40 protein-coding genes (1 of these 40 running past the window's edge) are annotated in these 57,671 nt (G+C 71.6%); 21 read left to right on the top strand and 19 right to left on the bottom strand.

Going from position 1 to position 57,671, the window contains the following annotated elements; genetic code table 11:
• A protein-coding gene (locus ACFUPX_RS25775) for an acyltransferase family protein (RefSeq protein ID WP_383327152.1) crosses the window boundary here: on the bottom strand, positions 1 to 384 show its 5' end (the start). The gene continues 789 nt to the left of window position 1, outside the view; the window shows 384 of its 1,173 coding nt (coding positions 1–384); the start codon lies at positions 382 to 384; the stop codon falls past the left edge of the window.
• On the bottom strand, positions 381 to 2,132 hold the full coding sequence (locus ACFUPX_RS25770; protein WP_383327150.1) for a hypothetical protein: 1,752 nt from the start codon (positions 2,130 to 2,132) through the stop codon (positions 381 to 383). The genes ACFUPX_RS25775 and ACFUPX_RS25770 overlap by 4 nt, the downstream gene beginning before the upstream one ends.
• Positions 2,133 to 2,264: 132 nt before the next feature.
• Here ACFUPX_RS25770 and ACFUPX_RS25765 point away from each other — a divergent pair, with 132 nt between their 5' ends.
• On the top strand, positions 2,265 to 3,296 hold the full coding sequence (locus tag ACFUPX_RS25765; protein WP_383327148.1) for a hypothetical protein: 1,032 nt from the start codon (positions 2,265 to 2,267) through the stop codon (positions 3,294 to 3,296).
• A complete protein-coding gene (locus ACFUPX_RS25760; RefSeq protein WP_383327145.1) occupies positions 3,293 to 6,121 on the top strand; it encodes a stealth conserved region 3 domain-containing protein in 2,829 nt (942 codons plus the stop codon). The genes ACFUPX_RS25765 and ACFUPX_RS25760 overlap by 4 nt, the downstream gene beginning before the upstream one ends.
• Here the strand turns inward: ACFUPX_RS25760 and ACFUPX_RS25755 are convergent.
• Positions 6,103 to 8,202 (bottom strand): CDP-glycerol glycerophosphotransferase family protein, encoded by a 2,100-nt coding sequence (locus ACFUPX_RS25755; protein ID WP_383327142.1) that lies wholly within the window; start codon positions 8,200 to 8,202, stop codon positions 6,103 to 6,105. The genes ACFUPX_RS25760 and ACFUPX_RS25755 overlap by 19 nt on opposite strands.
• Before the next feature lie 170 nt (positions 8,203 to 8,372).
• Here ACFUPX_RS25755 and ACFUPX_RS25750 point away from each other — a divergent pair, with 170 nt between their 5' ends.
• The 7 genes from ACFUPX_RS25750 to ACFUPX_RS25720 all read left to right on the top strand — a co-directional run bounded on the left by ACFUPX_RS25750 (position 8,373) and on the right by ACFUPX_RS25720 (position 20,510).
• Positions 8,373 to 11,909, top strand: a complete 3,537-nt coding sequence (locus ACFUPX_RS25750) for a CDP-glycerol glycerophosphotransferase family protein (RefSeq protein WP_383327139.1) — start codon at positions 8,373 to 8,375, stop codon at positions 11,907 to 11,909.
• The gene (locus ACFUPX_RS25745; protein ID WP_383327136.1) at positions 11,906 to 13,546 is read left to right on the top strand and encodes a hypothetical protein; all 1,641 of its coding nucleotides are present in this window, start codon (positions 11,906 to 11,908) and stop codon (positions 13,544 to 13,546) included. The genes ACFUPX_RS25750 and ACFUPX_RS25745 overlap by 4 nt, the downstream gene beginning before the upstream one ends.
• A gap of 35 nt (positions 13,547 to 13,581) precedes the next feature.
• Entirely contained in the window at positions 13,582 to 15,246 is a 1,665-nt protein-coding gene (locus ACFUPX_RS25740; RefSeq protein WP_383327133.1) for a glycosyltransferase family 2 protein, read from the top strand.
• A 76-nt stretch (positions 15,247 to 15,322) separates the two neighbouring features.
• A complete protein-coding gene (gene galE, locus ACFUPX_RS25735; RefSeq protein ID WP_383327130.1) occupies positions 15,323 to 16,306 on the top strand; it encodes a UDP-glucose 4-epimerase GalE in 984 nt (327 codons plus the stop codon).
• A 303-nt stretch (positions 16,307 to 16,609) separates the two neighbouring features.
• Entirely contained in the window at positions 16,610 to 17,389 is a 780-nt protein-coding gene (locus ACFUPX_RS25730) for an ABC transporter ATP-binding protein (RefSeq protein ID WP_383327127.1), read from the top strand.
• Positions 17,386 to 19,926 (top strand): FtsX-like permease family protein, encoded by a 2,541-nt coding sequence (locus ACFUPX_RS25725; protein WP_383327125.1) that lies wholly within the window; start codon positions 17,386 to 17,388, stop codon positions 19,924 to 19,926. The genes ACFUPX_RS25730 and ACFUPX_RS25725 overlap by 4 nt, the downstream gene beginning before the upstream one ends.
• Positions 19,927 to 20,312: 386 nt before the next feature.
• Entirely contained in the window at positions 20,313 to 20,510 is a 198-nt protein-coding gene (locus ACFUPX_RS25720; protein ID WP_383327122.1) for a hypothetical protein, read from the top strand.
• Here ACFUPX_RS25720 and ACFUPX_RS25715 read toward each other — a convergent pair.
• Positions 20,507 to 21,151, bottom strand: coding sequence for a LuxR C-terminal-related transcriptional regulator (locus tag ACFUPX_RS25715; protein ID WP_383327120.1), 645 nt, complete (start codon positions 21,149 to 21,151; stop codon positions 20,507 to 20,509). The two genes, ACFUPX_RS25720 and ACFUPX_RS25715, sit on opposite strands and share 4 nt — an antisense overlap.
• Positions 21,139 to 22,392, bottom strand: coding sequence for a sensor histidine kinase (locus ACFUPX_RS25710; protein WP_383327117.1), 1,254 nt, complete (start codon positions 22,390 to 22,392; stop codon positions 21,139 to 21,141). The genes ACFUPX_RS25715 and ACFUPX_RS25710 overlap by 13 nt, the downstream gene beginning before the upstream one ends.
• Positions 22,393 to 22,604: 212 nt before the next feature.
• Here ACFUPX_RS25710 and ACFUPX_RS25705 point away from each other — a divergent pair, with 212 nt between their 5' ends.
• A complete protein-coding gene (locus ACFUPX_RS25705; RefSeq protein WP_383327114.1) occupies positions 22,605 to 22,769 on the top strand; it encodes a hypothetical protein in 165 nt (54 codons plus the stop codon).
• Between the two features lie 37 nt (positions 22,770 to 22,806).
• On the opposite strand, the gene ACFUPX_RS25700 is transcribed toward ACFUPX_RS25705, so the two are convergent.
• Complete coding sequence (locus ACFUPX_RS25700) at positions 22,807 to 23,439, bottom strand: TetR/AcrR family transcriptional regulator (RefSeq protein WP_383327111.1); 633 nt, start codon at positions 23,437 to 23,439, stop codon at positions 22,807 to 22,809.
• Positions 23,440 to 23,592: 153 nt separating this feature from the next.
• Here ACFUPX_RS25700 and ACFUPX_RS25695 point away from each other — a divergent pair, with 153 nt between their 5' ends.
• Both ACFUPX_RS25695 and ACFUPX_RS25690 read left to right on the top strand, forming a co-directional pair.
• On the top strand, positions 23,593 to 24,516 hold the full coding sequence (locus ACFUPX_RS25695; RefSeq protein WP_383327108.1) for an ABC transporter permease: 924 nt from the start codon (positions 23,593 to 23,595) through the stop codon (positions 24,514 to 24,516).
• Entirely contained in the window at positions 24,509 to 25,333 is an 825-nt protein-coding gene (locus ACFUPX_RS25690; RefSeq protein WP_383327105.1) for an ABC transporter ATP-binding protein, read from the top strand. The genes ACFUPX_RS25695 and ACFUPX_RS25690 overlap by 8 nt, the downstream gene beginning before the upstream one ends.
• Positions 25,334 to 25,366: 33 nt before the next feature.
• Here ACFUPX_RS25690 and ACFUPX_RS25685 read toward each other — a convergent pair whose 3' ends face one another.
• The 3 genes from ACFUPX_RS25685 to ACFUPX_RS25675 form a co-directional block, all read right to left on the bottom strand.
• Positions 25,367 to 26,542: a glycosyltransferase gene (locus ACFUPX_RS25685; protein ID WP_383327102.1), complete on the bottom strand. Its 1,176-nt coding sequence runs from the start codon at positions 26,540 to 26,542 to the stop codon at positions 25,367 to 25,369.
• Positions 26,539 to 29,433, bottom strand: coding sequence for a CDP-glycerol glycerophosphotransferase family protein (locus ACFUPX_RS25680; RefSeq protein ID WP_383327099.1), 2,895 nt, complete (start codon positions 29,431 to 29,433; stop codon positions 26,539 to 26,541). Before ACFUPX_RS25680 ends, ACFUPX_RS25685 begins: the two co-directional genes overlap by 4 nt.
• Positions 29,434 to 29,595: 162 nt before the next feature.
• Complete coding sequence (locus ACFUPX_RS25675; RefSeq protein ID WP_383327096.1) at positions 29,596 to 34,542, bottom strand: NAD-glutamate dehydrogenase; 4,947 nt, start codon at positions 34,540 to 34,542, stop codon at positions 29,596 to 29,598.
• A gap of 534 nt (positions 34,543 to 35,076) precedes the next feature.
• Between ACFUPX_RS25675 and ACFUPX_RS25670 the strand changes: the two genes are divergently transcribed.
• Positions 35,077 to 35,643, top strand: a complete 567-nt coding sequence (locus ACFUPX_RS25670; protein WP_383327093.1) for a DJ-1/PfpI family protein — start codon at positions 35,077 to 35,079, stop codon at positions 35,641 to 35,643.
• Here ACFUPX_RS25670 and ACFUPX_RS25665 read toward each other — a convergent pair.
• Together ACFUPX_RS25665 and ACFUPX_RS25660 are read right to left on the bottom strand one after the other, a co-directional pair.
• A complete protein-coding gene (locus tag ACFUPX_RS25665; protein ID WP_383327090.1) occupies positions 35,640 to 36,317 on the bottom strand; it encodes an HAD family hydrolase in 678 nt (225 codons plus the stop codon). The two genes, ACFUPX_RS25670 and ACFUPX_RS25665, sit on opposite strands and share 4 nt — an antisense overlap.
• A 40-nt stretch (positions 36,318 to 36,357) precedes the next feature.
• Positions 36,358 to 36,858 (bottom strand): DUF6912 family protein, encoded by a 501-nt coding sequence (locus tag ACFUPX_RS25660; RefSeq protein WP_383327087.1) that lies wholly within the window; start codon positions 36,856 to 36,858, stop codon positions 36,358 to 36,360.
• A 339-nt stretch (positions 36,859 to 37,197) separates the two neighbouring features.
• Here ACFUPX_RS25660 and ACFUPX_RS25655 point away from each other — a divergent pair, with 339 nt between their 5' ends.
• On the top strand, positions 37,198 to 37,650 hold the full coding sequence (locus ACFUPX_RS25655; RefSeq protein WP_383327084.1) for an Rv3235 family protein: 453 nt from the start codon (positions 37,198 to 37,200) through the stop codon (positions 37,648 to 37,650).
• A 99-nt stretch (positions 37,651 to 37,749) separates the two neighbouring features.
• Here ACFUPX_RS25655 and secA read toward each other — a convergent pair whose 3' ends face one another.
• Positions 37,750 to 40,593 carry a preprotein translocase subunit SecA gene (gene secA / locus ACFUPX_RS25650; protein ID WP_383327081.1) on the bottom strand — a complete coding sequence of 948 codons (2,844 nt, stop codon included), beginning with the start codon at positions 40,591 to 40,593 and terminating at the stop codon, positions 37,750 to 37,752.
• Positions 40,594 to 40,816: 223 nt separating this feature from the next.
• On the opposite strand from secA, the gene ACFUPX_RS25645 reads away from it, so the two are divergent.
• Both ACFUPX_RS25645 and ACFUPX_RS25640 read left to right on the top strand, forming a co-directional pair.
• Entirely contained in the window at positions 40,817 to 41,389 is a 573-nt protein-coding gene (locus ACFUPX_RS25645; RefSeq protein ID WP_383327077.1) for a GNAT family N-acetyltransferase, read from the top strand.
• 73 nt (positions 41,390 to 41,462) lie between these two features.
• On the top strand, positions 41,463 to 42,653 hold the full coding sequence (locus tag ACFUPX_RS25640) for a winged helix-turn-helix domain-containing protein (protein WP_383327074.1): 1,191 nt from the start codon (positions 41,463 to 41,465) through the stop codon (positions 42,651 to 42,653).
• 20 nt (positions 42,654 to 42,673) lie between these two features.
• On the opposite strand, the gene ACFUPX_RS25635 is transcribed toward ACFUPX_RS25640, so the two are convergent.
• The 7 genes from ACFUPX_RS25635 to mtnA all read right to left on the bottom strand — a co-directional run bounded on the left by ACFUPX_RS25635 (position 42,674) and on the right by mtnA (position 51,379).
• Positions 42,674 to 43,417, bottom strand: coding sequence for a response regulator transcription factor (locus tag ACFUPX_RS25635; RefSeq protein WP_249589571.1), 744 nt, complete (start codon positions 43,415 to 43,417; stop codon positions 42,674 to 42,676).
• Between the two features lie 197 nt (positions 43,418 to 43,614).
• Positions 43,615 to 44,307, bottom strand: a complete 693-nt coding sequence (hpf, locus tag ACFUPX_RS25630; RefSeq protein WP_383327070.1) for a ribosome hibernation-promoting factor, HPF/YfiA family — start codon at positions 44,305 to 44,307, stop codon at positions 43,615 to 43,617.
• A 314-nt stretch (positions 44,308 to 44,621) separates the two neighbouring features.
• Positions 44,622 to 45,380: a ComF family protein gene (locus ACFUPX_RS25625; RefSeq protein WP_383327067.1), complete on the bottom strand. Its 759-nt coding sequence runs from the start codon at positions 45,378 to 45,380 to the stop codon at positions 44,622 to 44,624.
• Between the two features lie 131 nt (positions 45,381 to 45,511).
• A complete protein-coding gene (locus ACFUPX_RS25620) occupies positions 45,512 to 47,359 on the bottom strand; it encodes an LpqB family beta-propeller domain-containing protein (protein WP_383327064.1) in 1,848 nt (615 codons plus the stop codon).
• Entirely contained in the window at positions 47,349 to 49,490 is a 2,142-nt protein-coding gene (gene mtrB, locus ACFUPX_RS25615) for an MtrAB system histidine kinase MtrB (RefSeq protein WP_383327061.1), read from the bottom strand. Before mtrB ends, ACFUPX_RS25620 begins: the two co-directional genes overlap by 11 nt.
• A gap of 1 nt (position 49,491) precedes the next feature.
• The gene (gene mtrA, locus ACFUPX_RS25610; RefSeq protein WP_202121190.1) at positions 49,492 to 50,181 is read right to left on the bottom strand and encodes a two-component system response regulator MtrA; all 690 of its coding nucleotides are present in this window, start codon (positions 50,179 to 50,181) and stop codon (positions 49,492 to 49,494) included.
• Between the two features lie 4 nt (positions 50,182 to 50,185).
• Positions 50,186 to 51,379, bottom strand: coding sequence for an S-methyl-5-thioribose-1-phosphate isomerase (gene mtnA, locus ACFUPX_RS25605; protein WP_383327057.1), 1,194 nt, complete (start codon positions 51,377 to 51,379; stop codon positions 50,186 to 50,188).
• Positions 51,380 to 51,519: 140 nt separating this feature from the next.
• Here mtnA and ACFUPX_RS25600 point away from each other — a divergent pair, with 140 nt between their 5' ends.
• The 5 genes from ACFUPX_RS25600 (at position 51,520) to ACFUPX_RS25580 (ending at position 57,496) form a co-directional block, all read left to right on the top strand.
• Positions 51,520 to 52,824 carry a hypothetical protein gene (locus tag ACFUPX_RS25600; RefSeq protein WP_383327055.1) on the top strand — a complete coding sequence of 435 codons (1,305 nt, stop codon included), beginning with the start codon at positions 51,520 to 51,522 and terminating at the stop codon, positions 52,822 to 52,824.
• Positions 52,825 to 52,828: 4 nt separating this feature from the next.
• Positions 52,829 to 53,536, top strand: coding sequence for a DUF4129 domain-containing protein (locus ACFUPX_RS25595; protein WP_383327052.1), 708 nt, complete (start codon positions 52,829 to 52,831; stop codon positions 53,534 to 53,536).
• Positions 53,537 to 54,096: 560 nt separating this feature from the next.
• Complete coding sequence (locus tag ACFUPX_RS25590) at positions 54,097 to 55,206, top strand: DUF4350 domain-containing protein (RefSeq protein ID WP_383327049.1); 1,110 nt, start codon at positions 54,097 to 54,099, stop codon at positions 55,204 to 55,206.
• On the top strand, positions 55,206 to 56,186 hold the full coding sequence (locus ACFUPX_RS25585; protein ID WP_383327190.1) for an AAA family ATPase: 981 nt from the start codon (positions 55,206 to 55,208) through the stop codon (positions 56,184 to 56,186). Before ACFUPX_RS25590 ends, ACFUPX_RS25585 begins: the two co-directional genes overlap by 1 nt.
• Positions 56,186 to 57,496 (top strand): DUF58 domain-containing protein, encoded by a 1,311-nt coding sequence (locus ACFUPX_RS25580; protein WP_383327046.1) that lies wholly within the window; start codon positions 56,186 to 56,188, stop codon positions 57,494 to 57,496. The genes ACFUPX_RS25585 and ACFUPX_RS25580 overlap by 1 nt, the downstream gene beginning before the upstream one ends.
• Positions 57,497 to 57,671 lie beyond the last annotated feature (175 nt).

The following is a 57,671-nucleotide window of genomic DNA, read 5'->3' as shown; positions in this document are numbered from 1 at the left end:
GAAGGCGTCCGTCGGCACACCGCCCCAGAGGTAGAAGACCCAGATGCAGGGGATGGTCGCGACCAGGTGGGCGGGCCAGATGCGGCCGAACCGGCGCCAGTAGAAGAGCCGGGCGCGGGCGCCTGGCCGGTGCCCCCAGGTGAGCAGGAAGCCGGAGAGCACGAAGAAGAAGTCCACGCCGGTCGCGCCGAGCATCGAGTACGGGAAGAGCAGCGGCGCGTGGGCGACGCCGCCGTGCGCGCTGACACCGGTGAAGTGGTGCACGAACACCGCGAGGGCGGCGAGGAAGCGCATCCCGGTGAGGGAGTCGACGCGCGAGGCTGGATCGGCCGCGGCGGGGAGTTCGGGGCGGGTGCGCGTCTGGCGCGGCAGAGCCGTCGTCATGCCGGGGACCCCTCTCCCGCGCGCAGCCTGGGGCCGCAGCCTGCCGGGCGCATCTCGGCGACCATGTCGTCCAGGGTGGGCCGCACGCGCTCGCTCAGTGCGGCGATCCGGGCCGGGTCGCGTACGGCGGCGGCGCGCACGTAGTCGCCGCCGTTGCCCTCGCGGTAGAGGGGGACGTATCCGGCGGCCGCCAGGCGGGGCGGGGTCAGGCCCGTCCTGTTCGTCCAGGCCGCGTGCACGTGGAGCAGTTCGGGGCGCACCTCGTTCAGTACGTAGTCGCGCAGGGCCTGCTGGTCGGCGGCCGCGTAGGCGTCGGCGACGCGGCGGTCGGTGAGCCCGGCGACGTCCACGACGCGAAGGCGTGAGGTGAGCAGGGTGCCGCCCAGGTCGGGCAGGGCGACGGTGGCGTGACGCAGGCCGAGGTAGCGGGCGTACGCGTTGAAGGTGTGGCCGTAGCGCTCGGCCACGAAGCACATGGACAGGGTCGGGTGCTGGACGAACCTGCGGTCCTGCGCGGCCTGTCCGGTGACCGAGAGCAGCAGGGCGCCCGCGAGGGCGCAGCCGGCCAGGGCGCGTGCCCGGGGGCGCCGTGCCTGCCAGAGGGAGGCCGCGGCCAGGGCGAGCGCCGTCGCGGCGAGCACCCACACCGGGGTCGCGAAGCGGTACAGGGCCATCCAGTCACGGCCGAGCACGCCGTACGCGAAGAGGGTCAGGGCCAGCGGGACGAGCAGCGCGGCCAGGGCTCTGCGGGCCGGGCCAGGGCGGGCGAGCACGGCGCCCGCGCCGGCCGCTGCGACCAGGGCGAGGGCCCAGCCGCCGTACGCCAACAGCTCGCCCGGGGAGGAGAGTTGGGCGAGCCCCGGGGGCTTCTGGGCCTTGGCCACCGCGGTGTTGGGCACCCAGAGCCCGAAGGCCGCCCGGCGCCACAGCAGGAACGCCGCGTACGGCAGGGCGAACGTGCCGCAGCTCAGCGCCACCGCCCGCGCGGCCCGCATGAGATCGCTGCGGCGCCTCCCGCCCACGATCAGGAACAGGAGCACGGTCACGGGGTGGGCCGCAGCGAGCAGCGCGCCGTCGGGGCGGGTCAGCGCGGCGAGCAGGGCGAGGGCCCCGGCGCTCGCGGCGACGGCGGGCCGGGGCAGGGCGCCGCGCACGGCTGCCCGGACGAGCAGCGCTCCGGTCGCCGCGGCGGCCAGCGCGTACAGCGGGTTCTCCAGGCCCGAGAAGGACCACGCCACGTACGACAGGTTCGCGGCGAGGAGTGCGCCGGTCAGCAGCGTCACCGCCCAGGCCCGCCCCGGCAGGAGGGACCGGGCCGCCGCCGCCACGCAGGCCAGGACGCCCGCGGTGCAGAGCAGCGCCAGGGCCTTGGGGTAGAGCACCAGGTCGCTGACGCCGAGCAGCGTGCCGCGGTCGAAGAGGCCGAGCCTGCGGCCGACGACGAGCAGGGCGAGCCAGGAGGGGTTGGAGTAGCCCTCGACGGGGTCGGCGCCCGGCTGCTGCACGGGGCCGAGGCCCTCGTCGACGCTGCGGGCGTAGGCGAAGGTGATGGCGGCGTCGTCGACGATCCACTGGCCGAGCGTGCTCGCCCGCCAGGCGATCAGGACGGTGGCGAGGGCCACGGCCGCGGGGTCGGCCCAGCGGCGGCACAGGGTCATGACGCCCGGTGGGCGGGCCGGAGAGGGGACTTCGGCCGGTGGTGCGGATGGTTCCTTACGGCGCTGGAACTGCGCGAGAGGACTGATCATTAAGGGACTAACCTACACATATCGCCCTGGGTCACGCTCCGTCCGCCACGCGGGTGACCCGTACGCGGCCCCACCCCGCATCGGCGCGAACTACGGGCAAAGTGGCCCAATGCACCACATTGGGTTCACGCCATGACCCCGGCACTGCCGCCCGCCGCGCGGCGGCTCGTCGCCACCGCCAGGTCCACCCGCTTTCGCGCGGAACGGGTCGCCGCGGGGCGGGTCGGGGCGGGCGTGGCCGGGGCGGTTCGGCTCGGAGCGGGCCGGGCCGACGGAGGGGCGCAGGCGCACGCGCTCCTGGCTCCCGTGCATCTGTCGCTCCGGGACAGCCGTACGCTCAACGTCGCCGTCGCCGCCCTCCCCGACGAGCAGGTCGAGCGCGCCCATCTGGTCGTCTCGCGCGGCCACCGCCGCTTCCGGATCCCGCTCGCCTTCGAACAGCACGCCCACGGCGGCCTGCTGCTCGCCGGGACCGCCACGTTGCGCGACGCTCGCGACACGCCCGCCGGAGAGAACACCCCCGACCGCCCGCGCCTCGGCGAGGGAGTCTGGCGGCTCACGGTCGTCACCGCCGACGCCCGCGGACGCGTCCTGCGGCGTGGCATCGGCATCGACGGGGACACCGAACTGCCGCCCACGCCCACCCTCCCGCACGCCCCCGACCCCCGCACCGGCACGCTGATCCGCGTCGTCCGGTGCCGCAGCGGGCGCGCGGTCCTCCAGGTGACGCGGTCCAGGCCCCGCGCCGAACTCGTGCGCTTCGTGCCCGGCGGCGACGGCATCACCGTGCACGGGCGGCTCGTCATGGCGGGCGGCCGGCGGCGGTGGCGGGCGAAGGCCGTGCGGCGGCGCGACGGGGTCACCGTGCCCGTCGGGTCGGTGTTCTCGGGGGCCGAGTTCAGCTTCCGGCTGCCCCTCGGGGAGATGGCGGGGGCGAGCCCCGGGCAGTGGGTGTGGGACTTCCACGTGGAGGCGGAGCGCCACGGCGTCTCGCTCCCCCTGGGGCGCTGGCTCCGGGACGTGCGCGACCCCGCCGCCGCCTGCCCCACGCCCTTCCGTGTCTTCGCCCTGCCGGGCGGCGCCCTGGTCCGCGCCCACGCCCACTTCACCAAGACCGGCGCCTTCGCCCTGACGTGCTGGGACATCTCGAAGGAGACCTCATGAAGATCACGTACCTCCTCGGCTGGGGCGACGAGATGGGCGGCACCGAGCTGGCCACCTACACCCAGGCCCAGCACCTCGCGGACCGGCACGACGTCGAGGTCATCTCCGTCTTCCGCACCCGCCCCGAGCCCTTCTTCCCCGAGGCCCGCAGCCTCCCCGTGCGCTATCTCGTCGACCGCACGGCCTCGCCCGAGCGCCCGGTGCGTGCCTCGCGCCTGGACGAGTCCGCCTGCCGCACCCTGGCCGCGCTGCCCAGCGAACTGATCAAGCCCTCCTGGGAGTCCGCCTTCGACCGGCTCTCCGACGTCGAGATGACCGCCGCCCTGACCACCCTGGACACCGACGTCCTGGTCACCACGACGCCCGCCCTGATGGCCGCCGCCGTCGGGCTCGTCCCGGCCAGGGTCGTCACCGTGCACCAGGAGCACCGCCCCACCCAGCGCCGCGGCCCCTCCGGCGAACCGCTGCTCCTGCACGCGCCGCGCCTTGACGCCCTGGTCACCCTCACCGAGCGCACCCGGGACTGGATCGCGGAGTCCCTCGGCGCCACCGCCCCCGAGCTCGCGGTCATCCCGAACGCCGTGCCCGACGGCTTCCGGCCGCGCGCCGACGGCGAGAGCAAGGTCATCGTCATGGCCGCGCGCCTCACCGGCGAGAAGCGCGTCGACCACGCCGTGCGCGCCTTCGCCGAGGTCGCCGACGCCTATCCGGACTGGACCCTGCGCGTCTTCGGCGGCGGCCACCGCGAGCAGTCCCTGCGCCGCCTGGTCGACGGCTTCGGTCTCCAGGACCGCGTCGAACTCCTGGGCCCCTGCCAGGACATGGCCGCCGAGTGGGCCAAGGCGGGGCTCACCCTGATGACCGCCGGGCACAACGAGGCGTTCCCGCTCGTGCTGCTCGAAGCGCTCGCCGCGGGGGTGCCCGTGGTGGCGTACGACGTCCTGACCGGGCCCGCCGAGATCGTCAGGCACCGCGTCGACGGACTGCTCGTACCGCCCGGCGAGATCCATGAACTGGCGGCTGCCATGAGCGAGTTGATGGGTGACCCGGAGACCAGGCGCGGCTATGCCCACGCGGCCCGCGAAGGTGTCTACGCCCGCTTCTCCTCCACCGACGTCACCGCCCGCTGGCAGGAGCTGTACTCCCGGCTCCTGGCCAGGCGCGACGCCCCCGAGCGGCTCGACGACCGCGCGGACCGGGTGGCGCTCGGTGTCGCCTCCGGCGGGACCGGCTTCCGCCCGACCACGCCGTACACCCTGGACGCGGCGCCCGGCGCCGACGAGCACGCCCGCGAGGAGGAGATCCTCGCCGCCGACACCAGCGGCCTCGTCATCCGCTCGGTGGGCCGGCTCGCCGAGCGCCGCGACGACGTCCTCGCGCCCGACATGACCGACTGGAACCTCGAACTCACGGCCACCGCCCTGGAGTCGGAGGACATCCCCTACATCCTGGTCCGCACGTCGGGCACCACGCACACCCTGGCCGTGGCCGACGACGAGCGCGACGGCGCGCTCAAGGCGCTCGCCGAGTCCCTGCACGGGCAGCCCGTCTACGCCGAGCTGATCCACCCGCGGGACGCCGCCCCCGGAGTCGTGCTCGCCGAGCGCCTCGACGGCATCGGCGAGGTCGCGGGCATCAAGCTCTTCAAGCCGGTGACCACGACGACGCTCTCGCTGCGGCACGGCGTCGGCCAGTCCTGCACGGTGGCGTTCTGGCCACGGGTCCCGGACGGAGCGACCGATGCCCGGCGGGCACCCTTCGGCACCACCCTCGCCGGTTCCGAGCTGCCCTCCCTCTCCCCCACCGCGACCCTACGCGTCGCGGACCGCACGTATCCGACGCTCGACGTCTTCGCCCAGGTCCTCATCGGTGACGTGGACTTCCCCGTCGACGCGGTCTACACCTGGGTCGACGACTCCGACCCCGAGTGGCACGCCCGCCGCAAGGCGGCCCTGGGCGCCCCCGCCGACGAGGCCTCGCCCGACCACGGTGCCGTCCGCTTCCGCAACCGCGACGAGCTGCGCTACTCGATGCGCTCACTCGCGATGTACGCGCCCTGGATCCGGCACATCTACCTCGTCACGGCGGGCCAGACGCCCGCCTGGCTCAACACCGACCACCCGGGCGTCACGGTCGTCGACCACCGCGATCTCTTCGCCGACCCGGACACCGCGCTGCCCACCTTCAACTCCCACTCCATCGAGAGCCAGCTGCACCGCATCGAAGGCCTCTCGGAGCACTTCCTCTACCTGAACGACGACATGTTCCTGGGCCGCCCCACCACCCCGGAAACGTTCTTCCTCAGCTCCGGTACCTCCCGCTTCTTCTGGTCCTCGGCGTCCGTGCCCGCGCTGCCCGTCGCACCGGACGACGAGGGCTATCTGGCCGCCGCGAAGAACAACCGGGGCCTGCTGGAGCGGGAGTTCGGCAGGACCACGACGCACAGCTTCTTCCACGCGCCCTACGCCCTGCACCGCAGCGTCCTTGCCGAACTCACCGAGCGGTTCCCCGACGAGCTCGAAGCCACCGCCCGCAGCCGTTTCCGCTCGAACAGCGACCTCTCCCTGGTGTCGTCCCTGCACCACCACTACGCGTACCTCACCGGGCGCGCCGTCCCCGCGGGCATCGCGTACGACTTCGTGGACATCGGGAGCCGCGCCGACCACGCCCGGCTCGGCCAGCTGCTCCAGGGCCGCAACAAGACGGCCTTCTGCATCGGCGAGTCCCCGGACAGCGACCTCGCCGACGAGGAGATGGCGCTGGCCATCCGCTCGTTCCTCGCGGCCTACTTCCCGGTCCGCTCGCCCTACGAGCGGGGCGTCTGACCTTCGAGGAACAGCCGCCGCACGACCCGGTCGGCCGCGCTTCCGTCGTCGTAGGGGCAGAACCGCGCCCGGAACGCCTTGCGCAGCCGTGCCGCGTCGGCCGTGTCCCACGCGCCGCTGCGGAAGACCTCGGCGAGCTCCTCCTCGGTGGTGGCGACGGCTCCCGGCGTCTCGCCCGCGCGTCCGGAGAGCAGGTCGAAGTAGGTGCCGCGGGCCAGGCGGTAGGCCTGCCAGTCGGGGGCGTACGTCACGATCGGGCGGTCCAGGCAGGCGTAGTCGAACATCAGCGACGAGTAGTCCGTGACGAGGGCGTCGGCGGCCAGGCAGAGGTCCTCCACGCGCGCGTGCCCGGTGACGTCGACGAGCTGCGGGTGGGCCCGCAGGCCCGCGTCGGCGCCGTAGAAGTAGTGGGCGCGCACGAGCACGACGTACGAGGGGCCGAGCGAGCGCACGAAACGCTCCAGGTCCACGCGGGGCAGAAAGCCCTTCTGGTAGTCGCGGTGGGTGGGCGCGTAGAGCAGGACCGTGCGGCCGTCGGCGATGCCCAGCTCCTCGCGGACGCGGGTGATCTCGCCGTCCCCGGCCGTGAAGTAGACGTCGTTGCGCGGGTAGCCCGCTTCCAGGGCCTGGTACGCCGTCGAGGGGTAGACCCGCTCCCAGACCTCCGTGGAGTGCGGGTTCGCGGAGAGGCTGAAGTCCCACTGGTCGGTGTGGTCGAGGACCTTCTGGAAGCTGATGCCGTGCGTGCCGGCGGGGTAGCGGCGCTGGTCGAGGCCCATCTTCTTCAGGGGCGTCCCGTGGTGGGTCTGGAGGTAGACCTGGCCGGGGCGCTTGGTGAAGCCGCCGGGGAAGCTGGAGTTGTTGATCAGGTACGTCGCCCTGGCCATCGTCTGCCAGTAGCGCCGCGAGCCCTCGACGACGTACTCGACCCCGGCGGGCACGCGGTGCTTGTGCCGGGATGAGACCACCCATACGCCCCTGATGTGCGGGGCGAGTTCGCGGGCCTTGGCGTGGATGGCGGCCGGGTTGCAGGAGATCCCGCGGTTCCAGTACGCGCCGTAGACCGCGAGGTGGGGGTCCAGGGGGCGGCGCAGGTCGGCGCGGTAGGCCAGGCGCATGGCGCGGGCGCGCAGCTTCTTCTTCTGGTCCTTGAGCCTGCGGGTGACGCCCTTCCTGCGGGAACGGCTCTTGCGCTGCGCTTCGTAGGCCGAGTACGAGGCGGTGGCCAGGGCCTTCTGCCCCGAGGTCGACGCCGCGTCCGCCGGTCCGTAGGTCCGGTAGAGACGGGCCGCCCCGCGGAAGAAGTCGCGCCGGTCGCGCGGTGCGACGCGGCCGGGGTCGTCGAGCACGGCGAGCAGATGCGCGGCGGCGTGCGGGACGAGCCGGGCGCGGTCGGCGGGGTCGGCGGCGGCGAGCAGCTCCTCGTAGCGCCCGATGACGGCGAAGTGCTCTTGGCCCGGCGTCTTGGCGAAGCTGCCGCCGCGCCGCTCGCGCCAGCGGACGCAGGCCTTGTCCAGGACGGCGGTGCGTGCGCCGGGGGCCAGGGCCGCGCGCCGCACCGGCACCACGTCCTCGTAGGGGCCGTCGCTGAACGCCAGTCGGCGCTCGTGCCAGAAGTCGCGACGGAAGACGCGGTTCCAGGCGGCGACGGTGACGGCGAGGGGGTCCCCCGCCAGGTCGTCGCCGCCCGCGCGCACGCTCTCCCACCAGTCGACGCGGTCGTGGCCGAAGAGCAGGACGTCCGGGTCGCCGGCCTCGTCGAGGGCTTCGGCGATCGATTCGAGGGCGCCCGGCTGGAGCAGGTCGTCGCCGTCGAGGAAGAGGAGGTAGCTGCCGGTGGCGCGGTCCGCGCCGATGTTGCGGGCGGGTCCTGTGCCCGCGTGCGCCGGGACGCGGACGAGTTGCACGCGCGCGTCACGCTCCGCACACTCCGCGGCGATTGCGGCGGACGCGTCCGGCGACGCGTCGTCCACGACGATCAGTTCCAGATCGGCGCAGCTCTGGGCGAGTACGGAGTCCAGGCATTCCCTCAGGTAGCCCTGGACGCGATGGGCGGGGACGACAACCGAGAAGCGCGACATGGACACCGACGGTAGTCAGCCGGACACGCCCTGTCGAAGACCGCGCATCACTCATTGGGATGAAGCAAGGCAAAGAAATTGACCGGAACGGGCAAAAGGGATGAATAAGCCCGTACTCCCATGATTACTCCTCACTCCCATGACTGGGAGCGTACGAAAGGCCGGTCTTCGTGCAGCCCCGTCTCAGCGTCGTCGTGCCCATCTACAACGTCGAAGAGTTTCTGGAGGAGTGCCTGGAGTCGATCGCCGGGCAGACCATGGCCGACCTGGAGGCCGTGCTCGTCGACGACGGCTCGACGGACGGCAGCCCGCGGATCGCACGTGAGTTCGCGGCGAAGGATCCACGATTCGTCTATGTGCGCCAGCCGAACGCGGGACTCAGCGCGGCCCGCAACACCGGGGTGCGGCACGCGACCCCGACCGCCGAGTACCTGACCTTCGTCGACAGCGACGACGTCGTCCCGCACGACGCGTACGCGCGGATGACCGCGAGCCTGGACTCGACCGGATCCGATTTCGCGAGCGGCAACGTCTGGCGCCTGAACGAACGCGGACGCCAGCAGGCCTGGCAGTACAAGTGGCTCACCGAACCGCGCTCGCGCACGCACATCAGCCGTGACCTGGAGCTGCTCGCCGACCGCGTCGCCTGGAACAAGGTCTTCCGGCGCGCCTTCTGGGACCGCCACGGCTTCACCTTCCCCGAGGGCAAGCTCTACGAGGACACGCCCGTGATGATCCCCGCGCACTTCCTCGCGGGCTCCGTGGACGTGCTCAGCGACCACGTCTACTACTGGCGGGTGCGCGAGGGTTCGATCACCCGGCGGCGCACGGACGTCAAGGGCGTGCGCGACCGGATCGCGGCCTGCGCGCACGTCAGCGCCTTCCTCGCCGAGCACGCGCCCGAGATGCGGGGGACGTACGACACGTCCTGCCTGCGCGACGACTTCGTGTACTTCCTGGAGGGCCTGCCGATGGGCGGGCCCGAGTACCGCGCCACGTTCATGAAGGGCGCCGCCGCGTTCCTGCGCCGCGCGGACCCGGGGGTCGTCGCCGGGCTTCCGGTGTCGCTGCGCGTGAAGTGGCATCTCGTACGGGAGGGGCGCACCGCCGATCTGATCGACCTGCTTACCTTCGAGCAGCGCAACAAGCACGCCTTCCGGGTGCGCGGGGTGGTGCGGCGCAGCGCCGCCTATCCGCGCAGCTCGGGGGGTCAGATCCGGGTGCCGCAGGAGCTGGCCCGGCTGGGGCGCGGCGAACTGCCGGTCATCGCCCGGGTGCGGGAGGCCGGCTGGGGGGCGGACGGACTGCTGCGGATCAGCGGGTACGCGTACGTGCGCAATCTGGAGGCGACGCGCCCCGGGCACTCCATCAAGGCGGCCGTCCTCAAGTCGACCCGCAGCAAGGCCCAGTTGAGGAAGGTGGCGACCCGGACGGTGGCCGCCCCGCAGGCCACCGAGAACTCCCGGCAGCAGCTGCACTGCTACGACCTCTCCGGGTTCGAGCTCACCGTCGACCCCGAGCAGCTGAAGACGGGCGGCCGGTGGCGCCCCGGCAACTGGCTGCTCGGCGTGGTCGTCGCGGGCCACGGTTCGGTGCGCCGGGCCGCGGTCCGCCCCCTGGACGGTTCGGCCGCGCAGTCCGTCGTACGCGAACTGGGCGACGGGCTGCGCCTGGTCCTCGGCTTCAGCAAGGGCCGCCTGGTGCTGCGGATCCAGGACTACGTGGCGCGGGTGGACGCCCATCACCGCGACGGCGGCGACATGGTCCTGAGCGGCCATCTGCCCAGCCACCTGCGCCCGACGGCCCTGCGCCTGACGCACAAGCACTCGTCGGCGGAGTTCGACTACCCCGTGGCCCTCTCCGGTGACGACCGCTTCGACGTACGCGTGCGCCTCGCGGACCTGGAGGACATCGCACCGACCCCGCACCTGGCCCCCAAGGAGGTCGAGCCCCCGCACGGCGACCGCTGGCAGGCCAACCTGGTCCTGCCCGACGGCAAGCTGAAGTCCCTTGCGGCGGCCCTGGACCTGCCCCCCGGCCGCTACGCCTCCCGCGAGGCGGGCCGCGAACTGTGCGCGTCGGCCAACGACCAGGGCCAGCTGGTCATCGAGCTGACCCGGCAGCCGATCGCCGACCGCGTGGCGTGGAGCACGGACGGCACGCTGACGATCGAGGGCACGATCTCCGACGCGAGCTGGGCCACGGCGGAACTGGTGCTCAGGCACAGCGGCAGGGACGAGGAAGTGACCGTACCGGTGGAACGTTCCGCCGGGCGCTTCCGGGGGGTGGTGGCTCCCGGCGGCGGGGCGCTGCGGGAGGGGCGCTGGTACGCGTTCCTGCGGGAGGCGGACGAAGCCGGGCAGGGGCGTTCGGGGCGGGGCACGGTGATGGGCGGGCGCGTGAAGGCGGGCGACGGCCCGTGCGACTCCCACCGGGAGGACGGCATGCCCGTGCGGCTGCTCGCCTCCGTGTCCGCGGCCTTTCCGCTCCATCAGGCCGTGGCGGGGCGGGAGTTCACGGTCGACCGGCGGTTCGGTGACCGGCTGCTGGTCGAGGCCGGGTCCGTGCTCGAACGGGGCGAGCGCGGGGCCTACCGGCGGCACCGGCTGCGTACCGCGCACTATCCGCGCCAGCGCACGCAGCCGCTGCGGGACGCGGTGCTCTACTTCGACGGAGACTCGCCGCGCGCGGTCCACGAGGAGCTGATGCGGCGCGGCGCGGACGTCGAGCACCTGTGGGTGACGCGGGACCAGCAGACGCGGGTGCCCGCGGGGGCGAAGGGCGTCGAGGAGCACAGCACCGCCTGGTACGAGGCGCTCGCCCGCTGCCGGCGCATCGTCACCGCGGACCACCTCCCCGACTTCTTCGAGCGCCGGGACGGGCAGACCGTCGTACAGACCTGGAACGGCGCGCCCCTCAAGCGCATCGGCACCGACCTCACCGACACCCTCTACGCCGACCACGTCCACCTCGACGTCCTGCCCAAGCTCTCGCGCCAGTGGGACGTGCTCGTCTCCCCGAACCGCTTCTCGACGCCCCACCTGGGGCGCGCGCTCGCCTACGAGGGCGAGGTCATGGAAGCGGGCTCGCCCCGCAACGACGTCCTGTTCTCCGAGGACCGCGGCAAGGTCGCCGAACGCGTGCGCCGCGATCTGGGCATCGCCCCGGACAAGCGGATCATCCTGTACGCACCGACCTACCGGGACCACCTCGCCTACGCCCCCGGCCGCTTCCGCTACGAACCCGCGCTCGACTTCGGCGCGGCCCAGGACGTGCTCGGCGAGGACCACGTCCTGCTCGTGCGCAAGCACCCGCTGACGGCGGGCCGGCTTCCCGGGGCCCACGCACCCTTCGTACGCGATGTGTCCTCCCACCCCCGCACGGCCGAACTCCTGCTGATCTCGGACGTGTTGGTGACGGACTACTCCTCCCTGATGTTCGACTTCGCGCACACCGGGCGCCCGATGCTCTTCCACGCCTACGACCTGGAGCACTACCGCGACACGGTCCGCGGCTTCTACCTCGACTTCGAGACCAGTGCACCGGGGCCGCTGCTCGCCTCCACCGGCGAGGTCGTCGAGGCGCTGCGCGACCTGGACTCCATCACGGCCCGGCACGCGGAGGCGTACGCGGCGTTCCGCGAGGCCTACTGCGACCTGGACGACGGGCGGGCGTCGGCCCGTGTCGCGGAGAGGCTCATGCGATGAGCATGGCCACGCGGGGAGCCGGACTCCTCACGCGCCGCGAGGTCCACGGCGCGACGGCCCTGCACGGGCGCAAGCGGTGGCGGCCGAGCCCGTACGTCGTGTTCGGCGGGCTCTTCTGGATCGTCATGTCCCTCGCCTTCTGGCGGGTGCCGATGTGCTGCGACTTCGGGCAGCACGCGGCGGTGATCGAGCGGCTCAAGACCGACCTCCTGCACCCGCGCCACCCGATGGCGGACCTGCCGGGCGCGGGCAGCCCCTACTACTCGCCGTACGCGGTGGCCCAGGGCGTCTTCGCGCGGGCGACGGGGCTCGCGGGCTGGGAGGTCGTGAAGCTGGCGGGGCCGCTGAACCTGCTCGTGCTGCTCACCGGGCTCGGGCGGTTCGTCAAAGTCCTGACGCCCCGTCAATGGGCGCCGGTGCTCGCCCTGTTCGCGATGGTGGTGCTCTGGGGCACCCGGATGGCGTGGTGGAGCGGCTACCTCGGCCTGATGTCGATGACGGGGAACCTCGGGTACCCCTCGACGTTCGCGATCGGCCTGGCGTTCTGGGCGTGGAGCTGGGCGGGCTCGCTCGCGAAGGTACCTCGGGGCCCCCTGGCGTACGCGGGTCTCGGCGCGCTCTGCGGGGTGATCCTGCTCGTCCACCCGATCTCGTCGGTGGCGGCGGTGATCGGCGTGGTGGCGTTCGCGGCCTCGGCCCCCCGCCCCTTCCTCCGCTCCTTCGCCACACTGGGGAAGTGGGGGGTGACCGCCGTGACGGCGGCCGTGATCGCGGCGAGCTGGCCCTACTACTCCGTCTTCTCCCTCGTCGGCGACGCGAGCGTGGACTGGATCCACCGGCAGCTCTACACCGAGATGCCGCAGCGGTTCTGGCTCGCCCTGCTCGGCCTGCCCGCGCTCGCCCTGCGCTTCCACAAGAACCGCCGCGATCCCCTGGTCCTGATGTTCGCCCTGGACTGCGCGGTCGTCGCCTACGGCTGGCTCAGCGGCCACTACACCTACGGGCGCATCCTGGGCCTCACCCTCGTCCCGCTCCAGTTCGCCCTCGCGATCGAGCTGGCCGCGCCCCGGCCCTGGCGCCGGTGGCGCATGGCCCTGGGGGGCGTGGCGGCCACCGGGGCGGCCATCGGCTTCTGCACGCTCCAGGCGGGCGCCGTCGTGCCGCGCGCCCTGGATCCGGTGGGCTTCGACCAGCCGCCGCGCTGGCCCGGCTACGGCTGGGCGGTGAGCCGGATGCACGAGGGCGACGTGGTCCTCACCAACGGCTACTACCCCACCCGCTCCGTCCCCGCGTACGGCGCCAACCTCGTCGCCCCCGCCTGGCCGGACGCCTCACTCGCCGAGGACACGCGCAACCACCGGCTCCAGAAGGTGCGCGACTACCTCTCCCCCGATTCGACCCGCGCCGAGCGCGCCCGGATCGTCCGCCGCTATGACGTGCGCTGGCTGCTGCTCTCGCCCGACCAGCGGGTGCCCAAGGAGGCGGTGGTGGTGGCGTGGGGGCCGCGTACGGGGGAAGTGCTCGCACGGGTCGGCGGCGGGAGCGCCAGGGAGAACGGCAAGGCGAACGCCAAGGAGAACGGCAAGGCGATCAGCGGGGCGAACGACGGGAACACGAATCACTCGAAGACCCCCTAATCGGATAATTACTAGCAACCTCTAAAATTTCCCCCGTGGACCCCTCTCTGTCTCTCTCGCCCCCGTCGCCCCCGCTGCCCACCTCGCCGCAGGTCTGCGTCGTCGTGATCGGCTACAACGACGCCGCGCACGTCGCGGACGCGGTGCGCTCGGCGCTCGCCCAGGGCCCCGCCGTCCGCGAGGTGATCGCCGTCGACGACTGCTCGACGGACGGCAGCGGCGAGCTGCTCGCGGCGCTGGCCCAGGAGGACCCGCGCGTCACGCCCATCCGCCGGGCCGCCAACAGCGGGGGCTGCGGCACTCCCCGCAACGACGGGATCGAGGCCACGACGTCCGCGTACGTGATGTTCCTCGACAGCGACGACGTGCTGCCGCCCGGCGCGGTGGACGCCCTCCTCAAGGCCGCGGCCCGGCACGACGCCGAGGTGGTCACCGGACTCTGCGTACGCCGCGAGCTGCCCTCCGGGCGCGAGACGCCCTGGCAGCCCATGCTCTACCGGAAGGCCCGGCTCATCGCCCGCCCCGAGCTGCGTACCCGCCTGGTCCACGACACCCTGTGCGTCAACAAGCTCTACCGCACCGATTTCCTGCGCAAGCACGCGATCCGCTTCCCCGAGGGCCGCTTCACGTACGAGGACTTCGTCTTCACGGCCCGCGTCCTCGCGGCGGGCCCGCGCATCGCGCTGATCACGGACCCCGTCTACGTGTGGAACGTGCGGCGCACCGCGGCCAAGCTGTCGATCTCCCTGGACCGCTCGGGCATCGGCAACTGGCAGGCCCGCATGGAGGCCCACCGCCAGGCGGTGGAGATCCTCCGGGAGGCGCACAGCGTCACGGGGACGGCGGGCAAGCGGCTCGCCCAGGCGTCCCGGGCCAAGTTCATCGACCACAGCCTGCGGATGTACGCGCGTGAGCTCACCGCGCGGAGCCCGGAGTACCGCCAGGAGTGGTGGACGGCCACGCGCGCGTACCTCGCGACCTTCGACACGGCCGACCTGGACGCGGCGCCCGCGCCCGGCAGGATCATCGCCCGCGTGCTCCTCGCCTCCCCCGAGCCGCGCGACCTGCCCCGCCTCCAGGAGGTGGCGGCCCGCCCCGCGCGCCTGTCGCCCCCGTACGCGCGCTCACCCGACGGCGCCACGCCCCTCTGGTCCACGGACCTCCCCCAGGTGACCCTGGAGCACCTCCTCGTACGCCCCGTCCGCCTCCTGCCCCTCGCGGTGGACGCCGAGCTGCGCCCCCGCGCGCACCGCAGCCGCCTGACGCTGCGGCTGCACGAGCTGTACGGGCGGGTGGCGGATGCGGGGCCCACGACGGTCGACGTGGAGCTCGCGCCCAGGAGCGGCGAGGGCCCGGTGCTGCGCCGCACGGCGGCGTTCGAGCCCGCGGAGGGGGAGAGCGCGGACGTCTGGCTGACGGAGGTCCTCCTCGACCTGGGCTCGCTCGGCGGCGGCGTATGGGACCTGCGGCTGCGGCTGCACTTCGGCGACGGGACCACGCGCGAGACGACGGCGCGTGCGGTGCCGGGCCCCGGTTTGCTGCGGCGCACGGCGCTGCCCTCGCGCCGGGGGCTGCTGCTCGCCCAGCCGTACGCGACGCAGGCGGGCAACCTGGCCGTGCGCCTCGCGCCGGGGATGCGGGGCGTGGCGGGGGTGGTGCGCAGGCGGCTCGCGCGGTGGGTGGGCGGCGGCGGGCGCTGACGCCGTCCGTACGCGGGGCTCTGCGAGACTGCGCAGCGACACACGCGACACAGGCGACAGGGAAGGCTCACTGACGATGACCTGGCTGATCACCGGCGGCGCCGGCTACATCGGGGCACACGTGGTCCGCGCCATGACGGAGGCGGGCGAGCGGGCCGTGGTCTACGACGACCTGTCCACGGGCATCGCCGAGCGCGTCCCCGAGGGCGTGCCGCTGGTGACCGGTTCGACGCTGGACGCGGACCTGCTTTCCCGCACGCTGACGGAGCACGCGATCACGGGCGTCGTGCACCTGGCGGCGAAGAAGCAGGTGGGCGAGTCGGTCGAGCAGCCCCTTCGCTACTACCACGAGAACGTGGAGGGCCTTCGGGTCCTGCTCGCGGCGGTGACGGAAGCAGGTGTCGCCTCCTTCGTCCTCTCCTCGTCGGCGGCGGTGTACGGCATGCCGGACGTCGACCTGGTGACGGAGGAGACCCCCTGCCTCCCGATGAGTCCGTACGGCGAGACGAAGCTGGCGGGCGAGTGGCTGGTCCGCGCGACGGGCCGGGCGCACGGCCTGTCGACGGCGTCGCTGCGGTACTTCAACGTTGCGGGCGCTTCGAGCCCCGAGCTGGCCGACACGGGCGTCTACAACCTGGTCCCGATGGTCTTCGAGAAGCTCACGGCGGGCGAGGCCCCGCGCGTCTTCGGCGCGGACTACCCCACGCCGGACGGCACCTGCGTACGTGACTACATCCACGTGACGGACCTCGCGGAGGCCCATGTGGCGACGGCCCGCAAGCTGGCCACGGCGCCGCGCGGCACCGACCTGACGCTCAACATCGGCCGCGGCGAAGGCGTCTCGGTCCTGGAGATGGCCACCCTGATCAACGAGGTCACGGGGTACGACCTGCCCCCCACCGTGGCACCGCGCCGCCCCGGCGACCCGGCCCGGGTGGTGGCATCGGCGGACCGCACCGCCGCCGAACTCGGCTGGTCGGCCAAGCGGGACGTGCGCGAGATGGTGACGTCGGCGTGGGCGGGCTGGGTGCGGCTGCATCCGGAGGCGGCCCGCGGCTAGGCCGTGTCAGCCGGTCCTGGACGCGGCGGGCAGCAGCCGCATCTCCATGGAGGACGCGGCGGTGGCACTGCTCGACGAGGCGGAGCTGCCGCGGTTCGTGCAGCGGCGGTTCACCGCGGGGTACTGAGCGGACGGCGGCGGAGCCCCGCACCGGCAGAACCCGGGACCCACCAGAACTCAGCTCCGAGCCCTGGTGGAGCCAGCTACACCCTCCCTCCGGGACCGTGCTCTCTCGTCCCTCCGGCCCCGGCTGCCTAGCGTTCCAGGCAGCAGCGGCGGTCACCGGAAAGGGAGCTGGCAACGATGTTCAGGCGGCAAGGTTCCGCGGTGGGAACCCTGGAGACGGGCCCGTCGGGCGGGGCCGAAGCACTTTCCCTCGACGGGGTGACCCGGACCTACCGGCGCGGTGGCCCCGCCGCGCTCGAACCCCTCCAACTCACCCTCCCCCGGGGCCGCTTCCTCGCCGTGATGGGGCCGTCGGGATCCGGCAAGTCCACCCTGCTGCAGTGCGCCGCAGGGCTCGACAGGCCCACCGCGGGAACGGTCCGCATCGGGGGCGTGGACATCGGCTCCCTCAAAGAGGCGGCCCTCACCCGGCTGCGGCGCGAGCGCGTCGGCTTCGTCTTCCAGGCGCACAATCTCGTGCCCTCGCTCAGCGTCGCCGAGAACGTCGCCCTGCCGCTGCTCCTGGGCGGCGAACCCGACGACGGCCGTGTCTCGCTCGGCCTCGCCGAGGTCGGGCTCGGCGGCCGGGGCGACGACCGCCCCACCGAACTCTCCGGCGGGCAGCAGCAGCGCGTCGCCATCGCCCGCGCCCTCGTCACCCGCCCGGAGGTCGTCTTCGCCGACGAGCCCACCGGCGCCCTCGACCCCGTCACCGCGCACGGCGTGCTCGCTCTCCTGCGTCAGGCCGTCGACCAGGACGGCCACACCGTGGTGATGGTGACCCACGACCCGGCCGCCGCGGCCTGGGCGGACGATGCGCTCTTCCTCGCGCGGGGCCAGGCCGTCACCCGGCTCCTCCAGCCGGACAGCGCCCAAGTGCACGCGATCATGCGGGACTTGGGGCGTCCGACGCCATGAAGAAGAACCCGCCCGTAACGCGCCTCCTCGCCTCACGCGCCGCCCGCACGCACCGCAAGGCCTGGTCAGCGGTCTTCGCCGCGCTGGCCCTCACCTCCCTCCTCCTCGGCTCCTTCGGCCTGGCGCTCGCGTCGGCCGGACTCGGGCACGCGCGCGTGGAGCGCTACGCAGCGGCCGACCTCGTCGTCACCGGCGACCAGAGCACCCGTTTCGCGGCCAAGCCGTGGGGCAGCGACCCCGAGACGGCGACGGCAGGCCTCACCGAACACGTCCGGGTCCCGTGGGCCGCGCTCAAGGCCGTGCGCGAGGTCCCCGGGGTCCGCGCGGCGATCGCCGACGAGGTCTTCCCGGTGGGCGTACGGGGAGAGGAAGCGACCGGACGCCCCTGGAAAGCCGCCCGGTTGGCCCCTCATGTCCTACGAGACGGAGGACCCCCGAAGCACGATCGCGAGGTCGTCGTGGGCGAGGGAACGACGGCGACCCGCGTAGGCGACCGGATCACCGTCCGCGCATCCGGCACCGACATCACGTACAAGGTGGCCGGGGTCGCCGAAGGCCCGCCGGCCGCCGTCTACTTCACCTCCCCCGAGGCCCGCCGCCTGGCCGCTCACCCCGGGTCGATGACGGCCATAGGCGTCACCGCCGCCCCCGGCACGAGCACGTCGGCCCTCCACGCGCGCGTGCGGCACGCCCTGGACGCCGCGGGCCTCAGGAGCGTGGGCCACCGGGCGGGCGGAGACCGCGCCGGCCTCCGCGTCCTGACGGGGGACGGGCGCGGCGGCCCCGAGTTCCTCCGCGTCGCTCCCGCCCGCGCGGGCATGCTCGCGCTGCTCGGCTCCGTGGCGGGCACCGTCGTACTCATCGCGCTGCTCGTCGTGTCGTCGACGATCGTGCAGGCACTGCAGCAACGCTCCCGCGAAACAGCCCTGTTGCGGGCGGTCGGCGCGACGCCACGCCAGCTGCGGGGCGCGGTGGGACGTGAGGTCGGCCGGGTCGCGACGGCGGCGGCGCTCATGGGCGCGGTGGCGGCGATCCCGGCCTTCTTCGGACTGCGCGCACTGCTCGAAGCCCACGACGCGCTGCCCCCGGGCCTCGAACTCCCCCTCCCACTCTGGCTGTTGCCCACCCCCCTCCTCACCGCGGGCCTGACCCTCCTCGCCGCACGCCTGGCCGCACTGATCGCGTGCGTGAGGACGGCGAAGGTGCGCCCCGCCGAGGCACTGCGCGAGGCGGCGCCCGGCAGGGGGCGCCAGATCACCGGCCTGGTGCTGCTGTTCATCGGCGTGAGTTCGGCAGGCACCGCCACCCTCCAGCGCGGGGAGGCCGCGGCGGCGGCCGCCGGTGCGGCAGCGGTGGTCCTCGTCATCGGCTGCGCGCTGCTCGGCCCGTGGATCGCCGAGGGCGCGATGCGGTTCCTCGGGGCGCCGATGCGGCGGTTCGGCGGCGCGGCAGGCCACCTGGCGGCGGCCAACTGCACCACTGCCGCACGCCGGTTGGGGGCGGCGATCACGCCCACCATCCTCGTGACGGCGTTCGTCCTGGTCCAGCTCTCCGCGGGCGCGACGATGACGCACACAGCCGACGCCCAGGCGCGGGACGCGGGACGGGCGGACTTCGCGGTGACGGCGGCGGGCGGGCTGCCCGAGGGCACGCTGGAACGGATCCGGGACGTACCCGGCGTACGGGCCGCGACGGGCGTCACGCGGAGCACGGTGGTCCTGGCACGCAGGGAGACGGGCTCACCCCGCCTCGACCGCCTCCCCGCGCTCGGCGTCACCCCCGGCGGCCTGGCCAGGACGCTGGACCCTGGCGTCCGGGAGGGCGACATCGACGAACTGCGCCCCGGCACGGTGGCGGTGGGCCGGGACCAGGCCCGCTCCCTGGACGCACACCTCGGCTCGACGGTGACGCTGCGGTTCGGGGACGGGGTCGAGGCCCGCCTCAGGGTGGTGGCGACGTACGACCGCGAACTGGCGCTGGGCGGCTTCCTCTTCGCCGAGAGACAACTGCTGCGCCACACCGCTTCGGCGGGCCGGATCCTGATCACCGCGGACGGCACCACCGCCGACGCCCTGCGGTCGGCCGCCTCCGGGGCGAAGGTGGTGACGGACCCCGCGCCCGAGCGGCTCGAACCGGAGGACCAGGCGCTGGGTGAGGTGGTGACCGTGGCGGCGGTCACCGCGATCGGCGGCTTCACGGTCATCGCCACCCTCAGCACGCTGTGCCTGATCACCATCGGCCGGCGCCCCGAGCTCGCCCTCCTGCGCCTCGCCGGAGCGGGGCGTGGCCAACTGCGCCGAATGCTGGGCCTTGAGGCGGCGGCCTCGGCGGTGGTGGGGCTCGCCGTGGGCGTGGCGGTGGCCCTGATCCCCCTCCTCGCCTTCAGCGCGGCGACAACGCGTTCCCTCCCCTACGTCCCCCCTGCGCAGGCGGCCTTGACAGCCCTGACGGTCGCAGCGACGTCCGCCGCGGGCACGTTCCCCCCGGCCCGGCGGGCGCTGCGGGGCCGCTACCCCACACAGCCCCACCACCCATGACCGCAGAACAGCCCCGCCGCTCCGCGCCGGATATCCCCCACCCACCCACCCGCATACCTACAGCGACTCGCAACCGAAAAGGCAGGAGGGGGACAGCCCCGATCGCCCCCCCTCTCCACCCCCTCCCCCAGCCACTCACCACCGAGAAGACCGGAGGGGCGACAAGCCCCCACGCACCCGCGGTCGGCATCGAGACGTGAGGGGACGTGCCGGTATTTCCGCCCGGAGCACGGTTCCTTTCACTCCCCAGCCGAAGCACCAAAACGGCCACCGGACGATGGCGAGGACGGACATACCGGCGCGGCCCCGCCCCCAGCCGGACCCGCACCGCACGACCGCACGACCCCGCACCGCACCCCGCCCCACGCACCCGCACAATTGACCCCATGAAGATCTTGCTCTGGCTCGCGCTCGCCATCGCCCTAGTCGTCAACATCTCGTCCAGCTTCATCATCGAAGACAGCACACGACAGGCCCTCGTCAGCGTAAGCACCGGCGCCATAGCCCTGGCCTCCGGCATAACCCTGTTCATGAAGCGGGAACGGAACCGAAACCGGAACCGGAACCCGAACCCCAGCAGCTAGCCCCGGTTCAGATAGGCCAGCACAGCCAGCACCCGCCGATGCCCACTGTCACTCGGCGGCAGCCCCAGCTTCGCGAAGACATTCCCGATGTGCTTGCTCACGGCCCGGTCGGAGACCACCAGCGCAGAAGCGATGGTCCCGTTGTCCCGCCCCTCCGCCATCAGCTGGAGAACCTCCCGCTCCCGAGGCGTCAGCGAGTCCAGCGGATCGTCGCGCCGCCGCGTCAACAACTCGGTGACCACCTCCGGGTCCAGCGCGGTCCCACCCCCCGCCACCCGCTCCAGCGCGTCCAGGAACTCGTCGACCCGCCCCACCCGGTCCTTCAGCAGATACCCGACGCCACTCGCACCCCCGCCCAACAACTCGGCGGCGTACATCTCCTCGACGTACTGCGACAGCACGAGCACCGGAAGGCCGGGAATCTCCACCCGCGCCGCGAGCGCGGCCCGCAGCCCCTCGTCCCGGAACCCCGGCGGCATCCGCACGTCCAGGACGGCGACGTCCGGCCGGTGCTCCAGGAGCGCCGGAAGAACCTCGGGACCGCTCGCGGCCACCGCCACCACCTCGTGCCCGGCGGAGGACAGCAACAGCACCATCCCCTCCCGCAGCAAGGCATTGTCCTCGGCGATCACCACGCGCACGGCAGCTCCACTTCGATCACGGTCGGCCCCCCGACGGGGCTCACCACTTCCACGGTTCCATCCAGCGCGGCCACCCGCCGCCGCATCCCCAGCAGCCCACTTCCCCCACCGCTGCCGCCACCACTACGGCTACCGCCACCGCCACCCGCGGCATCGGCCCCGCCCCGCCCCTCATCCCGTACAGAGATCCTCAACACCCCACCCACCCGGGCAAGTTCCACCGAGGCCTGCCCCGCACCACTGTGCTTCGCGGCATTGGTAAGCGCCTCCGCGACGACAAAGTACGCGGCGGCTTCCACAGCAGCCGGAGCGCGCACAACATCCCCCACACGCCCCTCACGCACCTCACGCCCCTCACGCCCCTCAGCCCCCTCGACCCCCTCCGCCCGCACCGCCACATCCAGCCCACTGCTCGCGGCAAGCGCCCGCACCGCCCCCACAAGCCCCCGGTCCGTCAGGATCGGCGGATGGATGCCGCGTACGACGTGACGAAGCTCGGTCAGGGCCTCCTCGGCCTGGTCCTGCGCATCGGCGAGCAGCTTCCGCGCCGCTTCGGGGTCCTTGTCGAACGCGCGCCTGGCGAGCCCCACCCGCATCGACATCGAGACCAGCCGCGCCTGCGTCCCGTCGTGCAAGTCCCGCTCGATGCGCCGCAGTTCGGCCCCGTGCGCGGCGACGGCGCCGGCCCGCGTGACGGTCAGCTCCTCCACCCGCTCGGTGAGCCGCGCGGCCCGCTCCGCCTCGGGCGACGCCTTGAGCAGCGCCCCCGACCACAGCGCCTCCAGGTCGGCGATGCGCGCGACGAGCGGCAGCACCACGGCGCGGCGGCCGAGCAGCCCGCACCACACACCGTCGACCAGCATCCCGACGATGAACACCGGCAGCGCGACGTACAGCAGCAGCCAGCCGTAGAGGAAGTGCAGGGCGAGCCACCGCAGATCGCGGTACGTCGCCGGGTCCGTGACCCCCGCGCGCACCCGCTGCGTGAGCGTGCCGGTCAGCGGCACGTACGCCTCGGAGACCTCCTTGCCCGTCCACAGGGCGACGCGGCGCCGCTTGAAGCCCGCCATCCTGCGCAGCATCAGGACCGTCTCGGGCATCACGCCCGCGCCCACGACGATGAGCGTGGTGACCAGGGTGAGGAGGATGACCCCGATGAAGAGGTACGACGCCAGGGAGAGCAACGCCGCCACGCCCAGCTGCTCCAGGGCCCGTTCCGTACGCCGCAGTGTCTCCCGCATGGTCAGAGGCTATGCGACCCCACTCGCACACGCGGGCGAGTCCGCTCCCCGGGGAATGGTGTAGCGCGCTACACCCCGGGACCGGGAGAGCACACCATCGTCACGCGGCCCCCGCACCGGCAGAGTTGATCAGGCAGCGGGACAGTCCCACACCGCCCAGCACCCCACCCCACACCACCTCACACCACACCCCCGACTGGAAAGGCCCCGCCATGAAGGCCCTGCTCTGGCTCGTCCTCGCGATCGCCCTGATCGCCAACGTCTCCACCAGCTTCGCCTTCGACGGGGTGCAGCAGGTCCTGATCAGCGTGTGCACGGGCATCGCGACGCTCGGCTCGGGCGTGGCCCTGTTCCTGATGCGGGAAAAGCACGCCTAGCCCCAGCGCTCCCTCCCCTCGGCGGCTCCCAGCCCCCTCACAACGCCCGAAGCGCCGCCGCCGTAGCCGTGGCCAGGCTGCCCAGGTACCCCTTGGGCAGCTCGGCCCGCACCACCACGGACCGCCAGTAGAGCGGCCCCGACACCAGGTCGAGGGCAAGGTCCTCGTCGACCCCGTCCCGCACCTCGCCCCGCGCCACCGCGGCCCGCACGATGCCGTTCGCCACCCCGTGCTGTCCCTCCCGCAAGGCCTTCTGCAGGGCCTCGGCGATCTCCGGGTTGCGTGCCGCCTCCGCCTGGAGGTCGGGGATGACCTGCGAGGCCACGGGATGCCGCAGGGCGCGTGACGTCACCTCGTACAGCAGCCGCAGATCGCCCTCCAGGGACCCGCTGTCCGGCATCGGCAGCCCTTGGACCGCTATCGCCGACACCAGGTCGAGCACGAGATGCAGCTTGGAGCGCCAGCGCCGGTAGACGGCGGTCTTGCCGACGCCCGCGCGGCGCGCGATGCCCTCGATGGACATGCGCGCGTACCCGACCGCCGCGAGCTCCCCGAAGACGGCGGCCCTGATGGCGTCGGTCACGTCCTCACGGAGCACCGCGGCCCCCGCGGGCGCCCTGCGGCGCGGCTGATCGCGCTGCTGTTCATCTCCTGGCCTGCTCGTCGTCATACGGACAGCATAGAACGTGACGACGATACGGTTGCGTTCCGACGTCGCATGGTCCTACTCTCGTCGCTACGACGTTACGACGATACGGGCCCGTCCCGACGTAAAGTCGTCTTTGACGTCCTCCTCCATGGCTCCCGAGTGAAAGCAGCGGACGTGAGTCAGGTCCTCGACGCTCCATCCCGCCCCGCGGACGGCACCCCGGCCCCCGCCGTCGACGCCGCCGAGCTCGCGGCCCGGCACGGCCTGACGGTCAGCGGCGCCCGCCCCACGCTCTCCGGATACGTCCGCCGGCTCTGGCAGCGACGCCACTTCATCACCGCCTTCGCGACGGCCAAGCTCACCGCCCAGTACAGCCAGGCGAAGCTCGGCCAGGTCTGGCAGGTGATGACGCCGCTCCTGAACGCGGCGGTGTACTACTTCATCTTCGGCGTCCTGATGAACACCAAGCACGACGTCCCGGACTACGTACCGTTCCTGGTCACCGGCGTCTTCATCTTCACGTTCACGCAGAGCTCGGTGATGGCCGGCACCCGCGCCATCGCCGGCAACCTCGGCCTGGTGCGCGCCCTGCACTTCCCACGGGCCGCGCTTCCGATCTCCTTCAGCCTCCAGCAGCTCCAGCAGCTCCTGTTCTCCATGGGCGCGCTGGTCGTGATCCTGCTCTGCTTCGGCGTCCCGCCTGCCATGTCCTGGCTCCTGGTGATCCCGATCCTGATCCTGCAGTTCACGTTCAACACGGGCCTGGCCCTGGTGATGGCCCGCCTGGGCAGCAGGACGCCGGACATCGCCCAGCTGATGCCGTTCGTGCTGCGTACGTGGATGTACGTGTCCGGGGTGATGTGGAGCATCGACGCGGTCCTGAAGGACCAGCACCTCCCGCACGTCCTGAAGCTCCTCCTGGAGTGCAATCCGGCCGCCATCTACATCGACCTGATGCGCTTCGCCCTGATCGACAGCTTCGACAAGGGCCAGCTCCCGCACCACGTCTGGGCGTGGGCGCTCGGCTGGGCGCTGCTCGCCGGAGTCGGCGGGTTCATCTACTTCTGGAAGGCAGAGGAGACGTACGGCCGTGGCTGAGAAAACCGCAACCCTGGAAAAGACGCATCCCCCCACCTACGGGCCCGCCCCGACCGTCATCGCCGACCAGGTCGACATCGTCTACCGCGTGCACGGCGCCGGATCCCCCTCCGGCCGGGGCAGCGCGACCGCCGCCCTGGGCCGCATCCTCAAGCGCGGCAAGGGCGAGGAGTCCGGCGTACGCAAGGTGCACGCCGTCAGAGGGGTCTCCTTCACCGCCCACAAGGGCGAGGCCATCGGCCTGATCGGCACGAACGGCTCGGGCAAGTCGACCCTCCTGAAGGCGGTCGCGGGGCTCCTGCCCGTGGAGAACGGCCGCATCTTCACCGACGGCCAGCCCTCCCTCCTGGGCGTGAACGCGGCCCTGATGAACGACCTGACCGGCGAGCGCAACGTCCGCCTCGGCGGCCTCGCGATGGGCATGAGCCGCGAGCAGGTCCAGGAGCGCTACCAGGACATCGTCGACTTCTCCGGCATCAACGAGAAGGGCGACTTCATCACCCTCCCGATGCGTACGTACTCCTCCGGCATGGCGGCCCGCCTGCGCTTCTCCATCGGCTCCGCCAAGGACCACGACGTCCTGCTCATCGACGAGGCCCTGGCGACCGGCGACCGCTCCTTCCAGAAGCGCTCGGAGGCCCGCATCCGCGAGCTGCGCAAGCGCGCGGGCACGGTCTTCCTGGTCAGCCACAACAACAAGTCGATCCGCGACACCTGCGAGCGCGTGCTCTGGCTGGAGCACGGCGAGCTGCGCCTGGACGGCCCGACGGAGGACGTACTGAAGGAGTACGAGCGCTTCACGGGCGGCAAGAAGTAGGGCCCTCGGCAGGCCCTCAGCGCCCCGGCCGGCTCACCGCTCCAGGAACGCGAACAACTCCTCCCAGCGCCGCACGACTTCATCCGTCGTGTAGCGCTGGATGTTCACCCTGGCCAGCTCCCCCATCCGGTCCCGCAGCTCCTTGTCGGACATCAACGTGTCGAGCCTGCGCGCCAGTTCACCCGTGTTGCCCAGGCGTGCGAGCAGCCCGTCCACACCGTCCTGGACGATCTCGTGCACGCCGGGCGCGCAGTCGAAGGCCGCGCACGGCACGGCGGTGGCCATCGCCTCCATCAGCGCCAGCGGGAAACCCTCGCCCCGCGACGACTGCACGAACACCGACCCGCCCCGCAGCGCGCCCGGCACGTCGCTGGTGCGCCCCATCCACTCCACGGAGCCGTCGAGCCCCAGGGACGTGCACTGCTTCTTGAGCATCTCCTCGTCCTCGCCGGAGCCGTAGATCCGCAGCGTCCAGTCCGGGTGCAGCGGCGCGACCTCCGCCCAGGTGTCGAGGAGCATGTCGATGCCCTTCTGGTCGTGCAGGCGGCCGATGCTGGTGACGATCTTCTCCGTGCGCCGCGAGGGCACTTCGGGCATGAACGGCAGCGGGTTCGGCATGAAGGACGCGTTGTCCAGGCCCTGCCTGATCCACAGGTCGGCGTCCTCGCGGGTCAGCGCGAGCATCCGGTCGACGTCCTTGTAGTGCTTGCGCACGCGCCCGCCGCGCGAGGAGGCCCGCGAGTAGGCGTACGACTCGTGGCTCATGCCGATGACCAACAGGCCGCTGGTGTCGGCGAGTTCGACCCACTCCATCGCCCACACCTGCGTCACGATGACGACGGCGCCGGGCCCGGCCTTCGCGAAGAGCGCGGTCAGCTTGGCGGCCTGCTCGTGCATGCCCTGCGCGCGCCGGGTGCGCAGCCGGTGCTCGGCGACGTTGAGCCGCCCCTTGATGCCGCGCGCCGGGCCGACGCGCGGCGGATGCTCGTCGTACAGCGTCGTGGTGGGGTACGGCAGATCCGTGCCCACGTCCTGCGGGACGCCGGGATCCGTGATGCCGATGACGTGCACGCGATGGCCGCGCTCGACGAAGAGGCGGGCCATCTGGTGGGACCAACTGGTGATCCCGCCCAGCTCGTTGACGCTGTTGGAGACGAAGAATATGTCCCGGGTCCGCTGCGCCGTCCGAATCTCCGCTGTCTGACTCACTTGCCGCTCCAGTGCGAGAAGAACTGCTCGACGACGCTCTTGGCCGCGTCGCCCTTGTCGTACTCACCGAACTCGGCCACGAACCGCGCCCGCGCGTCCCCGTACTCGAGGGCCTGCTCGTCCAGCGCCTTCAGCGCCCCGAACAGCTCGTCCTCGGTGTCGACCACCGGCCCGGGAGCCCGTTCCCGCAGGTCGAAGTAGGTTCCGCGCCCTTCGTGGACGTACTCCTCGTAGTCGTACGTGAAGAACAGCATCGGCCGGTCCAGGAGCGCGTAGTCGAACATCACGGACGAGTAGTCGGTGATCATCGCGTCGGCGAGCTGGTAGAGCGGGGTGACGTCGTGGTGTGCGGAGACGTCGATGACGCGGCCGCGCACGGACGGCGGAAGCACCACGTGGTTGAGGTAGTGCGAGCGCACGAGCAGTACGTACCGGTCGCCGAACTCCTCGGCGAACCGCTCGACGTCGAAGGGCAGTTCAAAGCGTCCGTGCCGTCCGCCGTGCCGGCGGAAGGTCGGCGCGTACAGCAGCACCCGCTTGTCCTCGGGGATGCCCAACTCCGCTGCCAGCGGCCCGCGTTCGCGTACACCGCTCGTATCCTCGGCCCGCTTGGAGCGCACCAGCGCGTCGTTGCGCGGATAGCCGACCCGCAGCAGCACCTTCTCCTTCAGGCGCAGGGCCTTGGCCAGGGTGCGCACATCGTGCTCGGAGCGGATCAGGAAGCGGTCGAAGCGGTCGAGCACCCGCTGCTGCTCGTCCTGCCGGGACGTGCCGCGCAGCTTCCAGGCGGGCTCGTCGAAGCCCATGCGCTTGAGCGCCGAGCCGTGCCAGGTCTGGATGTACGTGGTCTCGGGGCGCTTGGTGAGCTTGAGCGGGTAGCTCTGGTTGTCGACCCAGAACTCGGCCTGCGCGAGCGCCCTCAGGTAGGGCAGCGACCAGCGCCGCACCAGCGTCGCGTCCTCGGGGAAGCCCTCGGGGCTCCCGGCGTAGGACCACACGGCGTCGAAGTCGAGCCCCTGGCGCCGCATCTCCTCGTAGATCGCCCGGGGGCTGTCGCTGTACTGCTTGCCCAGGTGGCTCTCGAAGACGACCGTGCCCTTCTTCACCGGAAGGCGGCTGAACACCTCGTCGTACACGCGCAGCTTGCTCTGCCCGGAGGTGAGGTCCCCCCGCAGCTTCTTCGCCCTGCGGAAGCCGGACTTGGCGAGCCGCCCCGGCACACCCTGCGTGCCGCGCGCCACCAGGCCCTGGATCCGCCCGCCCGCCGCGTCCCGCGTGATGAGGCGGAACGCGAGGTGCCCGCGCTGCGAGACCTCGGGCGCCAGATGGTCGGCGACGAGCCGGGTCAGCCTCGGCCGCACCGGAAGCAGCCCCTTGGCGAGCCCGGGAGTGCAGGCGGTGAGCCGCGTCCTGGTGCGCACGCCGTCGGCGGTGAGATGGAGGCGTACGTCCCACACCGCGTCGACGATCCCCAGCGGCCGCAGCCTTCGCGCGAGGTCGGCGGAGGCTTCCCAGACGATGTCCTCGCCGTCGTAGCGCACGGCGGAGACCGGGAAGCGGAACGACTGGAGGCTGCGGCGGCGCGCACTGAACTCCAGCTCGGCGGTGAGCACGGCGTCCGGGGTGACGACGCCGAGCGGGTTGGTGATGCGGCCCGCCATGCGGACGGTCCCCGCCTGCTCCTCGTACTCCGTCAGGACGTTGCGCAGGAACATCTGGTCGAAGCGCTTGCTGTGATAGCCGAGCGCGGTGACGTCCAGGACCTGGCGGCCGAACGGGTCGTCGAGGTGCTCGGCGCACCAGTACACGCGGCCGTCCCGCTCGGCCAGCGGCGAGGAGATCTTGTCGCGGTTGGTGAGGGTGTCGACGGCCGGCAGCAGGTTCTCCCAGTCGCCCTGCTCAAGGAGGTAGCCGCAGATGGCCTGAATGGGCTGTACCTCGCCGTACGCGGCGCGGTCGAGCCCGGCCAGATAGCCGCGGGCGAGGTCCGCGAACTCCTGCCGGTAGGCGTCGTCGCGGAACGGCAGGTCGCGCAGGTGGAGCACCAGGTCGTGCTTGAGGAACTTGACGTCCTTGGCGAGCCGCAGCTCGTCGAGGCCGCGCTCGGCGAGCAGCGCGTCGATCCGCTGGTGGATTTCGAGGCGGTGCTGGAAGTTGGTCATCTCGTGACGGCGGTTGGTCACGGACTTCGCGGCGTCGGCGGCGCGCTCGTGGACGTGCCAGAAGTAGACCTGGTTGGGGATGAGGGTGATGCGCCCGGCGGCGAGGTAGGCCTCGGCGATGAACATCAGGTCCTCGTAGAACATGCCCTTGGGGAAGCGCAGGGCGTTCTCGACGAGGAAGTCACGGCGGTAGAGCTTGTTCGTGGAGAGGGTGTCCCAGACGAACAGGTCGGGCAGCTCGGTGACGGAGTCCAGGGTGCGGGTGGTGGCGTAGAGCCAGGGGTACCACTGGTCGCGCTTCTTGTTGCGGGTGTCCATGGACAGCCGTACACAGAGCCCGGAGACGATGTCGGAGCCGTCGCGCTCGGCGGCTTCGAGGAGGTTGCGGCAGGCGTTGCGCTCCAGGACGTCGTCGCTGTCGAGGAACATGACGTGGCGGCCGACGGTGTGTCCGATGCCCACGTTGCGGGGTTCGCCGCCCGCGCCGCTGTTCTCCGGCAGCTGGTAGGCCCGCACCCGTTCGGGGTGCTCGGCGGCGAGGAGCTGCGCCGTCTCGTACGAGTCGTCCGTGCTGCAGTCGTCGACGATGACGACCTCGACTCCGTGCAGCGTCTGGTCGAGCACCGACCTGACGGCGGTCGGCAGCCGCTCGGCGTCGTTGTAGACGATCACCACTACGGACACATCGGGTCTCGCCTCCGGCGTCCCCCGCTCACCTATCGCTCCCATGCGTCCCTCCAGTCAGATGCCAGCTCATCCTACTAATTATCGCTAATGCCCGATTGGCGCTCTTCAGGGGGGTGTGTTCGGCCTAGTCCGGATACGCGAAAGGGGCGCCCCGAGCCGTCAGGCCCGGGGCGCCCCCATCGACGTACGTCAGATGCCGAGGGACTACGAGTGCGTGCGCAGCAGCGTCCTCATCGTCCGCATGGCGACCGACAGGTTCGCCAGGTCGAACGCGTCCGAGCTCTGGATCTCGTCCAGGGTCGACCGCGACCGGCTCAGGATCGCCGCGTTCTTCTCCTCCCAGGCCTTGAAGCGCTGCTCGGGAGTGTCCTCGCCGTTCCCGGCGGCGAGCACGTCGGCCGTCAGGGCGGCATGCGCCGCGTACAGGTCCTCGCGGATCGACGCACGCGCCATCGACTGCCAGCGGTCGGCCCGCGGCAGCTCGATGATGCGGTCCATGAGCTGGGTGATCCGCAGCCGGTCCGCGAGGTCGTAGTAGACCTCGGCGACGGCCATCGGCTCCTTGTCCATGCGGTCGGCGATCGCCACGATGTCGAGCGCCGGGAAGGCCGAGGAGAACCCGGCGACGCGCTGGGCGAGTTCGTCGGGGACGCCCACGCCCGTCAGCTCGTCGCGGATGCTCTGGTACCACTCCTGGTCGGAGCCGCGCAGCAGCTTCGGCAGCTCGACCCAGACCTCGGCGACGCCCTCACGGAAGAAGTCGATGGTCTCGGCGAGCTGGAGCGGCTGCGGCCGGTTGTTGAGCAGCCAGCGCGTGCCGCGCTCGACCAGGCGGCGCGAGTGCAGCCGCACGCGCGTCTGGACGTCGGCCGCCACCACGTTGTCGAGGGCCTCGACCACGTCCCAGACCTTGCTCAGACCGAAGATCTCACGGGCCGCGAGCTGCGCCCGCACGATCTCCTCCAGCGAGGCTCCCGTCTCCTCGCGCAGACGGTGCAGGAAGGTCGAACCACCCGTGTTCACCGTGTCGTTGACCAGGACCGTGGTGATGATCTCGCGGCGCAGCGCGTGCCCGTCGACCTGCTCGGGGAACTTCTCCCGCAGGGCCTGGGGGAAGTACGCGTGCAGCAGCCCGCGCAGGTAGTCGTCGTCCGGGAGCGTGGTCTGGATCAGCTCGTCGGCCGCCGTGATCTTCGTGTACGCGAGGAGCACGGCGAGCTCGGGCTGGCTGAGCCCGCGCCCGGAGTTCAGGAGCTCACGGATCTGCCGGTCGGTCGGCAGGAACTCCAGCTCCCGGTTCAGGTGGCCGTCGCGGCCCAGGCGGCGCATGAAGCGCTGGTGGGCGTGGAGCAGGGACGGGGACTGGGCGACCGCGTTCGACAGCGCGGTGTTCTGCGCGTAGTTGTTGCGCAGGACCAGGGTCCCGACCTCGTCCGTCATCGCGGCGAGGAACTTGTTGCGCTGCTTGACGGTCATGTCGCCGTTGGCGACGACCGCGTTGAGCAGGATCTTGATGTTCACCTCGTGGTCGGAGGTGTCCACGCCCGCGCTGTTGTCGATGGCGTCGGTGTTGATGTGGCCACCGGCGCGCGCGAACTCGATGCGGCCCAGCTGGGTCAGACCGAGGTTGCCGCCCTCGCCGACGACCTTGACGCGCAGGTCGGCGCCGTTGACGCGGATGGCGTCGTTCGCCTTGTCGCCGACGTCGCTGTTCGACTCGGCGGACGACTTCACGTACGTACCGATGCCGCCGTTCCACAGCAGGTCGACCGGCGCCTGGAGGATCGCCTTCATCAGGTCGGCCGGGGTCATCTTGGAGACGCCCGTCTCGATGCCGAGGGCCTCGCGGATGTGGGCGTTCAGCTGGATCGCCTTGGCGCTGCGCGGGAAGATCCCGCCGCCGTTGGAGAGCAGCTCCTTGTCGTAGTCCGCCCAGGAGCTGCGCGGCAGCTCGAAGAGGCGGCGCCGCTCGGCGTACGAGGTGGCGGCGTCCGGCCTGGGGTCGATGACGATGTGCCGGTGGTCGAAGGCGGCCACCAGGCGGATGTGCTCGGAGAGCAGCATGCCGTTGCCGAACACGTCACCGGACATGTCGCCGACGCCGACGACCGTGAAGTCCTCGGTCTGGGTGTCGGTGCCCAGCTCCCGGAAGTGCCGCTTGACGGACTCCCAGGCACCGCGGGCGGTGATGCCCATGCCCTTGTGGTCGTAACCGGCGGAACCGCCGGAGGCGAAGGCGTCACCGAGCCAGAAGTTGTAGGACTGGGCGACCTCGTTCGCGATGTCGGAGAACGTCGCCGTGCCCTTGTCGGCCGCGACCACGAGGTACGTGTCGTCCTCGTCGTGGCGCACGACGTCGGCCGGCGGCACGACCTCGCCCGCGACCAGGTTGTCGGTGATGTCGAGCAGCGCCGAGATGAACGTCTTGTAGCAGGCCACGCCCTCGGCCAGCCACGCGTCGCGGTCCACGGACGGGTCGGGCAGCTGCTTGGCGACGAAGCCGCCCTTGGCGCCGACCGGCACGATGACGGTGTTCTTCACCATCTGCGCCTTGACCAGACCGAGGATCTCGGTACGGAAGTCCTCACGCCGGTCGGACCAGCGAAGGCCACCGCGGGCGACCTTGCCGAAGCGCAGGTGCACGCCCTCGACGCGCGGCGAGTACACCCAGATCTCGAAGGCGGGACGCGGCGCGGGGAGGTCGGGAATGGCCTGCGGGTCGAACTTCATGGAGACGTAGTTGTGCGGCCTGCCGCCCTCCGCCTCCTGGAAGAAGTTCGTGCGCAGGGTCGCCTTGATGAGGGTGAGGAAGGCCCGCAGGATGCGGTCCTCGTCGAGCGACGCGACCTGGTCGAGCGCGCCGTCCAGCTCTTCGAGGAGGCCGTCGGTCAGCTCGGTCCCGGCGCGCTGGCGGTCCGGGGACATCCGCGCCTCGAAGAGCGAGACGAGCAGCCGGGTGGTGTGGACGTTGTTGAGGAGGGTGTCCTCCATGTAGTCCTGGCTGAAGGTGGAGCCCGCCTGGCGCAGGTACTTGGCGTAGGCCCGAAGGACCATCGCCTGGCGCCAGTTGAGCCCGGCCCGCAGGACGAGGGAGTTGAAGCCGTCGACCTCGGCCTCGCCCGTCCAGGCGGCGGAGAAGGCCTCCTGGAAGCGCTCGCGGCCGTCGTCGCCGAGATAGTCGCCGTTGCCGTTCTGCGACTTGGGCATGCGCAGCCCGAAGTCGTAGATCCACGCGTTCGTACGGTCCGTGCAGCGCAGCTCGTAGGGCCGCTCGTCGGTGACTTCGACGCCCAGGCGCTGGAGCACCGGCAGGACGGCGGAGAGCGAGACCTGGCCGCCGGAGCGGTAGATCTTGAAGCGGCGCTCGCCGGGAGCGGCGCCCACCGGCTCGTACAGGCTGAGCGCGAAGTCCTCGCGCCCGTGCTTGAGCTGCTCCAGGTGCTGGAGGTCGGCGACGGCGGCGCGCGGCGTGTGGTCCGCCTTGTAGCCCTCGGGGAAGGCGCCCGAGTAGCGGCGGAGCAGCTCGGCGGCGCGCTCCTCGCCGCACTCGGCGGTCAGCGCCTCGCCGAAGCCGTCGGCCCAGGAGCGGGCGGCCTCGACGAGCCGCGCCTCGATGCGGTCGGTGTCGGCGTCGGTGAGCTGCGGGAGCCCGCCGCCCGGCGCGACGCGGACCACGAAGTGCAGCCGGGAGAGGATCGACTCCGTGTTCCAGGCGGTGAAGTCGACGCTGTCGCCGCCGAGCTCCTCCTTGAGGATGTCGATGATCCGCAGCCGGACGCCGGTGGTGTAGCGGTCGCGCGGCAGGTAGACGAGGGCCGAGTAGTAGCGGCCGTACTCGTCCTTGCGCAGGTAGAGCCGCAGCCTGCGGCGCTCCTGGAGGTAGAGCACGGACGTGACGATGGAGCGCAGCTCGTCGGGCGGGGTCTGGAAGAGCTCGTCGCGCGGGTAGGTCTCCAGGATCTGGAGCAGGTCGCGGCCGTCGTGGCTGTTGGGCGAGAAGCCCGCGCCCTTGAGGACTTCCTGGACCTTGCGGCGGATGACCGGCACGCGGCGCACGGACTCGGTGTACGCGGCGGACGAGAAGAGCCCGAGGAAGCGCCGCTCGCCGACGACGTTGCCCTCGGCGTCGAACTTCTTCACGCCGACGTAGTCGAGGTAGCTGGGCCGGTGGACGGTGGCGCGGCTGTTGGCCTTGGTCAGGACGAGCAGCTTGTGCTCGCGGGCCTTGGCGCGCGCGTCGGCGGGCAGCCGGCTGAAGGAGGGGCTGACCGGATGGTCCTCCTCCCCGTCGTGCTGCGGGTCGGCGCGCAGGATGCCGAGGCCGGTGCCGGGCACCGCGGTGAGCGAGTCGTCTTCCGTCAGGTCGTACTCACGGAAGCCGAGGAAGGTGAAGTGGTTGTCGGCGAGCCAGCGCAGGAGCTCGCGCGCCTCGTCGACCTCTTGGTCGACGAGGTCGTTCGCGGTCGGCTCGGTGGGCAGCTCGTCGGCGATGCGCAGCGCGGCGTCGCGCATCTTCTCCCAGTCCTCGACGGTCTCGCGTACGTCGGAGAGGATCCGGAGCAGATCGGCGCTGATCTGCTTCAGGTCCGCGCGGTCGGTCTCGCGGTCCATCTCGACGTGGATCCAGGACTCGGTGACCGCGTCGTGCGGACGCTCGGTGCCGGGATCGGTGAGGATTTCGAGCAGCTTGCCGGTCAGGTCACGGCGTACGACGACCTGGGGGTGGATGACGACATGGATGCCGCGCCCCTGCCGCGAGAGCTCATTGGTGACCGAGTCGACCAGGAAGGGCATGTCGTCGGTGACCACCTCGACGACGGAGTGGCTGCACGTCCAGCCGTTCTCCTCGACGCTCGGTGTGTGCACCCGGACGTTGGCCGTGCCCTGCGGGCGGTTCTCGGCCAGCCGGAAGTGGGAGAACGCTGCTCCGAAGACGTCGACCGGGTCGCGGTCTGCCAGGTCTTCTGGCGCGGTGTGCAGGTAGTAGCGCTGGAGGAACGTGAGGGCCGTGTCCTGGTCGGGTGTGGCCTCCTCGCCCTTCGACCCGGTGGGTGCCCCGTTCGGTAGGCGCCCCCCCACCGGGCTGTTCTCAGCTACCCGGGCCGCCCGTGTGAGCAGCTCGGCTTTGGCTTCGTCCAGCTTGGTCTGCATTGTCCTCTGACTCCTGTCGCGCGCCGTTGCGTGACGTAGAAGGAAGTGATCCGACGTAACGCCACGACGCGGGGTCTCCGGTCGAAGTCGACGTTATGCCGCGGTGAATGATGAGCGGGCGGTTATCCGCCATTTTCAGCGGTTTCGCTGACCGATGGCTGGGGATAGTGAGCTGGCCGCACCGCGAAGAAGCGTCAGCGACGCCCCGGGCACGGATGTCCTCCGTGTTCCCCGGGCGCAGGGCGGGGGCGTACACGCCCCCGCGGGATATCGCGCTGATCACGGGTCAAGGCTATCGCCCTCCACCCGGGAGTCGTCATGAGCCGTATGTGTACAAAAGCAGGGGTGGAACTTTGACACTCTGCACAGAGACTTTCGCGCCATCTGTCGGCGATGAGCCCCCTCCACAGACCGGTGGGCCCTCTTGGCAAACCGGACGGGCGGATGCACGTTGAGCGGGACGGACGGTCAGCGCGCGACGGACGGGCCCGGTCCACGGACGGCGGTCCGCCCACGATTGGGGAGCGAGCACCGATGGTAGCCAAGATCCTGATAGTGACCGGCGACGCTGCGGAGTCGCTCGAGGTCCTCTACCCCTTCCAGCGGCTGCGCGAGGAGGGGTACGACGTCCACATCGCCGCCCCTGCCCGCAAGACGCTGCGGTTCGTGGTGCACGACTTCGAGCCGGGCTTCGACACCTACACGGAGAAGCCGGGCTACACGTGGCCCGCCGACCTCGCCTTCTCCGAAGTCGATCCCGGTCAGTACGCCGCTCTGGTGATTCCGGGCGGCCGGGCCCCGGAGTATCTGCGCAACGACCCGGAGCTCCGCAAGATCCTCAAGTCCTTCTTCGACGCGGACAAGCCGGTGGCCCAGATCTGCCACGGCCCGCTCCTGACGGCGGCGATCGGCGGCCTGAGCGGGCGCACGGTCACGGCGTATCCGGCCCTGGAGCTGGACATGCAGACGGCGGGCGCGACGTTCAAGGACGCGGAGGTGGTGGTCGACGGAACGCTGGTCTCGTCCCGCGCCTGGCCGGACCACTCGGGCTGGATGAGGGAGTTCCTGACGGTGCTGCGGGCCAAGGCGCCGGTGACCTAGGCGGCAAGCCGCTCGGCCACCTCCACGGCCTCGGCGAGGCTGTCGACCACGGGAACCTCCACCCCGACGGCCTCCAGGCTGGCCCTGCTGTGCGACCCGCCGGTGTAGAGCACGGCCCGCGCCCCCACGTGCGCCGCGGCCACGGCGTCGTCGACGGCGTCCCCGATGACGACGACACGCTCGGCCGCCGCGACACCCTCGAGGGCCGCGAGGTGGCGCACCATCCGCTCGGCCTTTCCGGCGTGCGAGGTGTCCATGCGCCCGTCGATGCGCACGAAGTGCTCCTCGATCCCGTGCCGCCGCACGATCGGCACGAGGTGCTCGTGCGGCGCGAGCGAGAGCAACGACTGCGTACGCCCGGCCGCCCGCCGCTCGGCGAGCAGCTCGGCGGCGCCGTCGGCGAGGCCGCACGTCTCGGCGCGGGCCCAGTAGTGCTTGTGGAACACGGTGTCCATGACCTGCCACTCGGCGTCCGTGGGCAGCCGCCCCATCAGCCGCTCGTAGAACAGCGGGATGGGCACGCAGTACAGGTCGCGATACCGCTCCAGGGTGATCGGATCCAGCCCGAGCTCCGCGAACGAGGCGTTCGTCGACTCGATCACCGCATGAATGTCATGCAGAAGTGTCCCGTTCCAGTCCCACACGATGTGCGCCCCGCGCAGCTGCTTCCCCATGAGGAAACGGTACCCGCGCCCACCGACAGCGAAAGAGCCCTCAGCCGAGCAGCCCGGGAATCTCCTGTGTCGCGAACCACAGCAGCTCATGGTCCTCGACCCCGTCCACGGTGAACCGCGCGTCGCCGTCCCCCTGGTCCGCGGCCCCCAGAACCTCCGCCGCCGCGGCGACGTCCCGCTCCGCGTCCACCGCGTCCACGTGCACGGCCGCGACCTTCTTCAGCCCCAGCACCCCGGCGATCCGCACCTGCCCGAGCCCCGACACCTCCTGCTCCGGCTCCGCCTCCAGCGCCGCGTCGGGCACGTCCGCGGCCAGCACGACCCGGCGCCGGGCCGCCCCCGGGTCACCGGCGATCAGCCGCAGCGAGGCGAGCCCGGCCCGGTTCAGGGCGGCGTACTCCAGCTCCTCGATGTCGTCCGAGACGTACCACTCGCGCAGGGCGGGCGTCACGGCATAGGCGGTCAGCGGCTCCGGCCCCAGCTCGCCCGCCTTGTACGCCTCGGCGAGACGGCTCAGGGTCAGGGGAACGTAGACGCGCATGACGGCCCGCTTTCTCAGTCGGAAGGCACAGAATCGGAAGGGCACGGAAGAGCCCCCAGAATACGCGCGGGAGTCCCCCTTCGAGCTGCGCCCCGTGCCCACCCCCCACGTCAGCCCGCACCCCCGCCCTTCACCCACCCCACCCCAACGCCCCCAAGGGACGACGCATCCCCCGTCACCCTGATAGGTGACTCCCGGGCCCCCGCCCCCGCCACCGGCCCGCTCTTGCGACCCCCGCCTCCGCCCCCGTACAAGATCTCCAACGGAAGTTACTCCCCGGTATTCCAGGTGCTCCCCCGCACCCCACGAGCCGGGACAGCGAAGCCGGAGGCGATCGGCATGCAGAAGGTAATGACCAGGCCCCGCTCCCGCCCGGGGACCACCCGCCCACCGGGCCGCACGGACCCCCGCCGCCCCACGGCGGCGCGCACGGCGCCACGCCCGCTCAGGACCCCGCCGCAGCCCCCACCGCACCCCACCGAGCTCTTCGCCGAACGGCTGCTCCTGGTGCTCAGCGGCCAGAAGCCGGTCCACTGGGCGGCCCGCCACATCGCCCACACCGCCTTCGACGACCTGACCCGCCTCGCCGAACTCGCCCCGCTGACCGTGAACGGCCGCCGCCCCACCGTCCACCGCATCGGCCACTACGAACCACGCCCCGGGGTCTACGAGGTCTTCGCGAGGATCGGCACCGGCCCCGCCGCCCTCAGGGCGCTGGCCTTCCGCCTGCACCTGGGCGCGGACCAGCGGTGGCGCTGCACGGCCGTGGAGGTGGGCAGCCCGGCCCCCTGAAGAACGCGAGGGGGGGGCAACGCGAAGGGGCCAACGCGAAGGGGGCCGAGCACCTCACGGTGCCCGGCCCCCAGCAGTACTGCTTACGGCGTCACGCCACTACTTCTTGCGGCGACGCCCGCCCTTCTGGGCCTTGCGGCGCTCCGCGCGGGTCATCCCGTCCGACTCGGACCGCAGGCCCGCGTCCTCGGTCTCGAAGTCCCCCTCGTCGACCCCGCCCTCGGCGTTCGGCGCCTGGAAGTGGAGACGGTCGGGCCGCTGCGGGGCGTCGAGCCCCTTGGCGCGGATCTCGGGACGGCCGCCACCGGCGGGAACGGCGTCCTTCTTGTCCAGCGACGTCCCGGCCTCGGCCGCGTCCGACACCGGAACCTCCTCGACCTGCTGCTCGACCTGGACCTCCAGGTTGAACAGGTAGCCGACGGACTCTTCCTTGATGCCGTCCATCATGGCGTTGAACATGTCGAAGCCCTCGCGCTGGTACTCGACCAGCGGGTCCTTCTGCGCCATGGCGCGCAGGCCGATGCCCTCCTGGAGGTAGTCCATCTCGTAGAGGTGCTCGCGCCACTTGCGGTCGAGCACCGAGAGGACCACGCGCCGCTCCAGCTCACGCATGATCTCGGAGCCGAGCGACTCCTCACGCGTCTCGTACTGCTGGTGGATGTCGTCCTTGATGGACTCGGAGATGAACTCGGCGGTCAGCCCCGCGCGGTCGCCCGCGTCCTCCTCCAGCTCATCGACGGTGACCCTCACCGGGTAGAGCTGCTTGAAGGCGCCCCACAGCCGGTCCAGGTCCCACTCCTCGGCGAAGCCCTCGGCGGTCTCCGCCGCGATGTACGCGTCGATCGTGTCGTCCATGAAGTGCGTGACCTGGTCCTGGAGGTTCTCGCCCTCCAGGACGCGGCGACGCTCGCCGTAGATGACCTCGCGCTGGCGGTTGAGGACCTCGTCGTACTTCAGGACGTTCTTACGCGTCTCGAAGTTCTGCTGCTCGACCTGCGACTGGGCGGACGCGATCGCGCGCGTCACCATCTTGTTCTCGATCGGCACGTCGTCCGGGACGTTCGCCATGGCCATCACGCGCTCGACCATCTGCGCCTTGAACAGACGCATCAGGTCGTCGCCGAGCGACAGGTAGAACCGGGACTCGCCCGGGTCGCCCTGACGGCCGGAACGACCGCGCAGCTGGTTGTCGATACGGCGCGACTCGTGGCGCTCGGTGCCAAGGACGTACAGACCACCCAGGTCCTTGACCTCCTCGAACTCCGTCTTCACGGCGCGCTCGGCCTTCTCCAGGGCGGCGGGCAGCGCGGCCGCCCACTCCTCGACGTGCTCGACGGGGTCGAGGCCGCGCTGGCGCAGCTCCGCCTCCGCGAGGTCGTCGGGGTTGCCGCCGAGCTTGATGTCGGTGCCTCGTCCGGCCATGTTCGTGGCGACGGTGACGGCGCCCTTGCGGCCGGCCTGGGCGATGATCGGCGCCTCACGGTCGTGCTGCTTCGCGTTCAGCACTTCGTGCTGGACGCCGCGCTTGGAGAGCTGCTGGGAGAGGTACTCCGACTTCTCCACGGAGGTCGTGCCGACGAGGATCGGCTGGCCCCGGTCGTGCTTCTCGGCGATGTCGTCGACGACCGCGGCGAACTTGGCGACCTCGGTGCGGTAGATCAGGTCCGACTGGTCGGCGCGGACCATGGGGCGGTTCGTCGGGATCGGCACGACGCCCAGCTTGTAGATCTGGTGGAACTCGGCGGCCTCGGTCATGGCCGTACCGGTCATGCCGCAGAGACCGGAGACTTCCTTGTCCTCGTGGTCGTGGCGCTTGTAGAGGCGGAAGAAGTTCTGAAGGGTGATGGTGGCGAGGGTCTGGTTCTCGTCCTTGATGTCCACCCCTTCCTTCGCCTCGATCGCCTGGTGCATGCCCTCGTTGTAGCGGCGGCCGGCGAGGATACGGCCGGTGTGCTCGTCGACGATCATGACTTCGCCGTCGATGACGACGTAGTCCTTGTCCTTCTTGAAGAGTTCCTTGGACTTGATGGCGTTGTTGAGGTAACCCACGAGCGGGGTGTTCACCGACTCGTACAGGTTGTCGATGCCCAGCCAGTCCTCGACCTTGGAGACACCGGACTCGTGGATGGCGACGGTGCGCTTCTTCTCGTCGACCTCGTAGTCCCCGGTCTCCTCGATGCCCTTGAGGGTGTTGCCGGCCTCGCCCTTGGTGAGGCGGGTGACCAACTTGGCGAAGTCGCCGTACCACTTGGTGGCCTGGTCGGCGGGGCCGGAGATGATCAGCGGCGTACGGGCCTCGTCCACCAGGATCGAGTCGACCTCGTCGACGATCGCGAAGTTGTGGCCGCGCTGCACCAGTTCGTCCTTCGACCACGCCATGTTGTCGCGCAGGTAGTCGAAGCCGAATTCGTTGTTCGTGCCGTACGTGATGTCGCAGGCGTACTGCTCGCGACGCTGGGCCGGCGTCATGTTGGCGATGATGCAGCCGACACGCAGGCCCAGGAACTTGTGGACGCGGCCCATCATCTCGGAGTCGCGCTCGGCCAGATAGTCGTTGACCGTGATCAGGTGCACGCCCTTGCCCGAGAGGGCGTTGAGGTATGCGGGGAGGGTGCCGACGAGCGTCTTGCCCTCACCGGTCTTCATCTCGGCCACATAGCCGAGGTGCAGCGCGGCGCCGCCCATCATCTGGACGTCGTAGTGCCGCTGGCCGAGGACGCGCTTGGCGGCCTCGCGCACCGTGGCAAAGGCTTCGGGGAGGAGGTCGTCAAGGGTCTCGCCGTCGGCGTAACGCTCCTTGTACTCCTCGGTCAGCGCGCGCAGCTCGGCGTCGGAGAGGCTGACGAAGTCCTCTTCGATGGAGTTGACCTGGTCCGCGATGCGGTGCAGCTTGCGCAGGATCTTGCCTTCGCCTGCACGCATGATCTTCGAGAGGACGGACACGAGGGTTGGTCTCCTTGCCGGTCGGGCCTGGCATGGTCGGTTTACTCATAGGGCAACGGCCATCGTAAGCGAGGAGCGGGCCGCGCCGGGAGGTCTGCCGATACGTCAACGGACGGGGGGCCTGGAAGGTGCCGGGTTGTGCCGATCAGCGCTCGGCGAAATGCGGGTGAAAGGTCGGCCAAAAGCACTGGCCTCAGTTCCCTCACCCCCGCAGAATCACCGGATGGAGCCCGTCACCCTCACCACCGAACGCCTGATCCTGCGCACGTTCACGCCCGCCGACACCGACGAGACGTACGCGGCCTGCCAGGACCCCGACATCCAGCGCTGGACCACGATCCCCTCGCCGTACGCGCGCACGGATGCGGAGGGCTTCATCACCCGCATGGTGCCGGACGGGTGGCGCTACGACACGGAGTACACCTTCGCCGTACGCCCCCGGGGCGGCGGCCCCCTGATCGCCGCCGCCAGCCTGCACCACCCGCGCTCGGGCGCCTGGGAGATCGGCTTCTGGACGGCGAAGGAGCACCGGGGCAACGGCTACATGACGGAGGTCGTCCTCGCCCTGGCCGGGTGGGCCTTCACCGACCTGGGCTGCACCCGCCTGGAGTGGCGCGCCGAGGTCGGCAACACGGGATCGCGCGCGGTGGTCGAGAAGACGGGGTTCACCGTGGAGGGCACCCTGCGCGGCGCCCTCCTGAACAAGGCCACGCTCCGTGACTGCTGGGTCGGCGCGCTGCTCCCCGGCGACCTCGGCATGGCCTCGGGCCTGCCGTATCTGCCGGCCAGGGACTGAGCCCCGCCCCGGCCCCCGGAGCCGTTCGCACCGGCCACAGGCGTTGTCAGTGCCGCCGCCTATCGTTTCCGGCATGACGAGCCTGCCGCGCCACGCCACCGCCCTCTCCGCCGACGAGGCCCGCCGCATCGCGCTGCGCGCCCAGGGGTTCCTGGGCGCCCCGGACCGCAGGTCCGGTGTGCGGGGCGTGCTGCGGCATCTGGGCGCGGTCCAGCTCGACACGATCTCGGTCCTGGCCCGCTCCCACGAGCTCATTCCGTACGCCCGCCTCGGAGCGGTCGGCCGCGACAGGATCGAGGCGGCGTACTGGGACGGGGCATCGTCCGGCGCGGGACCGGCCCGGCCGCACGCCTTCGAGTACTGGTCGCACGCCGCGTGCATCCTGCCCATCGAGGAGTGGCCGCACTTCGCCTTCCGCCGCCGCGCGTACCGCACCCGCCCGCACTGGCACCACGACCTGCCCGACGGGGCGTACGACACGGTCATCAAGCAGCTCACCGCCGAAGGCCCCCTCACCGCGACGGAGTTGGGCGGCGCGAAGAACAAGGGCGAGTGGTGGGACTGGTCGGACGCGAAGGTCGCCGTCGAGCGCGCGCTGATGTACGGCGAGGTGGTCTGCACCGAGCGCCGCAGCTGGAAGCGGGTGTACGACCTCGCGGAGCGCGCCATCCCCGGCACGCTGCTCCATGACGACCTGGACGACGCGGAGTGCCTGCGCCGCCTGGTCCGCCTCGCCGCCCAGTCGCTGGGCGTCGGCACGCGCGCGGACATCGCGGACTACCACCGCCTCAAGGGCGAGCAGTTCGACGCGGTGGTGGCGGACTCGGGGCTGGTCCCGGTGACGGTGGAGGGCTGGGACAAGCCCGCCTGGGCCGACCCCGCGGCCCTGGAGAGCGCCCCGCGCGGCCGCCACCGCACGACGCTCCTCTCGCCCTTCGACTCCCTGATCTGGGAGCGGGCCCGCACGGAGCGGATCTTCGGCTTCACCCACCGCCTGGAGGCGTACGTCCCCAAGCCCAAGCGGATCCACGGCTACTTCGCGATGCCGGTCCTGGCCGGGGGCCACCTGGTCGGCCGCGTGGATCCCGCCCGCGAGGGCAGCACGCTGGTCGCCAAGCAGGTGTCCCTGGACAGCCCCAAGGCGGTGCCCGCGGTGGCCCAGGCGCTCCGTGAAGCGGCGTCCTGGGTGAACTGCGATTCCGTACGGGTGGAGCGGATGAACCGCCCCGAGCTGACCGCCGAGCTGGTCCGCGCCCTCAGCTGACCGCCGTCACCTGACCGCCCTCACCTGATCTCGAGGATCTTCTCCCGCATCGCGTACACGACCGCCTCCATCCTGGAGTGCAGCTGCAGCTTCTCCAGGATGTTGCGCACGTGGTTCTTCACGGTGTTCTCGGAGATGAACAGCTCTTTCGCGATGTCGCGGTTGTTCATGCCCGTCGCCACCAGCTTCAGGACTTCCAGCTCGCGGTCGGTCAGCCGCGGCGCGGGCACCAGCCTGCGCTCGTCGGTGCGCTGGATCATCGACTTGAACTCGGTGAGCAGCTTCGACGCCATGGACGGGCTGATCTGCGACTGCCCGTCGGCGACCGCGCGAATGGCGGTGGCCACCTCGTCCGTGGAGATCTCCTTGAGGAGATAGCCCGTGGCGCCCGCCTTGATCGCGTCGTAGAGGTCGGCCTCCTCGTCGCTGATCGTCAGCATGATGATCTTGGCGCTCGGCGCGACCTCCTTGATGGAGGTGCACGCCTCGATGCCGCCGCGCTTGGGCATGCGTACGTCCATGAGGATGATGTCCGGCAGCAGATCGGCGGCCTTGTCCACCGCCTCGGCCCCGTCGCCCGCCTCGCCGACCACCTGGATGTCCTCCTCGGCGGCGAGGACGATCTCCAGGCCCCGGCGGAAAAGCGCGTGATCGTCCACCACAAGGACCCGGATGGGCTCCTTGCGCGGGGCACCCGCGTCCGTGCCGATGCCGATGCCCTGGTCGGCATCCTGGTCCCGCATCGGTCCGAAGCTGTCCGCCATCGTTCCTCCCCCTGAAGGCCATGGCCCGTAGTGCGTCGGCTGCCGCCAACCCGAGGCGACAGCGCACCGGTTGGCCGGCTCCGCCCATGATTTCATGCCCGGACGGCCGCGCGGTGCGCGCAGGGGTCGCATGATGATGCCCCTGGGGGCGCACACGCGCTCCAGGGGCACCCTCTCAGCTTTCGGCCGACCCGGGGTCAGCCGCCGAGCGCACCGCCACCGCCGCCCGTCTCGGGCTGCGCGACCATCGGGTCGGTGTTGAGGCGGATGACGCCGTAGTCGTAGGCGTGCCGCCGGTAGACGACGCTCGGCTCCTTGGACTCCGAGTCGACGAACAAGTAGAAGTCGTGCCCGACGAGTTCCATCTCGTAGAGCGCCTGGTCGAGCGACATCGGGGCCGCCACGTGGGTCTTCTCGCGGACCACGAGCGGGCCTTCGCCCTGCACTTCAAGCGAGCCGATCCTCTTGACGGGCACGCCGTCCGGCTCTTCCTCACGTGCGACGCTGCCGTCCCCGTTGAGAGTCGCCGCGTCCGGTACCCGCTCGGCGACCTCGGCGGCGGAGAGCCTGCCGTTGCCGCGCCGGTTGTGGCGCTTCTCGTGCTGCTTGCGCAGCCGTGCGTCGAGCTTGGCCGTGGCCAGGTCCAGCGCCGCGTACGGATCGGTCGCCGAGGCCTCCGCGCGGATGACGGGTCCGCGCCCGCTGAGAGTGATCTCCACGCGGTCGGAACGGTCGGCCTGACGCGGGTTGGCCTCCTTGGACACCTCGACGTCCAGGCTGATCACCTTGCCGTCGAGCTTCTGGATCTTCTCCAGGTTCAGCTTCTCGGCCACGTGCTTGCGGAACCGCTCGGTTACCTCGGTCTTGCGGCCCTTGACGACGATGTCCACGCAGAACTCCGTTCCCGGATCGCTCCGCTTCGGCGGCGGAGCATCTCCCTTTTGCACCAGGCCCCGGTGACTCCCGGAGCCTCGGACTCGGTGACTTCCACCTCCTCCTCCCCCGCGAACAAGATCTCCACCCCGACCGGCCCGGGTGATTGCAGAAAACCCAGCACCGGCATTCCGATATGCGAGGGACGGCGTTCGCCATTCCTCACAACCGAACATATCTCGCCCGGACGGATGTCGTCACCCTCTACCGCCGCGTACCTCCATTCAGGTGCATTGGCACTCTCACTACCTGCAACGATGCAAGTTCCCAGTCAGTTCCGGTTTATTCCGAAAGAATCCGGCGAGGACGCGACAACAGCGGCAGTGATCGTGTTCTCGCACGGTATTTCACGGGCTGTTACCACCACGGCTCGCTTTTCACTTTCCGTGTGTGCGTCACGTATTGCGCGGGCCGCCTCCACCAAGGACGCGCCGGTGGTCATCAGGTCGTCGACGACCACGACCCGGCCACCCCCGGCGATGAGCCGCCCGCCACCCGCGGTCACCTCCAGGGCGCCCCGCAGATTCACCTGCCGCTGCCGGGAGTTGAGCCCCGACTGGTCCGCCACGGCACGCCGCTGACGCAGCACGCAGAGCACCCGGGCCGGCGTCCCGCCCCGTCTCAGCTCTCCCGCGGCGGCCAGCGCGATCCGCCGCACCGGATCGTGCCCACGCGCCCGCACGGCCCCGCGAGCCGACGGCACGGGCACGAGCAGCACCTGAGTCTCACCGCGTACCCCCCGCAGCCCCGCCCACACGGCCCCCGCGAGACCCGCGCCCAGCGGCCCCGCGAGACCCAGCGCACCCCGCTCCTTGTGCGCGAGCAGCAGCGCCCGCACCGCGTCCTCGTAGGGAGCCGCCGCATGCACCACCGGCAGCCCCGGCGGCCGCGGATCGGGGCTCACCCGGCCCGGCGCCCGCCCGCACAGGGCCTCGCGGCACCGCGCGCACAGCGCCGTACGAGGTCTGCCACAGCCCCCGCACTCGGCCGGCAGCACGAGATCGGTCAGGTCCTGCCACCACCCCGGCATGCCCACCACTGTGCCAAGGCGCGCACGCCCCTGCCACCCCTGTGGACAACCGCCCCCTCATCACCGCCCGCGGACAGCCGCCCCTGTGGACAACTCCACGGCACCCGAGAGCCGTTGCGCCTCTCGCGCCATCACCCCGGGTAGACCGGCGCGGTCCCTTCCTTGACGACCGTCTGCCACTGCGCACCCGTCGGCAGCCGTACGATCCCGTCGTCCGAGTGCGCCACCAGCGGTCGCGTCTCGTCCTCGGACGCCGCGATCTCCTTCACGCCGGTGAGACCGGGCAGCGTGGCGCCCGCGGGGACCGAGCCGTCGCACTGGACGTACCGCATCTGCTGCACACCGCCGGACTCGCGCCCGACCACCACGAGACGGCTGCCGCCCGCCCACGACATGGCGGTGACCTCCTCCATCTGCGGCGCCGCCCGGCGCAGTCCGTCCACGGAGATCTCCGGCTGCTCGCCCTTGGTGCCGGTCCGCTCGACGCGGCCGATCCGCAGGGACGTCTTGCCGTCCTTCTTCACGAGCAGCGCGATCCGTACGCCGTCGGCCGACACCCGCACCGCCTCGATCCGCCCGTCGAGGTTGGGGATCTTGACCGGCAGCGGCTCTCCCGCGCCCTGCTCCAGCCAGAGCAACCGCGGCCGCTTCCGGTCACGGTCGGCCACCCAGAGGTCGCCGCGGCCGTCCCAACTGGGCGTGGAAAGCCCGTCCTCCTCGGACTTGGCCTTGCTGCGCACCTCCGGCTTGCCGAGCGCGCCCTCGGAGACCAGCGACCCCATGTACAGCGAGCGCCCGTCCAGCGAGACCCCGGCCGCCCGCTCCTCGTCCCGCGACACGGCGGCGGACCGCAGCGGCTGCTCGCCACTGCCCAGCCGCCCCTGCACGGGCTGCGGATCGACCTTGCGTTCCCCGGCCGGCATCCGCACGAGGCGCCGCTTGTCGTCGATGAGGTACTGGAAGCCGGGGCGCTCCGCGGTGCGGCGCGCGGTGACGGACTCGGCCCGATCCTTGCTCAGGACGCACAGCTGCGAACCGTTGCGGCGCTGCAGCTCCACCTCCTCGACGCCGGACGACGTCAGGTCCTGGAGCGTGAAGAGCATCTGCGCGGCCATCTCCGTGCACCGCTCCTGGCCTATGGCATCGGCCTTCGCGTTCAGCGGCACCGTCAGCTTGCCCTGGTCGTCGGGTGCCAGCGTCCCGGTGTCCGCCTTGAGCCGCGTACCCGTCGGGAAGCGCGTGCCCACGACCTGCTTGAGCCACGTGGTGGGCCCGTCGAGGAGGGCCTTGACGCTCTCCGTCACGGGGTCTATTCGCTGGCGTATGTAGACGGGGTCGGCGACCAGCCCTTCCTGGCCGCCACCGGCCGCTCCGGACGAACGCGTCGCGAAGTAGTACTTGTTGACGGACCAGTAGATCCGCTGGAAGTCCGACTGCCCGAGCACGACGCCCGGCGGCACCCGGTCGATCCGCCACTCCTTGCCGTTCGGCCCGTCCTGCTGGGAGAGGTGGACGATCTGGTCGTACGCGTCGTTGTCGAGCTGGTAGGCGTGCTCCTCGTCGACCGTGGCGACCTTGCGCCCGGTCAGCGGGAAGGAGAGGCCGGTCTCGCTGTTCCCGACGCTGCCCGATCCCGTGGTGGGCCCGCTCTCGAGCACCGTGGTCTGCGCATCCGGGTGCCAGCTCTTGGACGCTTCCTTGGTCAGGTACTTGCGCGCCATCGCGAATTCCGGGTCGTCGCTGGTCAGCGCCTCCAGGAAGCCCCCGACGATCTCCTCGGGCCCCGCGTCCTCACCGGGCGGCATCGCATAGACACGGACCTGCGACTGCGAGTCGGGCCGCTGGGAGGCGTCGACCGCCTTCAGGTTGCCGCTGTCGGGCATCGAGGCACAGCCCGCGAGCAGCGCCCCGCAGGAGCCGAACAGCAGAGCGGCCCGCAGTGCACGCCGGTGCGCGCGGCGATCGTGGTCAGCGCCCACGAGAGGCCTCCCCTTCCCTGGCGGGATCCGTTTCCGTCCCACTGGCCCGATCCGCGTCCGGCGCGGCCTCCGCCGCGCTGCCGCGCTCCCCCTGGGACGCGGGGCCCTCGGGCTCATCGCCGCGCGGCATGTCGTCGTCCATGGGCCGCCGCGGCACCACACGCGCGCCACTGCCCGGCAGCGCGGTGGGGTCCACCGCAGCCGCCTGCGCCAGCCGCGGCGCGATCGGCGCCCTCGCCGGAACCGGCGGCGGCACCCGCTCCGCGCCCGACGGCTGCACCGGCACCGTGGCGAGCTTGTTCGCGCCGGCGAGCGGCAGACCCGCCTCGTTCAGTCCCCGGTGGCGCCGCGAGTCATCGGGCTCAAGGGGTATCGGCGATCCCCGCAACGCCTCGTCCGCCGTGCGCGGCAGCGTCAGACGGAACTGCGAACCGCCGCCCGGCTCGCCCCACGCCTGGAGCCAGCCGCCGTGCAGCCGTGCGTCCTCAAGGGCGATGGAGAGCCCGAGACCCGTACCACCGGTGGTACGCGCGCGTGCCGGGTCGGCCCGCCAGAAGCGGCTGAACACCCGGGTCGCCTCGCCGGGCTTGAGCCCCACTCCGTAGTCCCGCACCGCGATCGCGACCGCGCCGCCCGCCACCGCGAGCCGCACCACGACGTCCTGGCCCTCGCCGTGCTCCACGGCGTTGACCACGAGGTTGCGAAGGACCCGCTCCACCCGGCGCGCGTCGGCCTCGGCGACCACGGGCTGCTGGTCCCCGACGATCCTTATGTGCGTCCCCTTGCGGTCCGCGAGCGGCTCGGCGCCGCCCACGACCCGTCGTACGACCTCACGCAGGTCTATCGGCTCGGCCTCCAGGGCCGCCGCACCCGCGTCGAACCTGCTGATCTCGAGCAGATCCGCGAGCAGCGTCTCGAACCGGTCCAGCTGATCGGCGAGCAGCTCGGCCGACCGCGCCGTCACCGGATCGAAGTCCACGCGCGCGTCATGGATGACGTCGGCCGCCATCCGCACGGTCGTCAGCGGCGTACGCAGCTCGTGCGAGACGTCCGAGACGAACCGGCGCTGCATCCGCGAGAGCTCCTCCAGCTGCTGGATCTTCAGCTGGAGGTTCTGCGCCATCTTGTTGAAGGCCTCACCGAGGCGCGCGATGTCGTCCTCTCCGGTGACCTTCATACGCTCCTGAAGGCGCCCGGCGGACAGCCGCTCGGCGATGCCCGCCGCCATCCGCACCGGCGTGACGACCTGGCGCACCACCAGCCAGGCGATGGCGCCGAGCAGCACCACGACGAACAGACCCGCGGTGGCGAGCGTCGTCCTGACGACGCCGAGCGACTCCTCCTCCTGGGTCAGCGGGAAGAGGTAGTACAGCTGGTAGGGATCGCCGTTCAGGTCGTTAAGACGCTTGCCGATGACCAGGCCCGGCTGTGCGTCACGACCGTCGTTGAAGACGATCCGCGTATTGCTCTGGTACGCCCTGGTGCCCTTGTCGACGCTGTCGCGCAGCGACTCGGGCACGCTCTGGATCGGGTCCACGCCCCCGGAGGCACGCGGCCCGCGCACGCTGGCGCCATCGGCCTTGGACGTCGGGCTCAGCGTCACCACGTTGAACGCGCTCTGACCGCCGCTGGAGAGCTGCTCCACCAGGTCGGACATCCACATGGCCGTGGGCGGCACGGCCCCGCCGCCCGACGTGCCGCCGCCGCTGTCCTGACCGGAGCGCGGCCGGGCCGAGTTCGCCTCGTCCTGAGCGGCCCTGAAACCGCCGTCGGCCTGGCTCTGCGAAGCCTTCACCTTGGCCTTGAGCAGGCCGTTGTTCACCGAACTCATGACGGCGAAGCCGAGCATCAGCACGACACCCAGCGACATGAGCAGCGTCGTGACGACGACCTTCAGCTGGATGTTGCGCCGCCACAGCCGCAGCGCGGGCAGCAGCGGACGCCGCACCCAGCGCACGAAGAGCCTCAGGACGGGGCTTCCCTGAACCCCGTCCTGCAACAGCAGACCGCCGTCGAGCAGCCGCCCGAACGTCGAGCCGCGCCGCGCCGATCCCGCGCTCCGGGCCCCTCCAGTCCGCCCCGAACGGCCGCCCGGAGCTCCGGGCGGTGCGGGGGAACTGTCCCGGCTCACGTCAGCTCGGTCCGGCCTTGTAACCGACACCACGGACGGTCACCACGATCTCCGGACGCTCGGGGTCCCTCTCGACCTTCGAGCGCAGCCGCTGGACGTGCACGTTCACCAGACGGGTGTCGGCCGCGTGGCGGTAGCCCCAGACCTGCTCCAGGAGCACCTCACGCGTGAACACCTGCCACGGCTTGCGGGCGAGCGCGACCAGCAGGTCGAACTCCAGGGGCGTCAGCGCGATCGACTGCCCCTCACGCTTCACGGAGTGCCCCGCCACGTCGATGACCAGATCACCTATGGTCAGCTGCTCCGGCGCGGGCTCCTCGGACCTCCGCAGCCGCGCCCTGATGCGGGCCACCAGCTCCTTCGGCTTGAAGGGCTTCACGATGTAGTCGTCGGCGCCGGACTCGAGCCCGACCACGACGTCCACGGTGTCGCTCTTCGCCGTGAGCATGACGATCGGCACCCCGGACTCCGCCCTGATCAGGCGGCACACCTCGATGCCATCACGGCCCGGCAACATCAAATCCAGCAGTACAAGATCCGGCTTTGCCTCCCTGAAAGCGGCCAGCGCCTTGTCGCCATCAGCTACGAACGACGGCTCAAAACCTTCTCCACGCAGCACAATCCCGAGCATCTCGGCCAGTGCGGTGTCGTCGTCGACGACAAGGACTCGTCCCTTCATGCCTGACATCATCCCATTAGCTCATCGATACCTGGGGTGACCTGGCACACAGCTCGCCCAGGCCCCCTGCTGTCACGGGCGACACGACACCCTCCTCGGTGACGATCGCCGTCACCAACTCCGGTGGTGTCACATCGAACGCGGGGTTGTACGCCTGGGTCCCCAGAGGTGCCACCGCGATCCCGCCTCCCGCTTCAAAACCGGCCATCGGCACATACGGCGCCGTGACCTCCGTCACTTCATGACTCGCCCGCTGCTCCACCTCGATGGACGCTCCGTCCGGGGTGCCCGGGTCCACGGTCGTGACCGGAGCCACCACGATGAACGGAACGTGGTGGTAGCGGGCGAGCACCGCGAGCGGATAGCTCCCCACCTTGTTGGCCACCGAACCGTCGGCCGCGATGCGGTCGGCGCCGATCAGTACGGCATCCACCTCACCCGCCGCGAACAGCGACCCCGCCGCGTTGTCCGTAAGCAAGGTGTACGCCATTCCGGCCCTCGCCGCCTCATACGCGGTCAGCCTCGAACCCTGCAGCAAGGGCCGCGTCTCGTCCACCCACAGCCTGCGCAGGTGCCCCTTGCGGTGCGCGGCGAGGGCCACCGCGAACGCCGTGCCCTCACCGCCGGAGACCAGCGCCCCCGTGTTGCAGTGCGTGAGGATGCGGTGACCGCCGCCGGGCAGCATCTCGTCGAGCAGCGCCAGACCGTGCACCGCCATCCTCGCGCTGGCCTCGGCGTCCTCCCGGTGCAGCGCCCGCGCCGCCGCGAGCGCCGCGGCGCCCGCGAGCTCCTGGTCGGCCCCGCCCTCGACCGCCGAGCGGTATGCCGTCAGGGCCCTGCGGACGCCGTGGCCGAGGTTGACCGCGGTGGGGCGGGCCCCCGCGATCGCGCCCGCCGCCTCGTCCACGTCGAAGCCGCGTACGGCGGCCAGTGCGACGCCGTACGCACCGGCGATGCCCAGCAGCGGCGCCCCGCGGACGGCCAGGGTGCGGATCGCCTGGACCAGGGCCGGCGCGTCCGTGCACACCAGCTCGGTCTCCTCGCCGGGCAGCCTGGTCTGGTCGAGGAGGACCAGTACGGGGCCCTCCGGCGGCTCGGCCCAGCGGATCACGGGGATCGCCTGGGGCTTCGCGTCCGCTGGTCGCGCTGAGCTCATCGGGGTCTCGGTCGGCCGTGTGTCCTCGCCGGATTGCGCGTACTGATCAGCCATCCGCCCAGTCTGCCCCGTACCTGACGGACAATTGAAGGTGTGCAGCCCATACGCTGCCCGGTCACCGCAAGGGCGTGCCGTGGCACGATGGCTGCCAACCGGCCGCCGCGACCGCGGACGGGCACCGTGAAGGAGCGACGATGAACGACACTCCGGGCTGGGCTTCGCCCGGATCCGCCCCCTCCGACGGACAGGACTCCGGCAAGTCCGAACCTGCCGAGCCCGCTGACAAGCCCGACGGTCCGGGCTCGAAGTGGTCCAAGGAGCAGCCACCGCCCGCCCAGTGGTCCGCCCCGAGCCCGCCCCCGCCCAGCCAGACCCCGCCCACTCCTCCGCCGCCGCCCGGCGGCGGCTGGGGCGGCGCACGCCCCGGCGGCCCCGGCCCCGGTGGACCCGGCCCCGGTGGACCCGGCGGCTACCCCGGCTGGGGCGCGTGGCAGGGCCCGCCGCCCGCCGCCAAGCCCGGCGTCATCCCGCTGCGGCCACTCGGCGTCGGCGAGATCCTGGACGGCGCGGTCTCCACGATGCGTACGTACTGGCGCACGGTGCTCGGCATCTCCCTCGCCGTCGCCGTGTTCACGGAGATCGTCGTCATCCTGCTCCAGGGGCTCGTCCTCAACGACAGCGAGACCACGGACGTCCTGGACGACCCGAGCGCGACCGTCGGCGAACTGACCCGCGCCCTGGGCGACACCCTGCTGAGCTCCGGCGTGATCCTCCTGATCACCCTGCTCGGCACGATCGTCGCCACCGCCCTGCTCACGATGGTCACCAGCCGCGCGGTGCTCGGTAAGTCGGTCACCACGGCGGAGGCATGGCAGGACTCCAAGCCGCAGCTGCCCAGGCTGATCGGCCTGACGCTGCTCCTCCCGCTCATCGGCATGGCCGTCGTCGCCGTCGGCACCCTGCCCGGCGTGCTGATCGCGGTGGCCGGGGCGTCCGACGCGGGCATCAGCCTCGCCGTCCTCGGCGGATTCGCCGCCGGCGTCGTCGCCATCTGGCTCCTCGTCCGCTTCTCGCTCGCCTCGCCCGCCCTGATGCTGGAGAAGCAGGGCGTGAAGAAGTCACTGACCCGCTCGGCGAAGCTGGTCCGCGGTTCCTGGTGGCGGGTGTTCGGCATCCAGCTGCTCGCCGCGATCATCGCCAACGTAGTGGCGTCGATCATCGTCATCCCCTTCACGCTCATCGCGGGCGCGGTGAGCGGCGACGGCGTCACCGGCTTCCTCGACAGCGGCACCAGCGACCTCGGCTGGACCTTCCTGATCGTCAGCGGCGTCGGCTCGGTCATCGGCTCGATGCTCACGTTCCCGATCACCGCGGGCGTCACGGTCCTCCTCTACATCGACCAGCGGATCCGCCGCGAGGCCCTGGACCTGGAACTCGCCCGCGCGGCGGGCCTCCAGGACACGAACGGCTCGAACACCCCCGGGACCCCCGGAAGCTGATGCGATGACGGGGGCAGTCCTGGGCAGCTCAAGAGCGGTGACCGCGCCACTCGTCCTCGCCCGCACCGGCGAGGACGACCCACCGGTGACGATCCCGCGCGCCCCGGCACGCGAGGCCGCCGAACGCGAACTGTCCGACCCCGCCTACCACCAGAACGACCCGAGCCTCCTGCAGCGCGCCCTGAACCGCTTCTGGGAGTGGGTCGACGGCCTGTTCACCGCCGCCTCGGGGGCAACCCCGGGCGGCGCCCTCGGCCTCGTGGTCATCGTCGTCGCCGTACTGGCCCTCCTGGCGGCCCTGTGGTGGCGCCTGGGCACCCCCCACCGGTCCCCCACCACCTCGCCCGCCCTCTTCGACGACCGCCCCCGCACCGCCGCGGAACACCGCGCCGCCGCCGAGGCACACGCGGCACAGGCCCACTGGAACCAGGCCGTCCAGGAACGCATGCGCGCCATCGTCCGCTCCCTGGAGGAACGCGCCCTGCTCGACCCCCGCCCCGGCCGCACAGCCGACGAAGCAGCAGCCGAAGCCTCCCGGACCCTCCCGACCCACGCCACGGAACTCCACGCGGCGGCCCAGTCGTTCGACGCCGTCACCTACGGCGCCCGCACGGCCACAGAACAGACGTACACCCGCCTGACCACCCTGGACAAAGCCCTCACCCAAACCCGCCCCACCCTGAGCAACACCCCCCAGGGAGCCCCCAATTGACGGCCCCCCAGGACCCCACAAACCCTGCCGACTCCCAGAACGACACCGAGACCGAGACAGGCGCCGAGCCGGAACCCCACACAGGCCCCGATACACAGCCAGAGGCCAAGCCAACCAACACCCCGACCACGCCCAACACCCCCCACCCCAAGGCCAACACACCCCACGCCCCCGCCACACCCAGCACACCCCACGACCCCGCCACACCCAACACTTCTCAACCCGAAGCCAGCACACCCCCCAAGGCCAACACACCCCACGACCCCGCCACACCCAGCACACCCCACGACCCCGCCACACCCAACACTTCTCGACCCGAAGCCAGCACACCCCCCGAGTCCGCCACGCCCAGCGCCACGCTCCCGGGACCTGCCACTGCCACTGCCACGCCCAGCTCCACCCACTCCGGGGCCACCACAACGCCCCGCACCCCCCACACCGGGCTCACCACAGCCACGACCACCACCCCCCTCCCCGAAGCCACCACCCCCGCTCCCCCGACCTCCTCCGCCCCCACCCCCCGCCAACTCTGGACCCGAACCCGCGGCATCCTCCTCGCCTTGGTCGTCCTCCTGGCAGCCGCCATCGCCATGGCCGCCGTCCGCTCCGGCGCCCAGCACGGCCGCCTCGACCCGCGCTCGGCCGACCCCTACGGCAGCCGCGCGGTCGCCGAACTCCTCGCGGACCGCGGTGTATCCACCCGCGTGGTCACCACCTCCGCACAGGCCAGGTCAGCGGCAGGCCCCGACACCACGCTCCTGGTGGCCTCCCCCGACCGGCTCACCGAGCGCCAGCAGTCCCGCCTCCGCGCGGCCACCGAGGACTCCCGGGGCCGCACCGTCCTCATCGCCCCAGGCACCCCCTCGGTCAGCACCCTCGCCCCGGGGGTCACCGCGGACGCCACCCCCAGCCTCGACTCGACGCTCTCCCCCCGCTGCGCCCTGCCCGCGGCCAGGCGCGCGGGCTCCGCCGACACGGGCGGCCTGCGCTACGACACCCTCGCCCCGGACGCCGAGTCCTGCTACCTCAGCGACGGCCTGCCCAGCCTGCTGCACCTCCCCGCGGCCGAAGGCCCCGGCGACACCGTCGTACTCGGCGCCCCGGACATCCTCTTCAACGACCGCCTCGACAAGCAGGGCAACGCCTCACTCGCCCTGCAACTCCTCGGCTCCCGCCCCCACTTGGTGTGGTACCTCCCCTCGCTCTCCGACGACGCCGGCGCCGACGACACCGCCGACCGCGACTTCTTCGACCTCATCCCCGACGGCTGGCGCTGGGGCACCCTGCAACTCACCGTCGCCGCCGCACTCGCCGCCCTGTGGCGCGCCCGCCGCCTGGGCCCACTGGTCCCCGAACGCCTCCCCGTGGCCATCCGCGCCTCGGAAACCGTCGAAGGCCGAGCCCGCCTCTACCGCAAGGCGAACGCCCGCGACCGCGCGGCCGCCGCCCTCCGCTCGACCACCCGCACCCGCATCGCCCGTCTCATCGGCCTGTCCCCCGGCCAGGCCCACTCCCCCGAAACCCTGCTCCCCGCCCTGACCGCCAAGCTCCGCACCCCCGGCCAGGACCCCCTCCCCCTCCTCTTCGGCCCACCCCCGCCCAACGACGCAGCCCTCATCACCCTCGCCGACCAACTCGACGCCCTCGAAAGAGAGGTACGTACTTCATGATGGACCCGACCACTGACAACGCCGGGAGCTCCGACGCCGCCCGCTCCTCGCTGGAGTCCCTGCGCACCGAGATCTCCAAGGCCGTGGTCGGCCAGGATGCCGCGGTGACGGGCCTCGTCGTGGCCCTGCTCTGCCGCGGTCACGTCCTCCTCGAAGGCGTACCGGGGGTCGCGAAGACCCTCCTCGTCCGCGCGCTGGCCGCATCCCTCGAACTCGACACCAAGCGCGTCCAGTTCACCCCGGACCTGATGCCGAGCGACGTCACGGGCTCCCTCATCTACGACGCCCGCACCACCGAGTTCTCCTTCCAGCCGGGCCCGGTCTTCACCAACCTCCTCCTCGCCGACGAGATCAACCGCACCCCGCCCAAGACCCAGTCCTCGCTCCTCGAAGCGATGGAGGAACGCCAGGTCACGGTCGACGGCACCCCTCGCCCGCTCCCCGAGCCCTTCCTCGTCGCGGCCACCCAGAACCCGGTCGAGTACGAAGGCACGTACCCGCTCCCCGAAGCCCAGCTGGACCGTTTCCTCCTCAAGCTCACCGTCCCCCTCCCCTCACGCCAGGACGAGATCAACGTCCTGACCCGCCACGCGGAGGGCTTCAACCCCCGCGACCTCCACGCCGCCGGCATCCGCCCCGTCGCGGGCCCCGCCGACCTGGAGGCAGCCCGCGCGGCGGTCGCCAAGACATCGATCTCCCCCGAGATCACCGCCTACGTGGTGGACATCTGCCGCGCCACCCGCGAGTCCCCCTCCCTCACCCTGGGCGCCTCCCCCCGCGGCGCGACCGCCCTGCTCTCCACCGCCCGCGCCTGGGCCTGGCTGACGGGCCGCGACTACGTCATCCCCGACGACGTGAAGGCCCTCGCCCTGCCCACCCTCCGCCACCGCGTCCAACTCCGCCCCGAGGCCGAGATGGAGGGCGTGACGGCCGACTCCGTCATCAACGCGATCCTCACCCACGTCCCGGTCCCCCGCTGATGGCCCTCACCGGCCGCACAGCCCTCCTGGCGGCCATCGGCAGCCTCCCCGTAGGCATCTGGGGGCCCAGCTGGGCAGGCATCCTCGCGGTGAACGCCCCACTGGCCCTGGCCTGCGCCTGCGACTTCGCCCTGGCCGCTCCCGTACGCCGCCTCGGCCTGACCCGCGCGGGCGACACCTCCGTACGCCTCGGAGAATCCGCCGACATCGAGCTGACCGTCACCAACCCCTCCGGCCGCCCCCTGCGCGCCCAGCTCCGCGACGCCTGGCCCCCTAGCAGCTGGCAGCCCGGCACCGAAGTCGAGGCATCCCGCCACCGGTTGACGATCCCGCCCGGCGAGCGCCGCCGCCTCACCACCCGCCTGCGCCCCACCCGTCGCGGCGACCACCGGACCGACCGCGTCACCATCCGCTCGTACGGCCCCCTGGGCCTCCTCACCCGCCAGGGCAGCCACAAGGTCCCGTGGACACTCCGGGTCCTGCCGCCCTTCACCAGCCGCAAGCACCTCCCCTCGAAGCTGGCCCGCCTCCGCGAACTCGACGGCCGCACCAGCGTGCTGACCCGAGGCCAGGGCACCGAATTCGACAGCCTGCGCGACTACGTACCCGGCGACGACACCCGCTCCATCGACTGGCGCGCCACCGCCCGCCAGTCCACCGTCGCCATCCGCACCTGGCGCCCCGAACGCGACCGCCACATCCTGCTGGTCCTCGACACAGGACGCACGTCGGCGGGCCGCGTCGGCGACGCCCCACGCCTGGACGCCTCGATGGACGCGGCCCTGCTCCTGGCGGCCCTGGCCTCCCGAGCGGGCGACCGCGTGGACCTCCTCGCATACGACCGCCGGGTTCGCGCCCTGGTCCAGAGCAAGGCAGCAGGCGAGGTACTCCCCTCGGTCGTCAACGCCCTGGCCACGCTCGAACCGGAACTCGTGGAAACAGATGCCAGGGGCCTGACCTCAACAGCTCTCCGCACCGCGAACCGCAGCTCCCTGATCGTGCTGCTGACCAGCCTCGACGCGGCCCCCATCGAAGAGGGCCTGCTCCCCGTGCTCTCCCGCCTCACCCAGCGCCACACGGTCGTCCTCGCATCGGTCGCCGACCCCCACATCGAGCACATGGCCAAGGCCCGCGGAACGACAGAGGCCGTGTACGACGCTGCGGCCGCCGCCCAGGCCCACACGGAACGCCAGCGCACGGCAGAACAACTGACCCGCCACGGCGTCACGGTCGTGGACGCGACCCCCACCGACCTGGCCCCCGCATTGGCAGACGCATATCTGTCCCTGAAGGCCGCCGGCCGCCTCTGACAGAAACAAAAAAGGCCCCATGAAGGGGCCTTGAATGAGAATGAGAAATACATACCTGGAACGAGTACCTGGAACGCAGGAAACCCCCGCACCCAGAGGGTGCGGGGGTTTCCCGTTAATAATAGTTCGGCGGCGTCCTACTCTCCCACAGGGTCCCCCCTGCAGTACCATCGGC

This window comes from Streptomyces sp. NPDC057302 (assembly GCF_042667685.1).
In the GTDB taxonomy this organism is placed as follows: domain Bacteria; phylum Actinomycetota; class Actinomycetes; order Streptomycetales; family Streptomycetaceae; genus Streptomyces.
This window is presented reverse-complemented; position numbering and strand designations above follow the sequence as displayed.

Bases quoted from the DNA above. Each gene is read 5' to 3' on its own strand.
- ACFUPX_RS25585 (WP_383327190.1), top strand. From the start codon at position 55,206: ATGGACCCGACCACTGACAACGCCGGGAGCTCCGACGCCGCCCGCTCC.
- ACFUPX_RS25655 (WP_383327084.1), top strand. From the start codon at position 37,198: ATGCAGAAGGTAATGACCAGGCCCCGCTCCCGCCCGGGGACCACCCGC.
- ACFUPX_RS25595 (WP_383327052.1), top strand. From the start codon at position 52,829: ATGACGGGGGCAGTCCTGGGCAGCTCAAGAGCGGTGACCGCGCCACTC.
- ACFUPX_RS25660 (WP_383327087.1), bottom strand. From the start codon at position 36,858: ATGCGCGTCTACGTTCCCCTGACCCTGAGCCGTCTCGCCGAGGCGTAC.
- ACFUPX_RS25680 (WP_383327099.1), bottom strand. From the start codon at position 29,433: ATGGGAGCGATAGGTGAGCGGGGGACGCCGGAGGCGAGACCCGATGTG.
- ACFUPX_RS25720 (WP_383327122.1), top strand. From the start codon at position 20,313: ATGAAGATCTTGCTCTGGCTCGCGCTCGCCATCGCCCTAGTCGTCAAC.
- ACFUPX_RS25665 (WP_383327090.1), bottom strand. From the start codon at position 36,317: ATGGGGAAGCAGCTGCGCGGGGCGCACATCGTGTGGGACTGGAACGGG.
- ACFUPX_RS25670 (WP_383327093.1), top strand. From the start codon at position 35,077: ATGGTAGCCAAGATCCTGATAGTGACCGGCGACGCTGCGGAGTCGCTC.
- ACFUPX_RS25635 (WP_249589571.1), bottom strand. From the start codon at position 43,417: ATGGCGGACAGCTTCGGACCGATGCGGGACCAGGATGCCGACCAGGGC.
- ACFUPX_RS25640 (WP_383327074.1), top strand. From the start codon at position 41,463: ATGACGAGCCTGCCGCGCCACGCCACCGCCCTCTCCGCCGACGAGGCC.
- ACFUPX_RS25580 (WP_383327046.1), top strand. From the start codon at position 56,186: ATGGCCCTCACCGGCCGCACAGCCCTCCTGGCGGCCATCGGCAGCCTC.
- galE (WP_383327130.1), top strand. From the start codon at position 15,323: ATGACCTGGCTGATCACCGGCGGCGCCGGCTACATCGGGGCACACGTG.
- ACFUPX_RS25710 (WP_383327117.1), bottom strand. From the start codon at position 22,392: ATGCGGGAGACACTGCGGCGTACGGAACGGGCCCTGGAGCAGCTGGGC.
- ACFUPX_RS25745 (WP_383327136.1), top strand. From the start codon at position 11,906: ATGAGCATGGCCACGCGGGGAGCCGGACTCCTCACGCGCCGCGAGGTC.
- ACFUPX_RS25755 (WP_383327142.1), bottom strand. From the start codon at position 8,202: ATGTCGCGCTTCTCGGTTGTCGTCCCCGCCCATCGCGTCCAGGGCTAC.
- mtrA (WP_202121190.1), bottom strand. From the start codon at position 50,181: ATGATGTCAGGCATGAAGGGACGAGTCCTTGTCGTCGACGACGACACC.
- ACFUPX_RS25675 (WP_383327096.1), bottom strand. From the start codon at position 34,542: ATGCAGACCAAGCTGGACGAAGCCAAAGCCGAGCTGCTCACACGGGCG.
- ACFUPX_RS25730 (WP_383327127.1), top strand. From the start codon at position 16,610: ATGTTCAGGCGGCAAGGTTCCGCGGTGGGAACCCTGGAGACGGGCCCG.
- ACFUPX_RS25645 (WP_383327077.1), top strand. From the start codon at position 40,817: ATGGAGCCCGTCACCCTCACCACCGAACGCCTGATCCTGCGCACGTTC.
- ACFUPX_RS25600 (WP_383327055.1), top strand. From the start codon at position 51,520: ATGAACGACACTCCGGGCTGGGCTTCGCCCGGATCCGCCCCCTCCGAC.
- mtnA (WP_383327057.1), bottom strand. From the start codon at position 51,379: ATGGCTGATCAGTACGCGCAATCCGGCGAGGACACACGGCCGACCGAG.
- ACFUPX_RS25770 (WP_383327150.1), bottom strand. From the start codon at position 2,132: ATGATCAGTCCTCTCGCGCAGTTCCAGCGCCGTAAGGAACCATCCGCA.
- ACFUPX_RS25625 (WP_383327067.1), bottom strand. From the start codon at position 45,380: ATGCCGGGGTGGTGGCAGGACCTGACCGATCTCGTGCTGCCGGCCGAG.
- ACFUPX_RS25700 (WP_383327111.1), bottom strand. From the start codon at position 23,439: ATGACGACGAGCAGGCCAGGAGATGAACAGCAGCGCGATCAGCCGCGC.
- ACFUPX_RS25725 (WP_383327125.1), top strand. From the start codon at position 17,386: ATGAAGAAGAACCCGCCCGTAACGCGCCTCCTCGCCTCACGCGCCGCC.
- ACFUPX_RS25705 (WP_383327114.1), top strand. From the start codon at position 22,605: ATGAAGGCCCTGCTCTGGCTCGTCCTCGCGATCGCCCTGATCGCCAAC.
- ACFUPX_RS25765 (WP_383327148.1), top strand. From the start codon at position 2,265: ATGACCCCGGCACTGCCGCCCGCCGCGCGGCGGCTCGTCGCCACCGCC.
- ACFUPX_RS25760 (WP_383327145.1), top strand. From the start codon at position 3,293: ATGAAGATCACGTACCTCCTCGGCTGGGGCGACGAGATGGGCGGCACC.